Raw genomic sequence first — 56,973 nt, forward strand, 5'->3', positions numbered from 1 at the left:
GCCGCGGGCGATCGCGATCACGACGTCGGGGCGGAAGCCCGAGTCGAGCACGTCGCCGGCGAGCGATCGTGCCGCGTCGCCGAACTCGTCCCAAGTGAGGATCTCGCGGCGGATTCCGTCGACACCGGTTGCGGCGTCATTCGCATCGAACGTCATTCCCCAAGGGTAGTCGGCGCGGCGTCAGACCCGGCCGTCGTTCGGCGGCTCATCGAGCGTGCCGTCGGCGTTGTCGGCGTTTCCGCGCCGTGCCACGCCGATGCGCTCGTTGATGAGCGAGATGATCGTGGCCGATGCCGTGCCCACGATCGCGACCCCGCCGGCCATCAGCAGCACGGCGTAGATGCGGCCGGTCACCGTGATCGGGTAGGTGTCGCCGTACCCGACGGTCGCGATCGTGACGAAGGCCCACCAGATCGCGTCGCCGAAGCTCGTGATGGTGGCGCCCGCGGCGTCGCGCTCGGCCGCGAGCGTGGCGAGCGAGATGAAGTAGATGAATAGTGCGGCGTAGCAGGCCGCGTAGATCACGATGTTCGCCCGCACCGCTGAGCCGCTGCCTCGCTGCAGGTACGGCACTTCGCGCAGGAGCGCGAGCACGCGGAACGCCCGGAACACGGGCAGTAGTGCCGACATCACGTCGACGGGGTGCGTCCAGAGGAAGTGCCAGCGATCGCCGCGCGGTGTCAGCGCGATGCGCACCACGAGATCGGCCAGGAAGACGACCCAGGTGATCACGATGACCAGGCTGAGCCCCAGCACGGCAAGGGTCGGCAGCTCGCGGATCAGCACGAGCAGCGAGTACGCCACGATGAATGCGAGCCCGAGCACAACGAGGGCAACGGTCGTGTGTTCTTCCCACCGAAGCCGCTTCGGCGCCGCCGCGACCATGTCAGTCGCCCTCTCCGCGTACCGTGAGCGGGCCCTTCGTCAGCCGGTACGGCGCGGCCTGAGCCACGGGCTTGACGACGATCAGGTCGAGGTCGACGTGCCGTGGCTTCTGCACGGCATCGGCGATGACCGCCGCGATGTCGTCGGCCACGAGCGGCTCGGGCACGTCGTCGTAGACGGCGTCGGCCCTGGCCCGGTCGCCGCCGAACCGCACGAGCGCGAACTCGTCGGTCTTCACCATGCCGGGCGCCACCTCGATGACTCGCAGCGGTTCGCCGTTCAGCTCGAGCCGCAGCACCTCGGTGAGAGCGTGGGCGGCGAACTTGGCGGCGTTGTAGCCCCCGCCGCCGGCATAGGCGGTGTGGCCGGCGATCGACGTGACGTTGACGATGTCGGCGACGCCCCGTGCAATGGCGCCCTTGCGCAACAGTGGCAGCAGTGCGCTCGTCACGCGCTTGAGCGCGAGCACGTTGACCTCGAACATCCACGCCCAGTCATCGACGTCGCTCGCCTCGACCGAGTCGAGGCCCTTCGCACCGCCGGCGTTGTTGACGAGCGCATGCACGGGACCGGTCGCGGCGAGGTGCTCGCGGAGTCGGTCGACGTCGGCCTGCTTCGTGAGATCGGCCACGACGACGGATGCCCCGGTCTCGGCGGCGAGCGCCTGCAGGCGATCCTCGCGGCGGGCCACGCCCACGACGCTCCAGCCGGCGGCGCGGAAGGCCCGCACCGTCGCCTCCCCGATGCCAGAACTCGCACCCGTCACGACCACTCGCAGCTCACCCATGCGCCCATTCTGCACTGCCGGCCGCCGCAGGTGCGGTTGAATGGACTGATGCAGACGAGGCCGCAGGCGACTCCGAGCCGGCGCAGACGTGTTCCCCTGTGGGACAACGCCCGATGGATCGCAATCACCCTGGTGGTCATCGGCCACGGAATCCTGCCCCTCATCGCAGAGTCGAACTCCGCCTACAGCGTCTACCTATTCATCTACTCGTTCCACGTCGCCGTCTTCGTCACGGTGAGCGGCTACTTCGCGAAATCGGGGCCGCCGAACGCCCGTGGGCTGCGGCAGGTCATGACCGACATCGTGCTGCCCTTCCTCATCTTCGAGACGATCTGGACCGTCATCCGCTGGATCCTCGGGGGCGAGTTCGCACTCGACTACACGACCGCCTCGTGGACGCTCTGGTTCCTCATCGCCCTCGCGATCTGGCGCATCGTGCTGCCGTATCTCGTGCTGCTCCGCTATCCCCTGCTCATCGCCATCGCGATCTCGATCGGAGCCGGCTACACCGAGACGATCGACTCGACCCTGGCCCTCTCGCGCACCCTCGGCATGCTCCCCTTCTTCGTCTTCGGCTGGAAGCTGCGTCAGTGGCAGCTCACCGGCCGCTGGCTCGAACTCGGCACCGCGGTCGCATGGCGGTGGCGGGCCGGCGCCATCATGCTGTTCGGCGCCACGCTCGCACTCATGCCCGCGGCGATCGAGACCTGGCGCGACCTGAAGCTGCGCCGATTCATGCTCTACGACGAGTCGTACCAGGCGATCGGCTACGACGAGCCGTGGTCGGGGGCCATCCGGCTCGGGCTGCTGTTGTTCGCGATGCTGCTCGCGGTCGCCTTCCTCGTGCTGATGCCGCGGGGCGCGCACTGGTTCACGCCGTTCGGCACGGCGACGATGTACATCTACCTGTTGCACTCCTTCGTGCTGTTCCCGTTCCGCGAGACGCCGATCCTCGCCGGCGACCAGCCGTTCTGGGTGCTGCCGGCGATGATGCTCTTCTGCATCGGGATCTCGATCGTGCTCTCGCTGAAGCCCGTGCGCCGGGTGTTCCGGCCGCTCGTGCAGCCGCGGGCGCGGTGGCTGTTCCGGCCCGAACCGTCGACCGCCACGGGAACGATCGTGCTGCCGCCCGAGAGCGAGCTGAAATAGCGGATGCCTCGAGCGTGACGCCGTGTTGCGGCATCCGTTGCCCGGCCTCGGGCACCCGCCTAACGTGGCTCGAAAGCCACGGCGCACCCATGCGCGACTTCTGAGGAGACTTCCATGAGCGACACCGCCGACTGGCGTTTCGAGACCAAGCAGGTGCACTCGGGCGCAGCGCCCGACCCCGTGACCAACGCGCGTGCCACGCCGATCTACCAGACCACGTCGTACGTGTTCAACAACGCCGAGCACGCGCAGAACCTGTTCGCGCTCGCCGAGTTCGGCAACATCTACACGCGCATCCAGAACCCGACGCAGGCCGTCGTCGAAGAGCGCCTCGCGGCGCTCGAGGGCGGCAGCGGCGCGCTGCTCGTGGCATCCGGTCAGTCGGCGTCGACCTTCGCGGTGCTGAACATCGCAGAGGCCGGCGATCACATCGTCTCCTCGTCGTCGATCTACGGCGGCACCTACAACCTCTTCAAGTACACGCTCGCCAAGCTCGGCATCGAGACGACGTTCGTCGAGAATCAGGACGACCCCGAGGAGTGGCGCCGTGCCGTGCGCCCCAACACGAAGCTCTTCTTCGCCGAGACGATCGGCAACCCGAAGATCAACATCCTCGACATCCGCACGGTCTCCGATGTCGCGCACGAGTCGGGCGTTCCGCTCATCGTCGACAACACGATCGCCACGCCGTACCTCATCCGCCCGTTCGAGCACGGCGCCGACATCATCGTGCACTCGGCGACAAAGTTCCTCGGCGGGCACGGCACCGTCATCGGCGGCGTGATCGTCGATGGCGGCACCTTCGAGTGGTCGAAGAACGTCGAGCGCTTCCCTGGCCTCACCGAGCCCGACCCCTCGTACCACGGCGCGAGCTACACGGCCGCGGTCGGCGACGCCCTCGCCTACATCATCAAGGCCCGCGTGCAGTTGCTGCGCGACCTCGGTGCCGCGATCGCCCCGGCGAGCGCGTGGCAACTCATCCAGGGCATCGAGACCCTGTCGCTGCGCATCGAACGCCACGTGCAGAACGCCCAGGAGATCGCGGAGTGGCTCGATTCGCACCCCGATGTCGCGAGCGTCAACTACTCCGGGCTGCCGTCGAGCCCCTGGTACGCCGCCGCGAACACGTATGCGCCGAAGGGCGTCGGAGCCGTGCTCTCATTCGAGCTCAAGGGCGGCGTCGACGCCGGCCGGGCACTCGTCGACAGCCTGTCGCTCTTCAGCCACCTCGCGAACATCGGCGATGTGCGCTCGCTCGTCATCCACCCCGCGTCGACGACGCACTCGCAGCTGACCCCCGAGCAGCAGCTCACGACCGGCGTGACGCCCGGACTCGTGCGGCTGTCGGTCGGCATCGAGAACATCGACGACCTGAAGGCCGACCTCGAGGCCGGCTTCGCAGCGGCACGCGCCGCCACCGAGGCCGCCAGGGTCTGACCCCGGGCACGACACGACGGCGGATGCCGTGAGCCCACCCGGGCCCGCGGCATCCGCCGTTTTCGCGTGGCCGGCGGGCACCGGAAGCGGCCTCCGCCTCAGCTCCACCCGTTCGTCGTAACAAAGCGCGGGCGGTCGCCGGGATTCGGGAGAATCGAAGCATGGACTGGCAGACGACGGCCGACGCGGTGCCCGCGAGCATCGTCACCGAGGCGCGGGCGGCATCGCTCGCCGGCCGCGCGCCCGCGACCGGTGCGTGGCGAGAGGGCGACGCCGTCGGCGACCGCCGCTTCGTGAGCATCGGCGAGGTGCCGTTGGAGTCGGGCCAGTCGCTTCCCGCCGCGCGCATCGCCTACGAGCAGTGGGGAACGCTGTCGCCTGCGCGCGACAACGCGGTCCTGGTGCTCCACGCACTCACCGGCGACAGCCACGTCGTGGGTCCCGCGGGTCCGGCGCATCCGAGCGCCGGGTGGTGGCCGGGAATCGTGGGGCCTGGCCTCGCGATCGACACCGATCGCTGGTTCGTCGTCGCCCCGAACGTGCTCGGCGGGTGCCAGGGGTCCACCGGGCCGGCGTCGCTGGCCCCCGACCGCAGCGAATGGGGCATCCGATTCCCGTTCCTCACCATCCGCGACCAGGTGCGAGCCCAGATCGCCTTCGCCCGAGAACTCGGCATCGAGCGCTTCGCCGCCGTCATCGGCGGGTCGATGGGCGCGATGCACGTGCTGGAGTGGGCGATCATGGCTCCCGAGGCGGTCGAGCGCATCGCAGTGCTCGCCGCCCCGGCGACCACCTCGGCCGACCAGATCGCGCTGAACTCGGTGCAGATCGAGGCGATCCGCACCGATCCGGCGTTCCGCGGCGGCGAGTTCTACGACGCGCCCGATGGCGATGGCCCGACGCAGGGTCTGGCACTGGCCCGGCGCATGGCGATGCTCAACTACCGCACCGCGTCCGAGCTCAACCAGCGGTTCGACCGCAGCTGGCAGTCCGACCTCGACCCGCTCGGCGGCGATGGGCGCTTCGCCGTCGAGTCCTACCTCGACTTCCACGGCAACAAGTTCACCCGCCGCTTCGATGCCAACAGCTACATCGTGCTCACCCAGGCGATGAATTCGCACGACATCGGGCGAGGCCGAGGCGGGGCCGGCGTTGCGCTAGCGCGCATCCAGGCACAGAGCCTCGTGCTCGGCATCGACAGCGATCGGTACTTTCCGCTGACCGGCCAGGTCGAGATCGCCGCGGGGCTGGGCCACAGCGTCCATGGGCCGACCCCGGTGCTCGTCGAATCCGAGTACGGTCATGACGCCTTCCTCATCGAAGACGATGCGGTCGGCGCGGCCCTCGCCGGGCTCCTCGCCGCCTGAGCCATCGCTCCCGGGGGCGATTCCGCTACTCTTCGAGAGTGACGGTGGCCGTGTCCACGACTGCCGACCACCCAGGGGGTGTCATGAAGCGCATCCAGAAGGAACGCGATCGGTTGTTGCGGCAGCTCGCCCGGGTCTCCGGCCTGAGCGGCACGATCGGCGCACTCGCCTGCCTCCTCGTTCCCGGCACGACGACTGGGCTCGAGCTCGCGTTGTCGGCCCTGCTGAGCCTCGGTGCCGGCGCCGGAATCGCCCTGCACGCCGTGCGGGGCGCCGTCGCACCGGCCATCGCCGCCGTGGCGTGCTCGATCGCCCTCATCCTGCTGCTCGGGGCGGGAGCGGTGCTCGATCCCGTCACGATCGCGGCGATGGCGATCACGGCGGCGATCACCGCCTCCTCGGTCGCGATTCCCCTGATCGTGCGCTCCGACGGACCGTTCCTCGTGCTCGGCCTCGTCGCGGCGACGCTGATCGCCATCGGGGTGGTCGCCATCACGGGTCACGAGATGCAGACCGTCGCCATCGGCGCGATCATGGGCTGGGCCGCCAACTCGGCGATCGGCGTCTGGCTCGACAAGGCCATCGCGACGGCCGCCGACCGCATCGCCGAGGTCGGCCGGGCGCACGAGGCCGAGCGTCTCGCGAGTGAGCTCGAGTCGCAGCAGCGGCAGGACGCGCGGGTGCTGCACGACACCGTGCTCGCCACCCTCAGCCTGCTCGCCCATTCCGGTGTCGGCGTGAGCGCCGGGGCGCTGCGTCAACAGGCCGGCGATGACGCCAGGCTGCTCAAGCAGCTCAGGCTCGGCGCGCCGCTCGACCGCGGGTCGACCACGGTCTTCTCGCCGGAGTCCGACGACGACACGATCGGCCTCACCTTCGAATCGGTGCGGCAGCGCTTCGCACGCATGGGCCTCGATGTGAATTGGCACGGCACCGGCCGCCTCGCGCTGCCGCGTGAGACCCTCGACGCTCTCCTCGGCGCCCTCGGCGAGTGCCTCGAGAACGTGCGCCGGCACGCGGGCGTCACCGAGGCTGATGTCACGGTGAGCGACGACGACCGCACCGTGCGCGCCATGGTGACCGACGCCGGCACCGGCTTCGAGCCCGACACGGTCGACGGTGCGCGACTCGGGTACGCCGAATCCGTCGTCGGCCGGCTCAACACCGTCGGCGGGCGGGCCCGCATCTTCTCCTCACCCGGATCCGGCACGACGGTGATGCTCGAGGTGCCGAAACCATGAGAGAGCCGCAGATCGCCGCTTCGATCACCGGACGACCCTTCCGCCGACCGAGCCGCTCGGCACGGGCTGCCGGCGATGTGCGCGAGAGCCACGGCGGGCGTCGTCTCGCGGTCGGTATCACGATCGCGTCCGGCCTCATCATCGCCGGCCATCTCGCTCATGCACTGACGCTCGCGCCGCTCTTCCCGCCCGGCCCAGGCCCGTGGGCCGCGTGGTTCGCGCTGCTCGGGGTCGTCGGCATCGGCGTGGTCTCACGCATGGTGTCGCGCAACGCACCGCTGCCCGACTGGCTCTACCTCACGCTCCTCATCGCGCTCATCGCGCCCGTGTGGCTCGACATCGCCGCCACGCAGGGGCTCCTCCACCTCGGCGTGACGCCGACGGCCGCGGCCGCGGCCGGGGCCGTGCTGATGCCCGTCGCGGCGATCAGGGGCATCCGCATTCCCGTGCTCGTCGCGGGAGCGATCGGCCTCGTGATCGCCGTGGCGGCCCTTTTCCAGCTCGAGTCCGCGGGGCACCACACCGTGACCGGCGTCGTCGTCGCGGCAGCCACCGTGCTGCCCGTCGTCGTCGCCGTGCTGGCGATCGGCGGCTTCCGGCGGCTCGTGCGCCGCGAGCTCGACCTCTCACTCGTGCAGAGCACGGTCGCGACACCGCGCACCGCGGTCGGCATGCGCGCCTCGGAAGAGCTCGCGCAACTCGACTTCGACGCTGAGTCACTGCTCGACGACGTCGGCTCGGGTCGCATCGCCATTCCCCTGCCCGCCGAGGCCGCCGAACGGGCGGGCACCATCGCAGCCCGCCTCCGCGTGCGACTGATCGAGGGGCGCAACGACACCTGGCTTCGGCACGCCGTCACCGAATCCGCCTACCTCAGCAATCGGGTGACCGTCGACGATCCCGGCGGACTCGCGGGCCTGCTCGGCCAGGCACAGCGAGACGGCCTGCTCCTCGCCCTGTGGTTCCTCGTCGGCGAGCAGTCGAAGGGCACGGCCGAGCTCTCGGCGCACGTCACCTGCCGCGAACCCGCCGACGCCTCTTCGCCCGATACGCCCGATCTGCTGCTCTCGATCGAGGTGACAGGACTCGCTCGACGACGCGTCGACCCCGCAACGTGGGATGTACTCGATAGTGTCGGTACACACGAGGTCGAGGCGGCTCCGGAAACGTTCCGCATCGACATCGACTGCCGGGTCGATCCGCACGTCTCGGCTGGGGTTCCGGTCGCCCGCGGGGCGGCTCATCCGAGGGGAAGCTGAATGGCAGACACCGATCCACCGATCCGCCTGGCGATCGTCGACGATCACCGCATGCTGCTCGGGGCCCTCTCCGAGTGGATTCGCACCGCGGCACCCGATATCGAACTCATCGCCGCGGTGCCGTCGTGGTCAGAACTGCTCGCCCACCCCGACTTCCCCGTCGACGTCGTGCTCCTCGACCTCGACCTGCGCGACAACATCCCGATCTCGCTCAAGCTGTCGATGCTGAAGTCCGCCGGTGTGCAGACGATGCTCATGAGCACCTACTCCGAGCCCGCGGTGGTTCGCGAGGCGCTCAGCTCGGGTGCCCTCGGCTACCTGGTGAAGTCCGAGCCGGTCGAGACCATCATCGAGGCGATCCGGGCGGCGCGCATCGGCGAGTCGTACCTCACCGCCGAACTCGAACTCGCGCTCAGCGAGAACGGCACCGCACCGAAGCTCTCGGCGCAGGAGCGCCGGGTGATGGCCCTCTACGGTGCCGGCCAGCCGGTCAAGGCTGTGGCGTTCCAGCTCGGCATCTCCGAAGAGACGGCGAAGAGCTATCTCAAGCGCATCCGTGAGAAGTACCGGGCGTCGGGCTACGACGTGGGCACCAAGGTGGCACTGCGCAAGCGCGCGATCCTCGACGGCATCCTGCTGCAGTCCGACTGATCCGGTCGAGCGGATGCCGCGGCATCCGCTCGCCGATGGCAGGGCGTGGCGCTCAGGCGTCGACGGGCTCCACGGCCGCGATCGCACCGGTCGCATACGGCACGGCGACGCCGCGCTGGTGCCGCGATCGATCGAGGGCGAACGACGCCACCGCGAGCGCCGCGCCGGCGAGCGTGAGCACGAGCCCGATCCAGATCGGTGCCACGTAGCCGAGGCCGCTCGCGATCGCGACGCCGCCGAGCACGGCGCCGAGGCTGTTGCCGATGTTCAGGGCCGAGTGATTCAGCGCGGCGGCGATCGACTGGCTGTCGCGTGCGACGTCCATCAGCCGGGCCTGGATCGTGGGTGAGAGCGCCGCCGAGGCGCCGCCGACGAGCAGCACGCCGGCGAACAGGCCCACCGGGTTCGTCGCCGTGAACGCGAGCAGCACCAGCGCGGCGGCGAGAATCGCGAAGAACAGGTACATGGAGCGGCGCACGCTCCAGTCGGCGAGGCGACCGCCTGCGATGTTGCCGATCGTCATGCCGATGCCGAATGCGATGAGCACGACGGGCACGAACGACTCGGGCAGGCCGGTGACCTCGGTGGCGAGCGGTGCGACGTAGCTGTAGACGGCGAAGAGGCCGCCGAAGCCGATCGCGCCGATGCCGAGCGCGAACCAGACCTGGGCACGCGTGAACGCCCGCAGTTCGCGCTTCATCGTGGCATGCGGGTCACCCGCTTGCCACGGCACCGCCACGAGCACGGCGACGAACGTGAGCGCGAAGATGCCCGCGACCGCGAGATAGGCGGTGCGCCAGCCGGCGGCCTGCCCGAGCCACGTGATCGCCGGCACTCCGATCACGTTGGCGATCGTGAGGCCCGAGAGCACGAGTGCGACGCCACGGGCGCGCTTGCCCGGCCCCATGAGGCTCGCCGCGACGAGCGATGCGATGCCGAAGTACGCGCCGTGCGGCAGCGCAGCCACGAATCGCGCGATGAGCACGAGCTCGAACGTGGGCAGCACGGCCGAGGCGACGGTGCCGACCGTGAAGGCCGTGAGGAGGGCGAGCAGCAGGCGCTTGCGCGGCCATCGCGCGGCCGCGGCGGCGATGGTCGGCGCGCCGACGACGACGCCGAGCGCGTACGCCGAGATGACCCAGCCGGCCGTCGCGTTGGCATCGGCCGGCGACTCCGCGGCGAGCTCGGGCAGCAGGTCGTGCGCGATGTTCGGCAGCAGGCCCATGGCGACGAACTCGGTCGATCCGATGCCGAAGCCGCCGAGTGCGAGCGCCAGGAACGCGAAACGAATACGGGCCGGCGACAACGTCGTCGGCCCGTCGGTTGACTGGGTCACCCGTCGATTCTCGCACGGAATCGAATCGATTCGAATCGGTTCGACTTCTGCGTGCGCTGCCTAGTCCACGTCGGTACCCGCTTGGTCGATCGCGGCCTCGAGCCGGTCGATCTTCGCGTCGAGCTCCCCGCTGTAACCCGGCCTGATGTCGGCCTTCAGCACGAGCGACACCCGCGAGCCGTACTCGCCGACGGCCTCGGTGGCACGCCGAACGACGTCGAAGACCTCGTCCCATTCGCCTTCGATCTCGGTGAACATCGACGTCGTGCGGTTCGGGAGCCCCGACTCGCGCACGACCTTCACCGCTGCCGCGACGGCGTCGTGAACGGAGCCGTCGGCGCTGCCCGTGCCGCCCGGCGCTACTGAGAATGCCACCAGCATGTTCGTCTCCTTCGAATTCACTCGGTCGACCCCATTGTGTCGCGCACGGCGTCGACCGCGCGCGGCGCCCTGCGTGGAGCGCCGAGCCACCAGAGCGCACGTATCCCCCAGGCGAGCAGCAGCACGAGCAGCGCGGCCTTGGCGGTGAGCAGGAACACGAACGCCGGATCGGCGATCAGGAGCCACCCGTACCAGTACGGGTAGATGATGTGCGTGAAGAGCGCGATCACGGCGGCGATGAACGCCGGCACCGCGAATCGTGCCGGGCGCAGCACCAGGCCGAGAATCACCGGAGCGGCGAGCCAGGTCACGAACTGCGGGGAGCCCACCTTGTTCGCGAGCATGAGCACGACGACGAAGCTCAGGACCAGCGGCGGCATCACCCGGCCGAACGGGGCGCCGCGGCGCGTGGCCCGAATGCCGACGAGCATCACGACGAGCACGCCGATCGCCATGATCGGTGTCGTGACGGCGGCCGCGACATCCGCCCCCGGCCCCTCGATCTGGAACGTGAGGATGTCGCGGTCGTAGACGATGCGCACGGAGCCCGACCCGGCCACGATCTGCCAGAGCCAGGCGACCGCGAGCGGCGCCTCGATCTGCAGGCCGCGGCCGGCCTGCTCGGCGATGAAGCCGATCGCGTTCGTGCCGGCCCCCGCGATGAGACTGACCCCGAGGATGCCGAGGCTCAGCGACGCCGCCACCGTGACGACCTCGATGCGCCGGCGCGACGCGATGACGAGCGCAGCGACGAGTGCGGCCGGCCACACCTTCACCCACGTCGCGATCGTGAGCAGCACCGCCGCCACGCGCGGCCGACCGGCCGCCCACAGCAGCCCCATGATGGCCACCGGCACCGTGATCGCGTCGATGCGGCCGAAGGCGATCGGCCCGAGCAGTGCGAGGAAGCCGAGCCACCACCAGGCAGCGAGCCGGCGCGGGCGCGACAGCCGCGCCCGGCCGATGAGCACTCCGAAGGCGATCGCGTTCAGCGCCGTTACGAGCGCGAGCCATGTCTGCGCATAGAGCGTCGGCCCGAGCGCGAGCGCGGCCGTCATCGGGGCGAAGGCCAGGATCGGGTACACCCACGGCACGTCGATGCCCATGCGCACCCAACCGTGGGCGGCGTTCTCGGCCCAGACCCGGTAGACCGCGGTCACGTCGCCGAGCGGATAGCCGGGCCCCTCGAGGTTCAGCCAGATGAGCGCGACGTGCACCAGCACGAAGCCCGTCCAGAGCGCGGCTCGCGTGCCGAGCCTGCGACGATACGGGCGAGCGGATGCCTCATGCCCCGTCTCGCCCGCCATGCCGTCGAGCCTAGCCGAGCGTCATATTCCGCCACGCGCCAGGCGGAGGTCCGCGGCATCCGCGATGCTGGGGGCACACCGCTTGGAGGCCCATCATGACTCGACGCTCCCTCACCGCACTGCTCGTGGCCGCATCCGCGACCCTCGCCCTCGCCGCATGCGCGAGCGGTGCGCCGGCTGACGGCGAGGCCGGCGGCTCAGGCGGCGACTACATCGCCGACGGCAAGCTCACGATCGGCACCGGAGAGCCCGCGTACTTCCCCTGGGTGATCGACGATGCACCCGAGTCCGGCGAGGGCTTCGAGGCGGCCGTCGCCTACGCGGTCGCCGAGCAGCTCGGCTTCGAGGCCGACGACGTGGTCTGGGTGCGTTCGACGTTCGAACAGGCCATCGCGCCCGGCCCGAAGGACTTCGACTTCAACCTGCAGCAGTTCTCGATCACCGAGGAGCGCGCCGAGAACGTCGACTTCTCGTCGCCGTACTACGAGACCACGCAGGTCGTCATCACGACCGAGTCGTCGCCCGCCGCCTCGGCGTCCTCGATCGCCGACCTGCAGGGGCTCCTGATCGGCGCGCAGACCGGCACCACGAGCTTCGACGCCGTCGAGCAGGTCATCGACCCGACTGCGGGCTCCCAGGTGTTCAACACGAACGATGATGCGAAGCTCGCCCTGCAGAACGGCACCGTCGACGCGATCGTCGTCGACCTGCCGACCGCGTTCTACCTCACGGGCGTCGAGCTCGAGGGCGGCAAGATCGTCGGGCAGCTGCCGGCGACGGCCGGCGATGGCGACGCGTTCGGGCTCGTGCTCGCGAAGGGCTCGCCACTGACCGCCGACGTCACGGCGGCGGTCGACGCGCTTCGCGACGCCGGCACGCTCGACGAGCTCGCCGCGGAGTGGCTGGGCGGCGCCGGCGGCGCCCCCGTGCTCGAGTGACGCCGATGCCCGGTTCCGCCATCGCCGCGCTCTGCCCGGCACGCCGCTAACGTGGGCTCGTGACCGACTCGACCGACGCCCGCACGGCGACGACCGACGCCTGGCAGCCGAGCACCATCGAGCTCGAGCGGCGCTCGTTCCGCCGGCGCCAGACCGGGCGATCGGTGCTCGTGAGCATCGCCTCGACGCTCGCCATCGCAGCGCTGCTCGTCTGGGCGCTCGTCGGGTCGCCCGGCTGGACACGGGTGGTCGAGACCTTCTTCGACCCCCAAGTGGCCATCGCATCGCTGCCGAGAGTGCTCGAGGGCTTCTGGCTGAACATCCAGGTGTTGTTCTTCGCGAGCATCGGGGTGGTGCTCGTCGCGCTGCTGCTCGCAACCTTGCGCACCCTGCGCGGGCCGGTGTTTTTCCCGTTGCGCGCGCTCGCGGCCGGCTACACCGACATCTTCCGCGGCATGCCGGTGCTCATCGTGCTCTACCTGGTGGGCTTCGGGCTGCCCGGCCTCGACTTCTTCCCGCGCATGCCCGTCGCGTTCTGGGGCACGATCGCGCTGATCCTCACCTACTCCGCCTACGTCTCCGAGGTCTTCCGGGCGGGCATCGAGGCGGTGCATCCCTCGCAGCGGCTCGCCGCCCGTTCGCTCGGCCTCAGCCACGGGCAGACCATGCGCCGGGTCGTGCTCCCACAGGCGCTCCGAAAGGTGACCCCGGCGCTCATGAACGACTTCGTGGCCATGCAGAAAGACGTCGGCCTGATCTCGGTGCTCGGTGCGGTCGACGCCGTGCGCGCAGCGCAGATCGAGACCGCGCACTTCTTCAACTTCACGCCCTACGTCGTTGCGGGCCTGCTCTTCGTGCTGCTGGCGTGGCCGATGATCCGGTTCACCGACTGGGTCTCTGCGCGCATGCGAGCGCGCGAGCAGGTCGGGAGCATCGTATGAGCGGGGCGACCGGGCCGGTGCTTCGACTGCGCGGGGTGCGCCGGGCCTTCGGCGACCACCTCGTGCTCGACGGCATCGATCTCGATGTGGCCGCCCACGAGGTCGTCGCGCTCGTGGGCTCGAGTGGTTCGGGCAAGTCGACGCTCCTGCGCACCGTGAACCTGATCGAGCGCATCGACGACGGCGAGATCCTCCTGCAGGGCCGCGACATCAGCGACCCGCGCATCGATGCCGACGCCGTTCGCGCTCGCATCGGGGTCGTGTTCCAGCACTACAATCTCTTCCCCCACCTCAGCGTGCTCGACAACGTCACGCTCGCATCGCGACTCGTGCACCGGGTCGGTCGCGCCGAGGCCGAGCGACGCGGACTCGAGCTGCTCGCCTCGATCGGCCTGGCCGATTTCGCGCGCGCGTTCCCCGATCGGCTCTCGGGCGGGCAGCAGCAGCGGGCCGCCATCGTGCGGGCCATCGCGACCGATCCCGAGCTGCTGCTCCTCGACGAGGTGACGAGCGCGCTCGACCCCGAACTCGTCGGCGAGGTGCTCGCACTCGTGCGCTCGCTCGCCGACCGCGGCACCACGATCGTGATGGCCACCCATGAGATGGCGTTCGCGCGCGACGTGGCCGACCGGGTCGTGTTCCTCGACGCCGGCCGCATCATCGAAGACGCCCCGGCGCGTCAGTTCTTCGAGGCACCGCGTGAAGAGCGCACGCGCGAGTTCCTCACCCGGTTCCGCGCCTGAGCCTCAGCGCGCGAGCAGGCCGCCGATCACCCGGGGAACGGCTTCGGCGATATCGAGCGCCGTGATCGGCCCGCCGTCGACGTCGGCACTCGCGCGGCGAGCCGCCTCGCCGTGCACCCACGCTGCGGTGGCCGCGAGCGAGGTCAGCGCCTCGGCGTCGGTGGCGAGCCGCTCGTGATGCGTGGCGACGAGCGCACCGAGGATGCCGCCGAGCACGTCGCCCGTGCCGGCAGAGGCCAGCCAGTGCGTGGGCGCCGTGATCGTGAATCGGTCGCCGTCGGGGTCGCACACGTGCGTGACGGCGCCCTTCAGCAGCACGGCGACGCCGAGTTCACGGGCCGCGCGCTGCGCCCACTCGGCGGGATCGTCGCGCACCTGGGCGATGCTCGTCTCGATCTCGCGCGAGGCCAGGAGCGCCGCGAGCTCCCGCGCGTGCGGCGTGATCACCGTGGGTGCGGTGTGGGTGCCCACGAGGTCGAGTGCGCCAGCGTCGAGCACGACGGGCAGCCGCGAGGCGAGCGCGCCCTGCAGGTCGCCGAGCACCATGAACGAGCGCCGGCCCGCGTCGATGCCCGACCCGATGAGCCAGGCCTGCACGCGGCCGGGGGCGGTCACCGTTTCGGGGCGACGCGCGAGCACGGCCGTGCGCACGGCCCGCGGACCGGTGTAGCGCACCATGCCGAGGCCGGCCCGGTGCGCGGCCTCGACGGCGAGCACCGCAGCGCCGGGGTACTCCGGCGACCCGGCGACGATGCCGAGCACGCCGCGCGAGTACTTGTCGTCGTCGGCGCTCGGTGCGACGATCCACTCGGCCGCGTCAGCGGCGGTCCATTCCTGCCACGGCCTGTTCATACTCCCACGATAGGTTGGCGGGGATGCCTCCGACAGCTCCCGCACCGATCAGCCTCGCTCCCCGTGTCGTCGTCTTCGACTACGGAGAGGTCATCTCCCGCGAGCCGAGCGACGCCGACCGGGCCGTGCTGCTCGCTCGAGCCGGCATGCGCGAGCACGCCGAGGCGTTCTGGACCGCCTACTGGGCTCACCGAGAGGGCCTCGACCGCGGCACGCTCTCGATCGCGGAGTACTGGCACGCCGTCGCCGCCGACCTCGGCGTCGAGTGGAACGTCATCGACGTGCACGAGCTCTGGGCGATCGACCACAAGAGCTGGCTCTCGCTCGATGCCGGCACGCTCGGGGTGCTGCACGCTCTCGCGGCGGGCGGCACCCGTCTCGCGCTGCTCTCGAACGCAGGCACCGACTTCTCGAGCTGGTTCCGACACGGCTCGTTCGCACCGCTCTTCGAGCGCGTGTTCGTCAGCGGCGAGCTCGACCTGGTGAAGCCCGATGCGGCGATCTACGAGCACGTCATCGACGAACTCGGCATCGAGGCATCCGATTTCGTCTTCATCGACAACAAGTCCGAGAACGTCGAGGGCGCCAAAGACGTCGGCGGCGACGGTCACGTGTTCACGGATGCCGCGACGCTCGAGACCTGGCTGCGGTCGCTCGCCGAGTCGCGAACCTCCTAGCCCGGCACCCGCTGCCCGAGGGCGATGATGTTGCCCTCGCTGTCGTCGAACCACGCGGTGCGCATGCCGCCGTCTTCGACGACGCCGTTCTGGGTCGTCACGCCGGGCAGGTCGTACTCGTTGAAGACGATGCCGCGCTCGCGAAGCGCCGCCATGTCGCGATCGAGGTCGTCGGTGTCGATGCCGAACGCGGTGTTCTGCGCCGTGCCGGCGAACTGCGTCTCGTAGACGAGCACCGACGTGCCGGCGATGCTCAGCATCACTCCCCCGGTCGAATCGTCGATCGGGTCGATGTCGAAGACGTCCTTCCACCACCGCTTCGCGCGGTCGAGGTCGGAGGCCGGAAGGACGGCGTAGCTCTCAGCGGATTCGAACATGATCAAACCTCAGCTCTCGTTCGCGACGCAGTCTACGCTCGAGCGGGCCGCTCGGGCAGCCCCCATCGGGGAGCCGCCCGCAGCCGCGGTCAGCCTCGCCGGGTGGCGTCCTGCACTTCGCCGACGAGCTCCTCGATGATGTCTTCGAGGAAGATGACGCCGGTCGTGGTGCCGTCTTCGTCGAACGCCCGAGCGACGTGCGTGCCGAGCCGGCGCATCGTGGCGAGCGCGTCTTCGAGATCGGTACCCGCGTAGATCGACACCAGGCGTCGCACGCGCTTCGCGGGGATCGGGTCGTCGAACTCGTCGTCGTCGAGGTCGATGACGTCTTTCAGGTGCACGTAGCCGTCGGGCTCGCCCGCCGCATCGAGAATGGGATACCGCGAGAACCCGCGCCGTGCGACGGCACGCTCGACATCGGCCGGAGTCGCCGCGGGCGGCAGGCTGACGAGGGCGTCGAGGGGCACCGCGACATCCTGCACTCGCTTGGTCGTGAACTCGAACGCCGCGGTCAGGGTGCCACTCGCGTCGTCGAGCACCCCCTCGCGTCGCGACTGGTGCACGATCGTCTGAACTTCTTCGAGCGTGTACGTCGAGGTCGCCTCGGTCTTCGGCTCGACGCCGAAGAGCCGCAGCACCCCGTTCGCGGTGGCGTTCAGGGCGACGATGATCGGCTTGAAGACGCGCGCCACGAAGACGAGGGGCGGCGCGAGCAGCAGCACGGCACGGTCGGGGATCGAGAACGAGAGATTCTTCGGCACCATCTCGCCGAAGACCACGTGCAGGTACGACACGAGCACGAGCGTCACGATGAACGCGATGGTCGAGACCACCTCGGCCGACCAGCCGGTGAGGTGCAGCGGCACCTCGAGCAAGTGATGGATCGCGGGCTCCGACACGTTCAGGATCAGGAGCGAGCAGACCGTGATGCCGAGCTGGCTGGTCGCGAGCATCAGGGTCGCGTGCTCCATGGCCCACAGGGCGGTCTTCGCGCTGCGGCTGCCCTGCTCGGCGAGCGGTTCGATCTGCGAGCGTCGTGCCGAGATGACCGCGAATTCGGCGCCGACGAAGAAGGCGTTCGCGGCGAGCAGCACGAACAGCCAGGCGATTCCGGCCCAGTCGCTCATCGCGCGCCCCCTGCCGACTCGTCGGGTTCCGGCGGCGGGTTGGGCACGAACCTCACCCGGTCGATGCGCCGGCCGTCGAGGCGCTGCACGACGAGCGTGCCGTCGTCGATCAGCACCTCGTCGCCGACGACGGGCAAGCGCCCGAGCTCGGCCATGACGAATCCGCCCACGGTCTCGTAGTCTCCGTTCTCTGGCACGCGGATGCCGGTGCGCTCGAGCAGTTCGTCGGGTCGCAGTATTCCGGGAAAGCTCACGTCATCGCCGCGACGCACGATGCCCGCACGTGTGCGGTCGTGCTCGTCGGCGACCTCGCCGACGAGTTCCTCGACGAGGTCTTCGAGCGTCGCGACGCCCGCAGTGCCCCCGTATTCGTCGACGACGACGGCCATCTGAAAGCCGCGGCCGCGGAGCTCGCCGAGCAGGGTGTCGAGCTTCATCGTCTCGGGCACGCGCAGTGCGTCGGACTGCAGCGCCGAGGTCGGCACGTCGCCGCGCTTCTCTCGCGGAACGGCGACCGCCTGCTTGACGTGCACCACGCCGACGACGTCGTCGAGGTTGTCGTCGTAGACCGGGAAGCGCGAGTAGCCGGTCGTGCGCGCGAGCTCGAGCACGGCCTCGGCCGGCTGCAGCCGCTGCACGGCGGCCACGGCGGGTCGCGGGGTCATGACGTCGGATGCGTCGTGGTCGGCGAAGCGGAGCGTGCGGCCGAGCAGCGTCGCAGTGTCTTGCTCGAGCAGCCCGGCGCTCGCCGATCGGCGCACGAGCGACGACAGCTCTTCGGCGGTGCGGGCGCCCGAGAGCTCCTCTTTCGGCTCGATGCCGAACGAGCGGAGGATGCCGTTCGCGCTGCCGTTCAGCAGCGAGATCGCCGGGCGGAACACCCAGGTGAAGGCCGTCTGGAACGGGATCACGATGACCGCGGTCTGCCGGGGCAGTGCGAGCGCGAAGTTCTTCGGCACGAGCTCGCCGATGACCATCGAGAGCAGCGTGGCGACGACGACCGCCGTGATGGTGCCGACGGGCCGCACGAGAGCCTCGGGAGTGCCGATCGCGGCGAGCGGGGCGGCCAGGAGCGACGAGATCGCCGGCTCCATCGTGTAGCCGGTGAGGAGCGTGGTCAGCGTGATGCCGAGCTGCGCGCTCGAGAGGTGCGTCGAGGTGATCTTCAGCGCCGCGATGGTGAGCCCGAGCTTCGTATCACCTCGCGCGCGCCGTGCCTCGAGGTCGGCCCGGTCGAGATTGACGAGGGCGAACTCGCTGGCGACGAACAAGCCCGTGCCGATCGTGAGGAGGAGACCGATGCCGAGGAGAATCCACTCAGACATCGCCACCTCCCCGAGCAGTCACGGGCGAGGGTCTATGGCCTGGCGTCGACGCAGAAGGGGGATCGTCCATTGTCCCCTCAGTATATCGGCGAGGTTCGAGCGCTCGCCCACACCTTGACAGGGCGAAGACACGCAGTGCCCGACGCTCCCGACCGCGTGTATCCGCCACCTCAGGTTGCGCGCGCTCACCAGCTGACCGGGAGCGCCTTGCCCTCTTCGTAGCCCGCGGCCGACTGGATGCCGACGAGCGCGCGCTCGCGGAACTCCTCGAGCGTGCGGGCGCCCGCGTAGGTGAACGAACTGCGCACGCCGGAGGTGATCATGTCGAGCAGGTCCTCGATCGAGGGACGAAGCGGGTCGAGGTAGATCGACGACGACGAGATTCCCTCGGCGAAGAGCTCCTTCCGGGCGAGCTCGTAGGGCGAGAGCCGGTCGAAGCGCTCGCGCACGGCCTTCGTCGACGCCATGCCCCAGCTCTCCTTGAAGAGGCGACCGGATGCATCGCGGCGTAGTGTGCCCGGCGCTTCGATCGTGCCGGCGAACCACGAGCCGATCATCACCGATGCGGCACCCGCGGCGAGCGCGAGCGCAACGTCGCGGGGGTACCGCACGCCGCCGTCGGCCCAGACGGTCGCGCCGAGCTCGCGCGCGGCCTCGGCGGTCTCGAGCACCGCGGAGAACTGCGGACGGCCGACGGCCGTCATCATGCGAGTGGTGCACATGGCACCCGGCCCGACCCCGACCTTCAGCACGTCGGCGCCCGCCTCGACGAGGTCGGCCACGGCGTCGGCGGTCACGATGTTGCCGGCCACGATCGGCACGTCGAGGCCGAGCTCGCGAACGATGGACACGGCCCGGATCATGCCCTCCTGATGGCCGTGCGCGGTGTCGATCACGAGCATATCGACGCCGGCTGCCACCAGGGCGCTCGCCTTCGCCGCGACATCCCCGTTGATGCCGACGGCCGCCGCCACCCGGAGCCGGCCCTCGGCGTCGACGTTGGGCTCGTAGATCGTGCCGCGCAGTGCGCTTCGCCGACTCAGCGTGCCGACCACGCGGCCGTGCTCGAGCACCGGGGCGAAGTCGATGCCGGCTTCGACCATGAGGTCGAACGCGCGGCGCGGGGTCGAGACGTCGTCGGCGTCGAGCGAGGCGAGGCCCCCGTGCACGAGGTCGCCGAGACGGGCATCGGCCAGCGCCGTCGCGAGCCGGTCGGCCGGGATGCATCCGACGTACTCGCCGCGGGTGTCGTGCAGCACGATGCCGTGCCCGGCGACGGGCGGCAGGGCGGCGAGCGCGTCGGCCACCGTGGCGTCGGGGCTGAAGTCGTGCGGAGTGTCGAATCGCGGCGACTGCGCCTTCACCGAGCGGATCGCCTGGTCGAGGTCCTGCAGGTGCAGGTCTTGCGGCAGCACGCCGAGCCCGCCGCGCCGGGCGAGGGTCGCCGCGAGGCGCGGTCCGGTGATCGAGTTCATGTTCGCCGACACGATCGGCACGGAGGCTCCCGAGCCGTCGTCGGGCGCGAGCGACACGTCGAGGCGGCTCGTGACACCCGAGCGACTCGGCACGAGGAACACGTCGGAATAGGTGAGGTCGTTGCTGGGTGTCGTCCGGTAGAACTCCATGTCGGCCACGCTACCGCCGTCGCGTCGGAGCCGCGGGTGCTCCGTCGTTGCTGAGGGGATTAGGCTTGTGTGCGGTGGTCGGGCCATGCCCCCGTGCGCAGGGCGTGATCGCCGCAGCAGGTACATTCCAGCATCAATGGAGAGAGTGGGCGAGAGGCTGTGTCGAGCCAATTGACCGGGTCAGGATCCGACGAGACGACGTCGGGCGAATACGGAGCCAACGAGTGGCTCGTCGACGAGATGTACGAGAAGTTCCTCGTCGATCCCGAGTCGGTCGACAAGACCTGGTGGCCGGTGCTCGAGCACTACCGCCAGGTGAAGACCGAGGGCGCAGATCCCACAGCAACGGCACCCGCGACGGATGCCGCGACATCCGCTGCATCGCCCGAACCTGCCGCTCCGGCCGCCGAGCCCGCTGCTCCGGCCGAGCCCGCTGCTCCGGCCCCTGAGCCCGCTGCTCCGGCCCCTGAACCCGCAGGCACCCCCGCGCCTGCGGCGAGCGAGTCGGCACCGGCCACCGCCCCGGTTCCCGTCATCGGACAGGCTCCCGAAGCGCGCACGACCTCGGTCGCACCGCGCACGCAGCCCGTGCCCGCCGATGTGCCGGTCACGAGCCCGCAGCCCGTCATCGCCGACGCACCGCAGCAAGACGAGGTCGTCCCGCTCAAGGGCATGCCCAAGGCGCTCGCCGCCAACATGGACGCCTCGCTCACCGTGCCGACCGCCACGAGCGTGCGCACGATCCCCGCGAAGCTCATGATCGACAACCGCATCGTGATCAACAACCACCTGCGGCGCTCCCGCGGCGGCAAGATCTCGTTCACGCACCTCATCGGCTGGGCGCTCATCCAGGCGCTCAAGGAGTTCCCGAGCCAGAACGTCTTCTACTCCGAGCCCGACGGCAAGCCGAGCCTCGTCAGGCCCGCGCACATCGGCCTCGGCATCGCGATCGACATCCCGAAGCCCGACGGCTCCCGCGCCCTGCTCGTGCCCGCCATCAAGCGCGCAGAGACCATGACGTTCAACGAGTACCTCGCCGCCTACGAAGACCTCGTGCAGCGCGCCCGGCAGAACAAGCTGAAGGCCGACGACTTCTCGGGCGCGACGATCTCGCTCACGAACCCGGGCGGCATCGGCACCGTGCACTCCGTGCCCCGTCTCATGAAGGGCCAGGGCTGCATCATCGGCGCCGGCGCCCTCGAGTACCCCGCCGAGTTCCAGGGCTCCTCCGAGAAGACCCTCGCGAACCTCGCGATCGGCAAGACGATCACGCTGACCTCGACTTACGACCACCGCGTCATCCAGGGCGCGGGCTCCGGCGAGTTCCTGAAGAAGGTGCACGAACTGCTCATCGGGCAGCGCGGGTTCTACGAGGGCCTCTTCGCGGCCCTGCGCCTCCCCTACGAGCCCATCCGCTGGGCGCCCGACATCTCGGTCGACATCGCGAGCGCGATCGACAAGACCGCCCGGGTGCAGGAGCTCATCAACGCGTTCCGCGTGCGCGGCCACCTGATGGCCGACATCGACCCGCTCGAGTACGTGCAGCGTTCGCACCCCGACCTCGACATCGCCAGCCACGGCCTGACCTTCTGGGACCTCGACCGGGAGTTCGTCACCGGCGGCTTCGGCGAGAAGCGCACGGCCCTCCTCCGCGACATCCTCGGCGTGCTGCGCGACTCCTACTGCCGCACGATCGGCATCGAGTACATGCACATCCAAGACCCCGTGCAGCGCCGGTGGATCCAAGACCAGGTCGAACGCAGCTACGAGAAGCCCACGCACGACGAGCAGATGCGAATTCTCGGCAAGCTCAACGAGGCTGAGGCGTTCGAGACGTTCCTGCAGACGAAGTACGTCGGCCAGAAGCGCTTCAGCCTCGAGGGCGGCGAGTCCGTGATCCCGCTGCTCGACGAGATCCTGCAGGGCGCAGCCAAAGAGGGCCTCGACGAGGTCGCCATCGGCATGGCGCACCGCGGCCGCCTCAACGTGCTCACGAACATCGCCGGCAAGACCTACGGGCAGGTGTTCCGCGAGTTCGAGGGCACCCAGCAGTCCAAGGGCTTCACCGGCTCGGGTGACGTCAAGTACCACCTCGGCACGCAAGGCACCTTCACCGCCGACGACGGGCACCAGATCCCCGTGTCGCTCGCGGCGAACCCCTCGCACCTCGAGGCCGTCGACGGCGTGCTCGAGGGCATCGTGCGGGCCAAGCAAGACCGAAAGCCGATCGGCACCTTCTCGACCCTGCCCATCCTGATCCACGGCGACGCCGCCATGGCCGGCCAGGGCGTGGTGCTCGAGACCATGCAGATGTCGCAGCTGCGCGGCTACCGCACCGGCGGCACCATCCACGTCGTGGTCAACAACCAGGTCGGCTTCACGACGGTGCCCGACGACGCGCGGTCGTCGATCTACTCGACGGATGTCGCGAAGACCATCCAGGCCCCGATCTTCCACGTCAACGGCGATGACCCCGAGTCGGTCGTGCGCGTCGCCGAGCTCGCGTTCCGCTACCGCCAGGAGTTCAAGCGCGATGTCGTCATCGACCTGGTCTGCTTCCGCCGCCGTGGTCACAACGAGGGCGACGACCCCTCGATGACCCAGCCCCTCATGTACAACCTGATCGAGGCCAAGCGGTCGGTGCGCAAGCTCTACACCGAGGCGCTCGTCGGTCGCGGCGACATCACCGAAGAGGAGTACGAGGCGGCGCACCGCGACTTCCAGGACCGCCTCGAGCGAGCCTTCGCCGAGACGCACGCTGCACAGACGGGGTCGATCCCGATCGTCGGCGCCACCGCCGCCGTGCACGCTCCCGAGCCCGTCGCCGGCGAGCTCGAGACCACCGGGGTCTCGACCGACGTCGTGCACGCCATCGGCGACGCGTTCAACAACAAGCCCTCGGGCTTCACCGTGCACCCGAAGATCCAGCAGCTCCTGACGAAGCGCCTCGACATGAGCCGCAACGGCAAGGTCGACTGGGGCTTCGGCGAGCTGCTCGCACTCGGCTCGCTCCTCCTCGAGGGCACGCCAGTGCGCCTCGCGGGTCAAGACGCGCGCCGCGGCACCTTCGTGCAGCGCCACGCGGTGCTCCACGACCGGGTGAACGGCCAGGAGTGGCTGCCGCTGCAGAACCTCTCCGACAACCAGGCGAAGTTCTGGATCTACGACTCGCTGCTCTCGGAGTACGCAGCCATGGGCTTCGAATACGGCTACTCGGTCGAGCGTGCCGACGCCCTCGTGATGTGGGAGGCGCAGTTCGGCGACTTCGCCAACGGCGCGCAGACCATCATCGACGAGTTCATCTCCTCGGCCGAGCAGAAGTGGGGCCAGCGCTCGAGCGTCGTGCTCCTGCTCCCCCACGGCTACGAGGGTCAGGGGCCCGACCACTCGAGCGCCCGCATCGAGCGGTACCTGCAGCTCTGCGCCGAGAACAACATGACCGTCGCCCGGCCCTCGACGCCGGCGTCGTACTTCCACCTGCTGCGCCGCCAGGCCTACGCCCGCCCGCGCCGTCCACTCATCGTGTTCACCCCGAAGGCGATGCTGCGCCTCCGCGGCGCCACGAGCGAGGTCGCCGACTTCACGCAGGGCAAGTTCGAACCGGTCATCGACGACGCCCGCATCACCGATCGCGCCGCGGTCAAGCGCATCGTCTTCGTCTCGGGAAAGATCTACTACGACATCATCACCGAGCTCGAGAAGCAGCAGAACACCGAGGTCGCGGTCGTTCGCCTCGAGCAGCTCTACCCGCTGCCCGCTGTCGAGCTCAAGGCCGTCGCCGAGAGGTACCCCGGTGCCGAGCTCATGTGGGCGCAAGACGAGCCCGAGAACCAGGGCGCCTGGCCGTACTTCATCATCGAGACGAACAAGCTCGGCGACCGCCCCGTCACCGTCGTCGCCCGCACTGCGGCCGCGTCGCCGGCGACGGGCTCCGCGAAGCGGCACGCGACCGAGCAGGCCGAGCTCGTGCGCCGCGCGACCACGCTGTAGTCAGCAGGCAACGAACGAAGCGAGCGGATGCCCCGGGGCATCCGCTCGCTTCGTCGTCTCCGCCCCTCGGGGCGCCTATTCCTCGCCGCGCGAGAGCCGGCTCGGCCACCAGATGGCGCGGCCGATGTCGTAGGCGAGCGCCGGCACCAGCAGGGTGCGCACGAGGAACGTGTCGAGCAGCACGCCGAACGCGACGATGAACGAGATCTGCGCGAGGAAGAGGATCGGCAGAACCCCGAGCGCCGCGAAGGTGGCCGCGAGCACGAGCCCCGCCGAGGTGATCACGCCCCCGGTCAACCGCAGACCTCGCACGATGCCCACGCGCGTGCCGAAGCGCAGCGACTCCTCGCGCACCCGGGTCATCAGGAAAATGTTGTAGTCGACGCCGAGGGCGACGAGGAACACGAAGCCGAACAGCGGCACCGACGGGTCAGCTCCCGCGAAGTGGAACACGTGCTCGAAGACGAGCGCCGAGACGCCGAGCGCCGCGGCGAACGAGAGCACGACGCTGCCGACGAGGAGCAGGGGCGCGACGATCGACCGCAGGAGGAGCATCAGGATCACGAGGATCGCGACGAGCACGAGCGGGATCACGAGCGTGCGGTCGGCGATCGCTGCGGCATTCGTGTCAAGCGCCACCGCAGTCGGTCCGCCGACGAGCACGTCGGTGCCGACCCCGTCGAGACGCTCGCGAAGCTGTTCGACCGTCGCTTCTGCCTCGAGCGAGTCGGCGGGGTCGGCGAGGGTCACCTGCAGCGCGACCTCACCGTCGACGACGGTCGGGTCGGGCACGGGGGTCCCAGGAGGTCCGAGCGGCTGGATGCCGTCGCTCGTGACGGGCGCGGTGCCCGCCCGCGACTCGGCGCTCACCACGGCGACCGAGTCGACCCCGGCGGTGTCGAGTGCGACATCCGCGATCTGCTGCAGGTCGCCCTGCGGGCCGATCACGACCGCCGGGGTGCCCGATCCGGCGGGGAAGTGCTCGCCGAGCAGCATTTGCCCGTCGCGTGCCTGCGACTCGCCGAGCACGAACTCGCTCGACGCGACACCGTCGGCATCGAGCTGCACGAGGCCGAGCGACATCGCCCCGAGGGCGAGCGCCGAGACGACCCACACGGTGCGCGGACGCTTCGCGACGAGCCGGCCCACTCCCGCCCAGATGCCACGCTCGGGCAGTTCGTCCTGATCCGAGGCGGCGGCCGCCGGTCGACGCGGCCAGAAGGCCGCCTTCCCAGCCCACAGCAGGAGCGCCGGCAGCAGGGTGAGCGAGGCGAGCAGCGCGAAGACGATGCCGATCGCCGCGACCGGCCCGAGGATCTTGTTCGAGGTGAGTTCGCTCGCGAGCAGGATCAGGAGTCCGACGATCACCGTGCCGCCCGAGGCGACGATCGGCTCCCACGACGTCTTCAGCGCCGCCCACGTCGCATCCCACTTGCGTTCGTGCCTCGTCAGGGTCTCGCGATAGCGCGAGATGTAGAGCAGCGCATAGTCGGTGGCCGCGCCGATCACGAGGATGAAGAGGATGCCCTGGGTCTGACCCGAGAGCAGCAGCACATCGGCGCGGGCCAGCGCCACGACCGTGAACACCGACGCGCAGAGGGCGGTGAGGCTCGAGAACAGCACGATGATCGGCAGCAGCGGCGAGCGGTACACGACGATCAGGATGAGGAACACGGCGGCGAGCGCCACGATGAGCAGCAGGCCGTCGATGCCGCTGAACGCCGCGGCGAGATCCGCGGTGAAGCCCGCCGGTCCCGTCACCGCCGCCACCGTGCCGTCGATCGCGTGTTCGTCGAGCACGGCGCGCAGTTCGGCGACGACCTCGGCCGGCTCAGCACCGCCGTCGACCTGCTCGATCGGGATGACGATCTGCGCCGCAGCGCCGTCCTCCGACATCACGACAGGCGATGCGCCGTCGGCGTCCACGCCGTCGATCGCGACGAGTTCCTCGCGGAGCGCGTCGATCGCATCGAGCTGCGACGCATCGAGTTCGTCGGCGCCGGCACCCGCGTCTGCATCCGCATCGGCGATCACGACGATCGCCGGCACCGCATCGGAATCGCGGAACCCCTCCTGCAGCTCGGTCACCTCGGTCGCCTCGGCCGACGAGGGCAGGAACTGCGCCTGGTCGTTCGTGGAGACGTCGCTCAGCGAGCCGAACGCGGCACCGCCGGCGCCGAACAGCGCCAGCCAGACGAGGATGAGGGTCGCGGGAATGGTCACGCGCAGCCACGTGGGCACGCGCGACGTTGAGCTTGGGGCGGAGTCGTCGATCACATCATCGACGTTACGGACCAGCCGGCGCCGCGCGCATCGAACGAACGATGGAATCGGTTCGGCGTGGCCCGCTCAGTCTCAGGCGGGTTCGTGCGACGACTGGAACACGCGAATGCGCTGCAGCACCAGCGTGCGCAGCTCATCGGGTGCGCTTTCACGGCACGCGCGCTGCACGACCTCGGTGATCGCCACGCCCACGCGCAGTTCGGCCTGGCAGTCGGCGCAGTTCTCGACGTGCTCGCGGATGTCGGTGGCATCCGCTGCCTGCAGTTCGTGATGCAGGTACTCCTCGAGTTCGGCTCGGGCCTTCTCGCAGCCGCAGTCGGTCATCGTGAGCTCCTCGGCATGGTCTGCCTCCTGGGTTTCGGCGCCGCGTCCGCACCTGCGAAGCCTTGTTCGCGGGCATAGTCGGCGAGGGACTCGCGGAGCAGACGCCTGCCACGGTGCAGACGGCTCATCACGGTCCCGATGGGGGTGTTCATCATGTCGGCGATCTCCTGGTAGGAGAACCCCTCGACGTCGGCGAAGTACACGGCGAGACGGAAGTCTTCGGGCAGTGCCTGCAGCGCGTCTTTCACTGCACTGTCGGGCAGGTGGTCGATGGCCTCTGCCTCTGCCGAGCGGCTCGCACGGGCCGTCGTCGACTCGGCGCCGCCGAGCTGCCAGTCTTCGAGGTCGTCGATCGTGCCCTGGTACGGCTCTCGCTGCTTCTTGCGGTAGCTGTTGATGAAGGTGTTCGTGAGGATGCGGTACAGCCACGCCTTGAGGTTGGTACCCTGCGTGAACTGCCCGAACGCGGCGAACGCCTTGACGAACGTCTCTTGAACGAGGTCTTGCGCGTCGGCCGGATTCTTCGTCATGCGAAGGGCGGCAGCGTAGAGCTGATCGATGAACGGCAGCGCCTGTTCCTCGAAGAGTTCGCCGAGCGGCCGGGCGGCCTCCGCGGTTTCGGGGTCGGTCGGCGTCGCGTCGATCTGATCGGCAGTCATCACCGGCCATCCTAGATCGTCAACCGCAACGACGGTCGGGCGTTCGAGCACTCCGAGCGACACGCGCACACCATCTCTTTCCGCGTCACCTGACGCTACTGTTGATAACCGATGCAGATTTCGAGGTATTCCGCACCCGAGTTCGATCCGTACGGCGAAGCGAGGCAGACCGACACGGATGACGGGTGGCGCGCGCCCGTCGCGGTGTCCGCACTCTCCTCGGTGCTCGCGCTGCCGGGGTCCAAGTCGCTCACCAATCGCGAGCTCGTGCTGGCGGCACTGGCCGATGGCCCGTCGACGCTCCACGCTCCCCTGTGGTCTCGCGACAGCGAGCTCATGGTCGACGGCCTCCGTGCCCTCGGCACGGGCTTCGATCGCGTTCCCGGTGCCGGCGGCTTCGGCGACGACGTGCGGGTGACGCCGACCGACGAGCTCATCGGCTCGACGACCATCGACTGCGGCCTCGCGGGCACGGTCATGCGCTTCCTGCCGCCGGTCGCTGCGCTCGCGCTCGGCCCGACGACCTTCGATGGCGACGAGCACGCTCGTCGCCGCCCCATGTCCGGCGTGATCCAGGGCCTGCAGGCCCTCGGCGTCGATCTCGACGACGATCGCCGCGGCACGCTGCCGTTCACGGTGCACGGCACCGGCGCGGTCGGTGGCGGTGAACTCCAGATCGACGCCTCCGCATCGAGCCAGTTCGTATCGGCGCTGCTGCTATCGGCGCCTCGATTCGAGCGTGGCATCGATCTGCGTCACTCCGGTGAGCGGCTGCCGAGCCTGCCCCACATCGAGATGACGATCGAGTGCCTCCGTGCACGGGGCGTCGACGTCGAGAGCCCCGAACCCGGCCGATGGATCGTGGCACCGGGCCCGATCGCGGCGATCGACGTCGACATCGAACCCGACCTCTCCAACGCCGCACCGTTCCTCGTGGCGGCGCTCGTGGCGGGCGGCTCGGTCACCATCACCGGCTGGCCGGCAGAGACCACGCAGGTCGGCGCGCATCTCATCGATCTGCTGCCGCGATTCGGCGCCCGCGTCGAATGTGACGCCGACCGGGTGACCGTGCACGCGCCGGCTCGCGGCGAGGGCGGCAGCCGAGGCATCCGTGGCGTCGAACTCGACCTCTCCGAAGCCGGAGAGCTCGCGCCGAACCTCGTCGCGCTCGCGGCGCTCGCCGACGGCCCATCGACCGTGCTCGGCATCGGCCACATCCGCCATCACGAGACCGACCGGCTGGCGGCGCTCGCCGCCGAGATCAACGGACTCGGCGGCCGGGTGACCGAGCTCGACGACGGGTTGCGCATCGAGCCCGCGCCGCTCCACGCCGGCCCCTGGCGCGCCTACGCCGACCACCGCATGGCCACGAGCGGCGCGATCATCGGCCTCGCCGTGCCCGGCGTCGTCGTCGACGACATCGCCTCGACGAGCAAGACCCTGCCGCAGTTCACCGCCCTCTGGGAGCAGATGCTGGCATGACCTGGTGGAGCGCCGACGACGACGACGAAGACGACGAGCCCGAGTTCGACGAGTCCGATATCCGAGTGCGGCCGAGCCGCCGAGGCAGTCGCCCTCGAACGAAGCAGCGCCCAGAGCACGCCGACGCGGTCACGGGCATGGTCATCGGCGTCGACCGCGGTCGCTACAGCGTGCTCATCGACGAGAACGGCCCCGCCGAGCGCGTGATCACCGCCGCCCGGGCCAGCGAGCTGCGACGCAAGTCGGTCGTCACGGGCGATCACGTCGACCTCGTCGGTGACACCTCAGGTGACGCGGGCACGCTCTCGCGCATCGTGCGCGTCGGCGAACGCACCACGCTGCTGCGCCGCAGTGCCGACGACACCGACGAGGTCGAACGCGTCATCGTCGCGAACGCCGACCAGATGCTCATCGTCGTCGCCGCCGCGAATCCCGAGCCGCGCATCCGGCTGCTCGACCGCTACCTCGTGGCGGCGTTCGACGCCGGCATCCGCCCGCTGCTCGTGGTCACGAAAACCGACCTCGCCGACCCCGCCGAGTTCCTGCGCAACTTCGCGGGCCTCGACCTGCCGGTCTTCCTGAGCGGCACCGACGAGATGCCGCTCGACGAGATCGCCCGTGAACTCGTCGACCATCGCACCGTCTTCGTGGGGCACTCCGGCGTCGGCAAGTCGACGCTCGTGAACGCACTCGTGCCGAGCGCACGACGCGCCACGGGCCACGTCAACGTCGTCACCGGTCGCGGCCGGCACACCTCGTCGTCGACCGTCTGGCTTCGCTTCGCCGCCGCCGACCTGCAGGGCGCCGCGGAACCCGGCGCAGCGCGGGCCAGCGCACAGACCGGCACGGGCTGGGTCATCGACACCCCGGGCGTGCGGTCGTTCGGCCTCGGCCACGTCGATCGAGCGAACATCCTCCGGGCGTTCACCGACCTCGATCACCTCGCCGAGCGCTGCCCGCGCGGCTGCACGCACCTGCCCGACGCACCCGACTGCGCGATCGCGGAGGCCGTCGCCGCCGGAGAGCTCGGCGAAACCGGCCCGGCCCGGCTCGAGTCACTGCAGCGGCTGCTCACGACCTTCGCAGGAGCGACGGCCACCTGAGCTGAACGGTGCGCGGACGCGAGACATCCGCCGACGTGCCTACCATGGAGGCATGACCGATGCACGACTCGCCCCCGGCGACCTCGCTCCCGATTTCACCCTGCTCGACCAGAACGGCGAAGCGGTCACCCTCTCCGACCTTCGCGGCTCGAAGGTGGTGCTGTACTTCTATCCCGAGGCGATGACGCCCGGCTGCACGACCGAGGCGTGCGATTTCCGCGACAACCTCAACTCATTCGCGAGCGCGGGCATCCGGGTGCTCGGCGTCTCGAAAGACGAGGTGCCGAAGCTCGCCGCGTTCGCCGAGCGCGACCGACTCACCTACTCGCTGCTTTCCGACGCCGACCTCTCGGTGCAGCAGGCCTACGGCGTCTGGGGCGAGAAGTCGCTCTACGGCAAGATCGTCGTCGGCTCCATCCGCTCGACGTTCGTGATCGGCGGAGACGGCCGCATCGAGCGTGCGTTCTACAACGTCAAGGCCACCGGGCACGTCGCCCGCCTGCGCCGCGAGCTCGGTCTCGACGGCTGACACCGGCGAGTCACGCCGCGGCGCGCTCCTCGGGCCGGGTGTAGGCCAGTCGAACGGGTTTCCACAGCAGCAGTCCGATCACCGTGATCGCCGGCACCAGGAGCGCCCAGCCGAGATCGGGCCGCGCGAAGAGCCCCTGGAACGCCCCGACGGCGATCGACACCTGCAGGATCTGCCAGACGATGGCGGCGGCGCGCGACCAGGGCGCCCGGCGCAGCGACGCGAAGGCCATCGCGACCACCCAGAGCGCGCCGATCGCGACGAGCACGAGCAGTGCGATCGCCGTGGCGTATGAGGAAGGCTCCAGCGCGAAGAGGTCGACGAGCAGCCAGACGACGAGCGCGACCATCGCCGCGGCCTCGACGAAGAGCAGCACGCTCACGACGACGAGCGCGGCTCGCGTGCTCTGCGCGTTCACGGGTGCCGGTTCAGCCGCTCCGTCGTTCGCACCGAGCTGGGCGTCATCGCGCCGATTCACAGGGTTATCCCATACACAGCTATTGATTCGATCTCTCCGCTATGCGACCATTTATGAGGCCGAATTGATGCTCACAGGGACGTGAGCCGATCAGTCACTGATCCTACTTCCCGATATTCGGCTTTCCCCCTGCAGCAGCCGGATTCGGCAAGCGCAATCGTGCGCGTCTGCAATCGAAGTACACCCCGCAAGGAGCATCCCCATATGGATTGGCGCGACAAGGCCGCCTGCCTCACCGCAGACCCGGAACTCTTCTTCCCGGTCGGCAACACCGGCCCCGCCGTCGACCAGATCGAGAAGGCGAAGACCGTCTGCGGTCGCTGCACCGTCACCGAGATCTGCCTGCAGTACGCCCTCGAGACCGGTCAGGACTCGGGCGTGTGGGGTGGCCTCAGCGAAGACGAGCGCCGCGCCCTGAAGCGTCGCGCCGCCCGCGCCCGCCGCGCGTCCTAGCGGCCCCGGCCGCGCGCGCTGCGCGCGGCCCACGCGAGCGCTCCTCGAGCGCCAGCGCTTCCTCCGACGTCAGTGCTTCGCCGCGATGCGTTCGAGCTCTGGAATGAGCGCACCGAACGCACGCGCGCGATGGCTGTGCGCGTTCTTCACCTCTGGCGCGAGCTCGGCGGCCGACACCTCGAAGCCCTCGGGGACGAAGATCGGGTCGTAGCCGAAACCGTAGGCACCCGACTGGGCGACGGCGATGCGACCGGGCCACCGGCCGACGGCTGCGTACTCGTGCGGCCCCCCGGCCGATTCGGGCACCACGAGCGCGATGGTGCAGTGGAAGTGCCCGGTTCGATTCGGGTCGCGGATGTCGCCGAGCTGCGCGAGCAGCAGGTCGAGGTTCGCCTGCGCCCCGCGGCCGGGCCCCGCCCACCTGGCGGAGAAGATGCCGGGCGATCCGCCCATCACGTCGACGGCGATGCCCGAGTCGTCGGCGAGGGCGATGCGCCCTGTGTGCGCCGCCGCCGCCCGCGCCTTGATGAACGCGTTCGCCTCGAACGAGGTGCCGTCTTCGACCGGCTCGGGGCCGTCGTAAGCGAGCACCGTGAGCCCGGGCATCCGCTCGCTCAGAATGCGCTGGAACTCGTCGACCTTGTGCTGGTTGAGGGTAGCGAGCACGATCTCGAACGGCACGGCGTCACTCCCCCGCTGCAGCGCTCGCCTCGGCGAGCACGAGCTGCTGGATGCGGGTGAGGTCGGCGGTGCCCGCGAGCGCGAGGTCGAGCAGCGCGTCGAGCTCGCGGCGATCGAACGGCGCCCCCTCTGCGGTGCCCTGCACCTCGACGAACAGGCCGCGGCCGGTCGCCACGACGTTCATGTCGGTCTCGGCGCGCACGTCTTCGACGTAGGCGAGGTCGAGCATCGGCGTGCCGTCGATGATGCCGACCGAGACCGCCGAGACGGTGTCGATGAGCGGCTTCGCGCGCTGGCCGATGAACTTCCTGTCGCGGGCCCACTCGATGGCGTCGGCGAGCGCAACGTAGGCGCCCGTGATCGCGGCGGTGCGCGTGCCCCCGTCGGCCTGCAGCACGTCGCAGTCGATCTGGATCGTGTTCTCGCCCAGACCCTTCATGTCGACCACGGCACGGAGACTGCGGCCGATGAGCCGGCTGATCTCGTGCGTACGGCCGCCGATGCGGCCCTTGACCGACTCGCGGTCGTTGCGGCTGTTGGTGGCCCGGGGCAGCATCGCGTACTCGGCCGTCACCCAGCCCTTGCCCTTGCCGCTCATCCAGCGCGGCACGCCGTTGGTGAACGAGGCGGTGCACAGCACCTTGGTGCGCCCGAACGAGATGAGCGCGCTGCCCTCGGCGTGCTCGCTCCAGCCGCGCTCGATGGTCACCTCGCGCAACTGGTCTGCGGTGCGCCCGTCGGCGCGGATGAGAGTGGTGGGCTCGGATGCCTCGGTCATGCGTTCTCCTGTCGAAGCCGGCTGCGGTTGCTGGCGGATCGGTGGTCTGGAATCGTGACGGCACCGGTCTCGACGAGCTCGACGCTCGGGATCTCGGGGCCGATCAGTCGGTGGGCGAGGTCGAGGAAGGCGCTCGTCGAGCGGCCGGTCGCCTCGTAGCGGTAGCTGGGCGGGGTCGCGGCACGACGCTCCATGCCGGTGCCGACCAGCACCCGGTAGACGTCGTTCGCCGTCTCGACGTCGCTGGAAACGAGCGAGACCTGCTCGCCCATCACATATGAGATGGCGCCCTTCAAGAAGGGATAGTGCGTGCAGCCGAGCACGAGGGTGTCGATGTCGGCGCGCTTGAGCGGTGCGAGGTACTCCTCGGTGATGGCGAGCAGCTCGTCGCCGGTGGTGACGCCCGCTTCGACGAACTCGACGAATCGCGGACAGGCCCGTGAGAAGAGGTCGAGATGCGGTGCCGCGGCGAACGCGTCGTCGTAGGCGCGTGACGAGATGGTGCCTTCGGTGCCGATGACGCCGACCCTGCCGGTCTTCGTCGCCGCCACGGCCCGGCGCACGGCGGGCTGGATGACCTCGACGACCGGCACGTCGTAGCGCTCGCGCGCATCGCGCAGCATCGCCGCCGAGGCGGTGTTGCACGCGATCACGAGCATCTTCACGCCTTGGGCCACGAGGTCGTCGAGCACGGCGAGCGCGTAGCCCCGCACGTCGGCGATCTTCTTAGGGCCGTACGGGGAGTGCTCCAGATCGCCGATGTAGAGGATCGACTCATTGGGCAGCTGGTCTTTCACGGCCCGGGCGACGGTGAGTCCGCCGACCCCGGAGTCGAAGATTCCGATCGGTGCATCCGTCACGACATGCAAGCGTAGCGCGCCCCGCTGGGTGCGCCGGCCTCGCTAGGCTGACGATGTGACCGGGTCTGCTGCGCTCTTCACCGACCGATACGAGTTGACGATGGTCGACGCCGCGTTACTCGACGGCACCGCCCATCGCGAGAGCCTCTTCGAGGCCTTCGCCCGGCGCCTGCCCGACGGGCGGCGCTACGGCGTGGTCGCGGGCACCGGTCGCCTGCTCGAGTTGATCCAGCGCTTCCGCTTCGAAGAGGCCGAGCTCGAGTGGCTGCGCGAGCACGAGGTCGTGCGGCCCGCCACCCTCGACTGGCTCGCCGACTACCGCTTCACCGGCGACATCTGGGGCTATCGCGAAGGCGAGGCGTACTTCCCGGGCTCGCCGCTCCTGACCATCCAGGCGACGTTCGCCGAAGCCGTCATGCTCGAGACCGTCGTGCTCTCGACCCTGAACTACGACTCGTCGGTCGCGAGCGCCGCCGCTCGCATGGTCTCGGTCGCGCTCGGCCGGCCGATCGCCGAGATGGGCTCCCGCCGCACGAGCGAGGGGTCTGCGGTCGCCGCGGCCCGCGCCGCCTACATCGCCGGCTTCGATGCGACGTCGAACCTCGAGGCGGGGCGCAGCTGGGGCATCCCGACCATGGGCACCGCCGCGCACGCGTTCACCCTGCTGCACGACACCGAAGAGGGCGCGTTCCGTGCCCAGGTCGAGGCGTTCGGGCCGAAGACCACGCTGCTCGTCGACACCTACGACATCGCCACGGGCGTCGAGCTCGCCGTCAAGGTCGCCGGCACCGAGCTCGGTGCCGTGCGCATCGACTCCGGCGACCTGCCGACCGTGGTCGCCGCCGTGCGCGAGCAGCTCGACGCCCTCGGCGCGGTCGACACCCGCATCACGGTGACGAGCGACCTCGACGAGTTCACCATCGCCGGGCTCTCGGGCGCGCCCGTCGACGCCTACGGCGTCGGCACGGCCGTCGTGACCGGCTCGGGTTTTCCCGCGGCCGGCATGGTGTTCAAGATCGTCGCCCGGAAAGACGACGCGGGCGAGTGGGTTTCGGTCGCGAAGGCGTCGACGCAGAAGGCGAGCGTCGGCGGCCGCAAGAACGCCGCGCGTCGCCTCGACTCGACGCTCACCGCTCGCGAAGAACTCGTGTTCGTCGGCGATGGCCCCGACGGCGAGGCGGAGTTCGAGGCCGGCAGCCGGTTGCGACCGCTCATGGTGCGCCTGATGTCGGGCGGCGAGGCCGATCCGGCGTATCTGGGCGAAACCGGCACCGTCGCCGCTCGGGCGCATCGCGCCGAGGTCATGCAGGAACTGCCGATCGAGGCGTTCCGGCTCGGCCGGGGCGAGCCGGTGATTCCGACCAGCTACCGCTGAGCGACGGCTACTCCGCCTTCATCTTCTCGTAGATCGCCTTGCACGTCGGGCAGACCGGGAACTTCTCGGGGTCGCGCCCCGGGGTCCATTTCTTGCCGCACAACGCCTTCACGGGCTTGCCGGTGAGGGCCGACTGCAGGATCTTGTCTTTCTGCACGTAGTGCGAGAAGCGCTCGTGATCGCCGGGTTCGATGGCCTCTTCATTCAGGAGCTTCTCGAGCTCGCGGTCGAGAACGTCGGTGCCGCCGCCCGGCGAACCGGGGTCGGCGATGCTCACGCGCACGGAGGAGGTCATGGGTTCGATTCTACGCGCGGATCGCGGCCGCGAGCATCTCGGGGCCTCGACGGTCGAACACGCGCCCGCCACCCCAGACACCCGCGACGAGCACGATGATGCCGAGCCCGACGCCCGACGCGAACGAGGCCGCGTGCCACGCCGGGTCGACGAAGATGCCGAGTGCGCCGAACGCCATCGCGGGCAACGCGACGACGAGCGTGCCGAGCATCGTGATCGATTGCACGAGGGCGGTGATGGTGCCGGTGGACTGCGGCTGCTGGAACGGGCTGTCGCCGGGCTTCACGGCGGGGTACGGGAATCTCGCCGACGTGATCGAGCCGACACCGAGGCCGGCGAGCAGCAGCGCGGTGCTCACCCCCAGAATCGATGGCAGCAGTCGCCAGTCGTTCAGGGCGAAGACGGTGACCGCACTGCCGAGGCCGATCACGAGCACACCGGCGATGAGCACCGGAACGAGTCGACCGACGCGATCGGCGACGCCGCGGACGCCCGACACCACGTGCAGCCAGATCGCCGTGGAGTCGTAGGCGGTGTCGTTGTGCAGGGTCCACCCGAGCAACAGGCACATGAGCGGAACGGGGATCAGACCGAGATACAGGTTCGGGATGCCGGCGAGGCTCAACGGCACCATGACGATCACGGGAGCGATCGGCACGATGACGAGGGAGACCCAGTACCGCGCGTCGCGGAACCAGTAGGTGAAGCTGCGCGCCGCGATGGCACCGACGGGTCCTTGCGGCAGCCGGTCGAACCAGCCGAGGCCGCGGTAGCTCTTGGCGGAGGCCTCGCGACCCGGGGTGACCAGCATCTTGGCGACGAGCGCCTGCCAGCCGAACCAGATGATCACGACGGTCGCCGCCGAGATCAGGAGCTTCACGATCGCGGCACCCCAGGCGCCGGCTGCGGCATCGCCGGGCACGGCGAACACCGCGCCGAGCGGCGTCCAGCCGAGCACGCCGGCGAGCGACTCCATCACCTGTGCGCCCGACGTCTCCCAGTCGACCGAGACGAGCACCACGATGAGCGGCGAGGCCATGACGATCAGCAGGAGCCCGAGCACCCCGCTGAGCTCGCGGGCGCGCCGCGTCGCGAGGAGCAGCGATGCGACGCCCGTCGACACCCGCGCGAGCAGCACGCACATGACGAACGCCAGTGCCGCGGCGATGATCGCGAGCAGCGTCTCGCCGACGCCGCGCGACCAGGTGACCACCGTGCCGAGGAGCACGATCGCGAGCACCAGTGCCGGCACGCCGATGACCGCTGCCACAGCGAGGCCCAGGGCGAGCGATCGATCGGGCAGCCCGAACATGGCGAAACGGCGCGGGTCCATCGTGTCGTCGACGCCGAAGATGAGCGGCAGGATGATGAACCCGAGCACGGTGACCGCGCCGGCCACCACGAATCCGTCACGGATCGCCTCGACGTCACCGACGAAGCGCAGCCCCACGAGGGTGGCGAACAGCAGTGCCGACAACCCGAGTCCGTAGATCAGCCCGATGACGATGCCGACGACCTGCCAGGGGCTTCGCCGGAAGATGTTGCCGAGCAGTCGCAGTTTCAGTCGGAGAAACTGTGCAACCATTCCATGCCTTCCGCAGCCTTGCGTCCGCCGGCGAGCTCGACGAATCGGTCTTCGAGGGTCTGCCCGGCGCGCACCTCGTCGAGGGTGCCCGCGGCGAGCACCCGCCCGGCGACGATGATGGCGGCCGAATCGCACACACGCTCGATGAGGTCCATGCCGTGACTCGAGAGCACGACCGTGCCGCCGCCGGCGACGTAGCGCTCGAGGATCTCGGTGAGGTTCGCCGCCGACACGGGGTCGACCGATTCGAAGGGCTCGTCGAGCACGAGCAGCCGCGGCGAATGGATCATGGCGCACGCGAGCGCGATCTTCTTCGTCATGCCGGCCGAGTAGTCGGCGACGAGGCGATCGACCGCGTCGTCGAGGCCGAATGCCGCGATGAGGTCGGCGCTGCGCTCGCGAACGGTGCGGCCGTCGAGGCCGCGGAGCACACCGGAGTAGTAGAGGAGCTGCGCGCCGGTCAGGCGGTCGAAGAGGCGCAGCCGGTCGGGCAGCACGCCGGTGGCGCGCTTGGCCGCCCGCGGGTTCGCCCACACGTCGATGTCGTGCACCCGCACCGTGCCGGCATCGGGCCGCAGCAGGCCCGTGGCCATCGATAGGGTCGTGGTCTTGCCCGCGCCGTTCGGGCCGACGAGGCCGAAGAACGAGCCCGCGCGAACCTCGAGCGTGATGCCGTCGACAGCGGTGTTCTCGCCGAACCGCTTCACGAGTCCGTCGATCACGAGCACCTTCGGGGCGTCGGGGCCGGGGCCGGTGCGCGCCGGGCGCAGCATGCGCTTCTTGCGGGCTGAGGACTTCTTGGGGGCCGCGATCACGGCGACGGCCTGCGCTGCGCTGCCGGATGGTGCGGCCGTCTTCGCGGAGGCCGGTGCGGCCGACGTTTCAGCGACCGGCGTTTCGGCGGGCGCGACGGTCTCGACCGGCGACTCCGCAGGCTCCACGACCTCGATCGCCGTGGGCGTCGCGTCGGCCACGACCGCCGCGGCAGCGACCTCGGGCGCCGTCACTGCGGCGCGCTTCGGCAGGCGCTCCACGGTCTGCTCATCGATCTCGGAGCGGGGGTTCGACGGCTCGGACACGGTCGCCGCCGCGGCCTCGGGCGCCTTGCGCGTCGGGCGCTCTGCGGCGGTGGTCTCGGTCGTGAGCGCCGCGGCCACTCGCTGCGCCTGTCGAGTGGATGCCGCAGTCGCAGCACGGCTGCTCGAGGCTGCCTGACTCTTCGCCGCCGAGGCCCGCGGCGCTCGTGCGGTCTTCGCCGCCTCGCCGCGCGCTGCAGCGGCCTTGGCCGACGCCGTTCGTGATGCCGCGGTGCGCTTCGACGCCGGCGGAGCCGCCGTCTCGCCGTCGGTAGCGGTGGCCGGGCCTTCGGTCGCTGGCGCCACTGCTGCACGCCTCGTCGCCGCACTCTTGGCCGCGGGCTTCGAGTCCGCGCTCTTCGCAGCCGCCGTCTTCGCGGCGGCAGCCTTCTCGGCCGCGGTCTTCGGAGCGGCGCTCTTCTTCGCCGCCGCGGTCTTCGCGGCGGCCGTCTTCGGGGCGGTCGAACGCGGACTCCGCGCGGGACGCACCGGCGTCGCCGCCGACGGCTCCGACTGGGACTCTCGCGTCTCGGTCGCCCCCGCGCCGGTGCCTTCGGCAGTTTCGTCGTCGTGTTCTGAGCGCGAAACGGAAGTCACCAAGACAACCTATCAACCAGCGCACGCAATTCGAGCCTTGCGCCGAGCCGATCCGCCGTAGCAAGCTGAAGATCACCTGAGCGCTACATCACGATCCCACTACGACCTCGTCCCCAGTTGGCGGGCCAAAGGTCGCTCTCGATATCCTGAAGACCGGCATAACGGCGTGTCCGAATGTGAACTTCCGGGTGAATTCCGGGCGAACCCTCGGCGACGAGGGCAAACGCCCGGGGCATCCGACCCACCGAAGGAGATGCAGTGAACACCCAGATCGTGATTCTCGCAGCCGGCATGGGGAGCCGGCTCGGGCGGTCCCTCCCCAAGCCCCTCACCGAACTCAGCGACGGCCGCACCATCATGCGCCAGCAGTTCGACAACATCGAGCACGCTTTCGGAGCGAACGCCGACGTCACGATCGTCGTCGGCTACAAGCTCGAGCACATCATCGAGGCGTTCCCGCAGGCGTCCTTCGTCTACAACGAAGAGTACGACCAGACCAACACCTCGAAGAGCCTCATGCGTGCGCTCGCGGCTTCGCAGCCGGGCGGCGTGCTCTGGATGAACGGCGACGTCGTCTTCGACCCGAGCATCCTCGACCGCGCGCTGCCGTTCATCGCGCGCGACCAGTCGATGGTCACCGTCAACACCTCGAAGGTGTCCGACGAAGAGGTGAAGTACACCACGAGCGCCGAGGGCTACATCAAAGAGCTCTCGAAGACCGTCAAGGGCGGTCTCGGCGAGGCGGTCGGCATCAACTACATCTCGAGCCGCGACAAGGCGACGTTCCTCGCGCACCTGCAGCGTGTGGGCGACCAGGACTACTTCGAGCGCGGCCTCGAACTCGCGATCGAGAAGAACGGCCTGCTCGTCGAGCCGATGGACATCTCCGACCTCTACGCGGTCGAGATCGACTTCGCCGAAGACCTCGAGCGGGCCAACCACTTCGTGTGACCTGCACCACAGCGACAGCAATAGCGAGAAGAGCGGATGCCACGAGGCATCCGCTCTTCTTCGTTTCACGAGTCTTCGTTCAAGAGCTCAGCGTGCGCGCGACGCCCGCCCTGCTCAGCGACGCGGCGATCACCCTGCCGATCCAGGTGAAGACGATCGGGCTCAGCCCGAACAGCGCGAGGTAGAGCACCCAGAACCACGGCGCGTAGTGCTCCGGGCCGAGCGCGATGAAGGTGCCGGCGGCCAGCAGCAGGCCGGCCGCTCCGGCCGCGACGTAGTAGAGCCACGGAGACCAGTTCTTGTAGCGCGTCACGAAGAACGGGAGTTCGAGGAGCGCGCCGACGAGCAGGCCCGTGCCGAGGAACCGCAGGATCCAATGGGGCGCGAACGCCGCGCCGACGAGGCCCGCGATGAATCCGGTGAGGATGCCGACGCCGGGGCGCTTCAGGAGCGCGAGGGCGATGGCGCTCGGCAGGAAGTGGGATCCGATGGTGATCCCGTAGAGCATCGGCGCGATGCCGGCGATGAGGCCGGCCGCATAGCCTGCACCGGCGGCGAAGAGGCCGCCCGCCACGCCGATCGCGGCGCAACTCAGAATCACGCGGGTGCTGGTGCGGTGCACGAGGCTCCTTCCGACTGGGCTCGGCACGTGCCACCCGTCTGGGTTCAAATCTACCCCGGCCGGGCATCTACGATGAGAGCGTGATGAGCACGGTCTCGAAGGCGTACGGCGACGCGCATCCGCTGCAGCGGACGCCGTGGGCGCGGTACCGCCATTCGCTCTGGCTGCTCACGACGCGCGACCTGAAGGTGCGCTACTCGACGTCGGCGCTCGGCTACGTGTGGTCGGTGCTCGACCCGCTCGTGATGGCGGGCATCTACTGGTTCGTCTTCACGCAGGTCTTCCAGCGGGTCGCAGGCACCGACCCGTACATCGTCTTCCTGTTGACGGCCCTGCTGCCGTGGATGTGGTTCAACGGCGCGGTCTCCGACTCGACGCGCGCCTTCCTGAAAGACGCGAAGCTCGTGCGATCGACGATGATCCCGCGCACCATCTGGGTGAACCGCATCGTGCTCTCGAAGGGCATCGAGTTCGTGCTGGCGCTGCCCGTGCTCGCGATCTTCGCGGTCGTCTTCGGCGCGACCATCGGGTGGCAGATCGTGTTCTTCCCGCTCGCCGTCCTGCTGCAGGCGATCCTCACCGCCGGAGTCGCGCTCATCGTCGCCCCGCTCGTCGTGTTCTTCCGCGATCTCGAACGCGCGGTCAAGCTGATCCTGCGCTTCCTGTTCTACGCATCGCCGATCATCTACGGCGTCTCGAACCTGCCCGAAGAGCTGCACGTGTGGGCGGCTTTCAACCCGCTCTCGGGTATCTTCGGCCTGTACCGCTCGGCGTTCTTCCCCGGCGAGCTCGACTGGTTCAACGTGGCGATCGCCGCCGTCATGTCGCTGGCGCTGCTCGCCATCGGTCTCCTCGTGTTCCGGTCGTCGGTTCGCCAGGTGCTGAAGGAGATCTGAGATGGATGCCACGACCGCCGTCGACGCACCGGCGTATGCGATTCGCACCACCGGGCTCGGCATCCGGTTCCGCCGCAACCGACGCGGCCGCCGCTCGTTCAAGGACCTGCTCGCGGGCCGACGTCGCCGCACCCGCCCCGGGGAGTTCTGGGCGCTGCGCGACGTCTCGATCGAGGTGCGGCCCGGTGAGGCGATCGGCGTGGTCGGGCGCAACGGGCAGGGAAAGTCGACGCTTCTGAAGCTCGTGGCGGGCGTCATGATCGCCGACGAGGGAACCGTCGAGGTCACGGGCGGTGTCGCTCCCCTCATCGAGATCACCGGCGGCTTCGTCGACGACCTCACCGTGCGCGACAACGTGTACCTGACGGCGGGCCTGCACGGCATGACGAACGCGCAGATCGATGCGAAGTTCGACGAGATCATCGAGTTCGCCGACATCGGCGACTTTCTCGACACGCCCTACAAGCACCTCTCGAGCGGCATGAAGGTGCGCATCGCCTTCGCCGTGATCTCGCAGCTCGAAGAGCCGATCATGCTCGTCGACGAGGTGCTCGCGGTCGGCGACAAGGCGTTCCGCGAGAAGTGCTACCGGCGCATCGACGAGCTGCTCGCCGGCGGCCGCACCCTCTTCTTCGTCTCGCACAACGAGCGCGACCTGCGCCGGTTCTGCACCCGCGGCCTCTACCTCGACAAGGGATCGCTCGTGCTCGACGGCCCGATCGACGACGTGCTCGACCGCTACAACGCCGAGCACGGCACGGCGTAGGCAACAGCACGAGACCGATGGTGGCTCGCCAGGCGAGCGCAACCCCCGCGGCTCGCCCAGCCGGCTCGCGTATCATCGCGGCATGCCCGATCGTGTGCACAGAATCACCTCGATGAACGCGAATGCCGCTCACGAGCCGCTCATCGAGCCGACGGCCGGCACGACCGCGAATTCGTCCACGAGCGACCCGGCCGGAGACCCGTCGGCCTCGCCGCGCGCCCACGGCATGGAGCGGGGCATCGATCGCGTGCTCTCGATCCAGCGGCCGATCGTGGTGGCGCATCTTCGCGCCATCCGTCGCCGCTCCCCTGGTGCCACGCCCGAGCAGATCGTGCGCATCCTCGAACGCCGCTACCTGGCCGCCGTCACGACGGGCGGCGCGGCAGTCGGCGCGACCGCGGTCATCCCGGGCATCGGCACGGGAGTGACGCTCGCCCTGTCGGGCGTCGAGACGGCCGGCTTCCTCGAGGCCACGGCGCTCTTCGCCCAATCGGTCGCCGAGGTGCACGGCATCGTCGTCGAGAATCCCGAGCGCGCCCGCGCGCTGGTCATGACGCTCATGCTCGGCAACGAGGGCGTCGATCTCGTGCGCCAGCTCGCAGGGCAGGCCGCGGGCACCGGCGTCGCCCGAAACGCGTACTGGGGTGAGCTGATCACCAACAGCCTGCCGAAGGCCGTCATGGGCACCGTCGTCGAGCGCCTGCGCAGCGTCTTCATCAAGCAGTTCGCGGTGCGCGGTGGCGCCGGCATCATCGGCAAGGCGATTCCCTTCGGCATCGGCGCCGCAATCGGCGGTGCCGGCAACAACATGCTCGGCCGACGGGTGCTGAAGCAGTCGCGACTGGCCTTCGGGCAGCCGCCGGTCGTGCTGCCGTTCGAGCTCGAACCGCGCGAGGGCGATTCCGTGCTGCGGGCGGCGGGCGTGCGCATGTCGCGGGTCGGCGAGGCGCTCGGCACCGCCGCGCGCGCGACCGGCCGCGGCATCGGCGAGGCCGGACGCGCCGTCGGCCGGGCCGCGAACCGCAAGCGTGCGATCGAGTCGGGAGATGCCGCTTCGGATGCCGCATCAGACGCCTCGGCGACAGGCGACGCGAGCACCGGCTCCGGCACGATGCCCTGACGGCTGACCTTCCAACAGGTCGGGGCTACGCCTCGAGCTCGTCGTCGTCGATCTCGCCGCCGCGCACGTCGGTCTCGTCGATCTCCACTTCGCCCGCGTGCAGTGCCGCGAACCGCTCCCACTCGGCCATCAAGTGGTCGATGACCCCGTGGAACCGTGCCGTGGTGACGCCCGGCGTGGTGTCGCCGAAGTAGCGCTCGACCCACACGCCGAGCCGCTCGAGTGCGGCCTCGTCGTGCGCGACCTCGTCGACGCGAGCGACCATCGCCGCGGCATCCGTCGCCTCGAGCCATTCGCACGCCTGCAGGTAGCCCGACACGTCGATCTGCGCCTCGGGGTTCGCGGGGCGGGTGATGAGCAGCGGCTTGCCGGCGGCGAGCCGGTCGTAGACCATCGCCGAGATGTCGACGATCGCGACGTCGGCCGCGGCGAGTTGCCAGCCGAGCTTGGGCCCGTCGTCGTAGATATGGTGTGCCGAGGCGTCGGCGGCGTTCGCGGCCGCGATCGCTGCGATGATCGCCCGGTTCGCCGCACCGTAGTCGGGGTCGACGACGCCCGAGCGCGGGTGCGGCCGGTAGACGACGCGGTGCCGCCCCGTGGCGAGGAGTCCGCGCACGAGCGCGACGCCGTGCGAGGCGATCGAGCCGTAGGCGGCTGCGTCGCGGTCGCCCTCCCATGTGGGCGCGTAGAGCACCACCTCGCGGTCGTCGGCCGGGTAGGGCAACGGCGCGCCGTCGAGGTAGTGGTCGGCCTGCGGCCTGCCGATCGGGATCGCGCGCTTGTCGAAGTCGTAGTCCCAGAGCACCTTCTCGAGCCGCGCCCGAGCGGCATCGCCGGCGATCAACGCGTAGTCGTAGGCCTTGAACTGGTTGGTGGTCATGTACATCTTGTCGGACTCGCCGTGATTGATGAACACGTGCCAGCGACGCCCGTAGCGCATCATCTGGAAGTTCTTGGCGTTCTGGTTCACGTAGAGGATGACGTGCAGGTCTTGCTCATGGATCACCCGCTCGAGGTCGGCGACCCGGCGCACGTAGGCGACCGGGAGCGGCGACTCGTCGAGCAGCGCGAGCGCTGCGCCCGAGGCGCGGCTCAAGAGCAGCACGGGGTGACGCTCGGCGAGTTCAGCGAGCGGTGCGTACCACTGCCGCAACTGGTAGAGGTTGACCTTGCCATCGGCGAAGTACACGCCGATGCGGAATCGGTGGGGCGGCAGCGGCTGCTGCTCGGCGAGCTTGACCCCGAGCGAGCGCTGGGCACGTCGAGACCACATGATGTCCTTGGCCAGCTTGACGGCGCGTCGCGCGTCTCTCCTCAATCCCACCGTCCAAGGGTAGCGAGGTGCGGCTGAGCGGATGCCTCGTGGCACCGGCATCGGCGGACTGAGAGCCGATCGTTACCGCGGGGCGTCAGATGACAGGCGGGCGGCCGGCTCGCGTCATGCGCCACACCGTGCGCCAGCGCATCGGACGACGCAGGCCCGGGTGCTCACGCCATCCGGCGCGCCATCCGCCGAACCACGCGCGAAGAGCGGCAGGCTGCCGTGCCCAGCGCAGCACCTGGATCGCGGTCCACGAGCCGACGTAGAACGGCACGAGCACGGCAGGCAGGTTGCGGCGGGCGAGCCAGACCCGGTTGCGGGCGTTCAGTCGGTAGTAATACGCGTGCCGCGCGGGGTCGATGACCGGGTGCGCCGCCTCGAGGTCACCGGCGTACCAGGCGACGTGCCCGGTGTCCCAGACCCGCCAGGCGAGCTCGATGCCCTCGTGGGCGTAGAAGAACGGGTCGGCCCAGCCGCCGGTCGCGTCGAACACCGCGCGCGGCATGAGCACGGCGCCCTCCCAGCACGAGAAGACCGTGCTCGAGTGCGCAGCGTCGCCCTTGCGGATGCGCGGGATCCAGCGCCGCGGCGACACCTTGCCGGTCGGGTCGACGACCCGCGGCTGAAGCAGGCCCACCTCTGGGCGATCGGCGAGCACGCGGCATCCGTCGGCCAGAAACGTGTCGCTCGGCAGGAACGCGTCGTCGTCGAGGAAGAACAGCACCTCGCCGCGCACGAGTGGCACGCCGCGATTGCGGCCAGCCGGGATGCCGAGGTTCTCGGGCAGGTGCAGCGTCGTCACGCCCTCAGGCAGCGGGGGCGTCGAGGTCGCGGGGTCCCAGCCGTTGCCGACGCACACCACGTCGACGACGACGCCCTGCTGGTCGAGAACGCTGCGGATGCCACGAGCCAGGTCGTCTGGCCGGGTGCCCATGGTGAGCACCACGACGCCCACGCGGGGCGGCGTCGATGCCGCCTCGTCAGGTGCCCCGGCCCGGTCAGGAGCGGACACGACGTGACGCCATGATCGCGACGAAGTGCCCGACCACCGAGAGCAGCGCGAGCGGCAGCAGCACGACGAGCACGACGCGGTCGACGAGCGGCTGTCCGGCGATGAGGCCGACGACGGCTGCGGCGAACGCGATGAGCGTGAGCTCGACCGAGTGGTACAAGCGGTGGAACGGCAGGAACCGGGCCGCCTTGCGGAGCGTGGCGATGAGTCCGCCGCGCGGCGCCGTCTCGCCGTGCGTGTCGGCGAGCTTCGTGAGGCCCGCGTTGGCACGTGCGACGTGCACCATGTCGTTGAGCGCCTTGTTGAGCACGATCACGAGCGCGAGCAGCGCCGCGATCGTGGTCCAGAGGAAGTCTTCGGGGAAGACGAGCGGGTAGGCGGCGGCACGGATGCCGAACGCGAGCGGAATGAGCGCCTCGGTCGTGTAATGGCCCACCTTGTCGAGGAACACGCCGGCCGGAGATGAGGTGCGCCGCCAGCGCGCGACCTCGCCGTCGCAGCAGTCGACGAGCATCTGCAGCTGGCCGAGCACCACGGCGAGGAGCGCACCCCAGATGCCGGGGATGAGCAGCGCTGCGGCCGTCGACCAGCCGACGAGGATCATCAGCCCCGTCACGCCGTTGGCCGAGATCGAGGTCTTCAACAGCACCCAGGTGAGGTAGGGAGAGAGGTTGCGCAGGTACAGCGACGCCGTCCAGTGCTCGGCGTTGCGACGCCCGCGAACCTCAGGGGGCTGCGTCACCTCGCGGAGCTCGGCGATCGACCTGGGTCTCGTGGTGACCGGACCTGTTCGTGACATCCGCGTCACCTTCCCGTGTGCCTGGCGATGTTGCTCGTCAGCGAGAGGTAGCCGAGCACGAAACCCGCACCCCACGCGACGTGTATGCACGGCAACACTACGAGAAACCAGACGGCGGTGCTGGCACCGCGCCCGCGGCCGTAGGCGAGCATGGCCGCCACCACGAAGAGCAGGTAGACGATCGGCGCCGCGAACCCGAGCAGCAGCCACGGCGGCGCACCGATGGCGGCCTGCACGAGCCCGGCGATGCCGGCCAGGAGGCCGAGCGCCACGCCGATCACCATGACCGGCGGCACGAAGTAGCGGATGCCGTTCGCCGACGGGAACCGGCGTGCGAGTTCGCCGCGCCAGAGTCCGGTCGAGAACATCTGTCGTGCGAGCCGATCGAGCGAGGATCGGGGCCGATAGGTCACGCCGAGCCTCGGCGTGAACCACACGACGCCGCCGGTCTCGCGCAGGCGCCGGTTCAGTTCCCAGTCTTGGCCCCGCTTGATGCTCTCGTCGAAGAGCCCGACTCGCAACAGGGCTGAGCGACGGAAGACGCCGAGGTAGACGGTGTCGGCAGGGCCGGCTGAGCCGCCGACATGGAACGCCGAGCCGCCGAGGCCGACCTTGGTCGTGTAGGCGAGGGCGACAGCGCGTTCGAACGGCGTCTCGCCCTGGGCGTCCATGATGCCGCCGACGTTGTCGGCTCCCGTGCGCTCGAGCTCTTCGACCGCGATGCGCGCATAGTCGGTCGGCAGCATCGAGTGCGAGTCGACGCGCACGACGACGGGGAACCGCGCGGCCGTGATGCCGATGTTCAGGCCGGCCGGCGTCGACCCCACCTCGTTGTCGAGCACCCGCACGCGCGTGTCTCGAGCAGCCAGATCGGCCACGAGCTCACTGGTGCCGTCGATCGACGGGCCGAGGGCGATGAGCACCTCGACGGGGCCTGCGTAGTCTTGCGCGAGGATCGACTCGACGGCGGCGCGAACATGCGTTGCGTCGTTGAGCACCGGCATGACGTACGAAACGCCGAGGAGCGGCTCTTGCGTCGCTTCCGGGTGTTGCTCGGGCATGTTCCTCACTCGCGCTCGGGTCGATCGAGCCTAGCAGCCGGTTCCTGCGCCGTCGCGGTGGGCAGACGGCGACGGCGGGTCCGGATCCTCATGGATCCGGACCCGCCGTCTGCGCGTCGAGCGATCAGCCCTCGAAGGTGCCGAGCGTCACCGTGACGGTCTGCGACGAGCCGTCACGCGTGAACGTGACCTCGGCCTCAGCGCCGCCCGGCAGCGCACGCACCTGCGCCGTGAGGTCGGTCTGGTCGGTGATCGGCACCCCGTTGAACTCGGTGACGACGTCGCCCGACTGGAGGCCGGCCTTCGCTGCCGCGCCGTCGGCCGGCACCTCGGAGATGAGCGCACCGACGGTGTCGCTCGAACCCTCGGCCTCGGCCGACGTGACCGTCGCGCCGAGCAGGCCGTGGCTCGCCGAGCCGTCTTCGATGATGTCGTCGGCGATGCGCTTGGCGACGTTCGACGGAACCGCGAAGCCGACGCCGATGTTACCGGCGGTCTCGCCTTGCGCTGCGCCGCCCGTGGAGAGGATCGCGACGTTGACGCCGATGAGCTTGCCCTCGGAGTCGACGAGCGCACCGCCGGAGTTGCCCGGGTTGATCGCGGCATCCGTCTGGATGACCGGAAGTGCGACGCGCCCGGTCGCAGCGCTCGGCTGCTGCGGCTCGCCGCCCTCGGGGTCGGGCAGGTCGAAGAAGAAGTCGAACGGGCTGTCGGAACCGCCGTCACCCTGTTCGCCTTCGCCGCCCTGCTCGCCGCTGTCGCCCTGCGTGTCGTCGGGCGTCGCGGGAGCGGCCGAGGAGGCCACGTCGATCGAGCGGTTGAGCGCGCTCACGATGCCGTTGGTGACCGTGCCCGACAGGCCCAGCGGTGCGCCGATGGCGATCGCCGTGTCGCCGACGTTGAGCTTGTCGGAGTCGGCGAACTCGAGGGGAGTGAGCCCCGAGGCATCCGCGAGCTTGATGACCGCGAGGTCGGAGAGCGGGTCGGTGCCGACGAGCTCGGCCTCGTAGAGGTGGCCGTCGTTCGTCTTGACCTGGATGGTCGGTTCGCCGGTCGCGCCGTCGAGGGTCACGACGTGGGTGTTCGTGAGCACGTATCCGTCTTCGGAGAGGATGATGCCCGAGCCCGTGCCGCCGGAGTCGCCGCCCGCCACCGAGATCGTGACGACGCTCGGGCTCGCCTTGGCGGTGGCCGCGGTGATCTGGTTGACCGACTCGGTGTCGTTCACGACGATGTTCTGCGCGGAGTTCGCACTCTCGCTCGCGGGCGTGCCATCGCTGTTGGTCAGCAGTGCGGTGATGCCCGCGCCCGACGCGCCGCCGATGAGCGCGGCGGCGACGATCGCCGCGGCGACGCCGAGTCCGACGCGTCGCTGCTTCGGGGCTGCCGGCGCTGCGGCGTCTCCGTGGCCCGGGAGGCCGGTGAGCGGAACGGTCGGCTGCGTCTCGTGGGGCTGCGGGGCCGCCGGTCCGCCGAAGGCGGGCGGAACCTGGCCGGGCTGCGTGGTGGGCGCCGGCGCGGCCGGTGCCTGTGGTGCCGCGGATGCCGCGGGCGCGGGCTGGGCCGGCTGCTTCGTGTACTGGGGCGCCGAGTACGGCTGGGGCTCCTGGCCTGGCTCGTACACGGTGCCGGTGGCGGCGGGAGCCGGCGTCGGCGCCGCGGGGGCCGGTGCTGAGGTCGGAGCGGCGGGCTCCCCCGCCGCCGCAGCGTCGGAAGCCATGGGTGCTGTGGTGGGCTCCGCAGGGGCAGTGCTCGTAGCGTCTGCAGCGGTGCCGGTGACGTCGGCCTCGCGGGGCTCCCCCGCGGCGCCGTCTGTGGTGTCGGTCATGGTGTGCTCCTTCCAAGCGATGCCAGCATCTCGCCGCAAGCTGTGTGCCCGGTCGGCGGAGTCTATGACTCTGCTATCCCCGAGCCGGGATTCGTCCGAAATGCCGCCCGGGAGCGCGTCGCTGCCTGCGCCAGCGTACCCGGCGTACCCTCGCGTACGGTGAGAACGTGAGCGACTTCTCCCCCGATTCGGACCTCGCGCCCTGGCAGCGCACCGCGGCCGGCGCCGGCCTCCTCGCGCCCGACGGCACGATCGCCGCGACGATCTTCGCCGAGATGAGCGCGCTCGCGTCGCGGACCGGCGCGATCAACCTCGGCCAGGGCTTTCCCGACGAAGACGGCCCGCCCGAAGTGCTCGAGGCCGCCCGCCGGGCGATCGCCGACGGCGTCAACCAGTACCCGCCGGGCATGGGCATGCCCGTGCTGCGCGAGGCCATCGCCGCCCACCAGCGCCGCCGCTACGACATCGAGCTCGACGCGGCATCCGAAGTGCTCGTGACCGCGGGAGCCACCGAGGCGCTCGCCGCGACGATCCTGGCCTTCGTCGACACCGGCGACGAGGTCGTGACGTTCGAGCCGTACTACGACGCGTACGCGGCGATGATCGCCCGTGCGGGAGGCGTGCACCGCACCGTGCCCCTGCGCTGGTCGGTCGGGCAGGGGCACGACTGGCGCCCCGATCACGACGAGCTGCGCGCGGCCGTCACCGATCGCACGCGCATCATCCTCGTGAACTCACCGCACAACCCCACCGGAACCGTGCTCGATGCCGAGACGCTCGCGCTCGTCGTCGAGCTGGCCGAGCGACACGATGCGCTCATCGTCACCGACGAGGTCTACGAGCATCTCACCTTCGGTGTCGCCCACACGCCCATCGCGACGCTTCCCGGGGCCCGCGAACGCACGATCTCGATCTCGTCGGGCGGCAAGACCTTCTCGACGACCGGCTGGAAGATCGGCTGGGTCACCGCGCCGGCAGCGCTCGTGATGGCAGTGCTCGCCGTCAAGCAATACCTCACCTACGTGAACGGCGCGCCGTTCCAGCCGGCGATCGCGACGGGGCTGGGCCTCGCCGATGCGTTCTTCACGGATGCCGCCGCCGCACTCGCGGCCAAGCGCGACCTGCTCGCCGCGGGGCTGACCGCTGCAGGCTTCGCGATCTCGCTGCCGAAGGCCGGCTATTTCATCGTCGCGGATGCCGCGCCGCTCGGGTATTCCGACGGGGCAGCCCTCTGTCGTGAACTGCCGGGGCTGGCCGGAGTCGTCGGGGTGCCGGTCACCGCGTTCGCGCACCCCGAGCGCCACGCGGCCTACTCGAGTCTCGTGCGATTCGCCTTCTGCAAGCGGCGCGAAGTGCTCGAAGAGGCGAGCCACCGGCTGGCGGCGCTCAGCGTCAAGTGACGTTCAGCCCGGAGTGACGCTCAGCGCGGGGTGACGTCGAAGCGACGAAGCGCGAGCGCGGGGTTCACCCGGCGCACGGCGTCGATTCGCTCACGGGAGACCCAGGTCACTGCGACATCCGTCGTCTCACCGATCGTGACGAGCTCGACGCCCATCGGGTCGACGATCATGCTGTTGCCGGCGCCGACCGGCGGCGCGTGGTCGGCGGCGGCGACGTAGACCGTGTTCTCGAGCGCGCGCGCCGTGGTGAGTACGCGCCAGTGCGCCTCTTTGAGCGGCCCGCGCACCCACTCGGCGGGCATGCAGACGACGTCGGCGCCGGCGTCGACGATGCGCCGGGTCACCTCGGGGAACCTCGCGTCGTAGCAGGTCTGCAGACCGAAGCGGAGGCCCCGGGCCTCGAAGATCTCGGGCGCCTCGATCGCGCCCGGGGCGACCCACGCCGACTCCTGCTGCCCGAAGGCGTCGTAGAGGTGGAGCTTGCGGTAGCGGGCGACGATGCCGGTCACCGGGGCGACGGCCACGACGGTGTTGCCGACGCGCGTGCCATCGTCGCCGCTGAGCCGTTCGATCAGGCCGGCGACGAGGTGCACGTCGAACCGGTCGGCGAGCGCGGCGAGGTGCGCGGTGAACGCCCCGTCGAGCGGCTCGGCGGCGGCGAGCCAGTCTTCACCCGGTTCGGGCGTGAAGTAGCTCGAGTACTCGGGAAAGACGACGAGCTTCGCGCCGCGGGCGACGGCGAGCTCGGTGAGCCGGTCGATCTCGGCACGATTGCGTTCGGCATCGGCGTTCGGTGCGAACTGGGCGACGGCGATCGCGAGGTCGGCGGTGGCGCGCTGCATGCCCACAGCCTAGGCCGCGCGACCGAGGCCGGGCTCGAGATTGATAGGATCGTCGTCTGGCCAACCCCGAGGTTGGCGTGGTCGAGCCGCCGGAGGGCGCGCAACGATCCGGGCTGGAAACCCCGGAATTCATGCGTTCCTCCGCTGAAAGGTCGGCTACGCCCATGTCCAATTCCTCTTTCTCGTCACGACGCTGGTGGGTCCTCGTGATCCTCGCGCTGACGCAACTCGTCGTGGTGCTCGACGGCACCATCGTGAACATCGCGCTCCCCCAGGCGCAGCGCGATCTCGGCCTCTCCGACGTCGAGCGGCAATGGGTGGTCACCGCCTACGCGCTCGCATTCGGGGCATTGCTCCTGCTCGGCGGCCGCATCGCCGACTACTGGGGCCGCAAGCGCACCTACCTCGTCGGCATGGTCGGCTTCGGCGTGGCATCCGTCGTCGGCGGCATCGCCCAGACCGGTGGCGAGCTGATTCTCGCGCGGGGCCTGCAGGGCGTCTTCGCCGCCATGATGGCTCCGGCTGCTCTCGCCCTGCTGACCGTGACCTTCCCCGGTGGCCGTGAGCGCAACACGGCGTTCGCGGTCTTCGGCGCGGTCGCCGGCGCCGGCGCCGGCGTCGGCCTCGTGCTCGGCGGCCTGCTCACGGAGTTCGTCGATTGGCGCTGGTGCCTGCTCGTGAACGTGCCCATCGTCATCGTGGGGTTCGTGGCCGGCATGCTGCTCGTCACCGAGAGCAGGGCCGAGGGCGAGAACCGCTACGACTGGCTCGGCGTCATCACGGTCGCGCTCGGGCTCGGCTCGCTCGTCTACGGCTTCACGCTCGCCGAGGCGAGCTGGGTGTCGATCGGCACGATCGGCTTCATCGCCGGGGGCATGGTGCTGCTCGGGCTGTTCGTGTGGATCGAGTCGCGCGTCGCGCAACCGCTGCTCCCCCTTCGCATCGTGCTCGACCGGGTGCGGGGCGGCGCCTTCCTGCTGCAGGCCATCGCCGGCAGCGTCATGATCGGCGCCACCGTGTACCTGACGTTCCACCTGCAGATCGTGCTGGGCTTCACACCGCTGCAGGCCGGCCTCGCGAGCCTGCCACTCACGGTCGTGATCTCGCTCGTCGCGCCGATCGCGACGCGGTTGCTCTCTCGATTCGGCGCCCGCCCGCTGATGATCGGCGGACCACTGATCGCCGCGGCCGGCCTGTTCCTGCTGAGCTTCATCACCGTCGGCGGCGACTACGCCACGCAGGTGCTGCCCGCCCTCGTGCTGCTCGGCATCGGCATGGCGATGCTCTTCGTGCCGATGCAGAACCTCGCCCTGACCGGTGTCGCGGCGCACGACGCCGGCGCAGCGAGTGCCACGGCGAACGCGGCGATGCAGATCGGCGGCTCGCTCGGGCTCTCGATCTTCACGACGGCGTATGCCGCGGCAGAGGGTGGCGCGATCGTCACCGGCAGCGCGAGCCAGCTGGCCGCCTTCGTCGAGGGCTACTCCGCCGCCTTCGTCGCCGCCGGCGTCGCGATGCTCGTCGGCTGCCTGCTGGCGATCGTCTTCATCCGCACGCCGCGGCCCGAGGCATCCGTGACCGCCTCCGAGACCGCAGCAGCCATCGAGTGAGGTTGACGCTGCGAGCATGAAAAAAGAGAGCACCACGTGCTCTCCACTTTCAGAATATACGGGAGAGGGGGCCTTGCGGCAAGGCCCCCTCGCTGCCGCATACTGATCGACCGAGTTCCTGCATCCCGGAACTCGCGGCGTTCAGCACAAGGAGCAACCCCTGACCAACAGCGCATTCGCCCTGCCCGACCGTCTCTCCGTCAAAGCCGAACCGGCGCTGATCCTCGACGATGAGCGGCACTTCGCCGCCATCGAGCGCAGCCTCGAGCGTTCGATCACCGAGCTGAGCGACCGCCTCGACGTCGTTCGCCGGGAGACCGGCGGCATCGGCCAGGAGGCGATGGACCGCGACCTCGAGGTGCATCGCGTGAGCGCGCGGCTCCGCACACTGCGGCGCTTCGGCCTCGACCTCTGCCTCGGCCGCATGGTCGGCACCGACGAGGCCGGGCCCGTCTACGTCGGCCGACTCGGCCTCACCGACCATGCGGGCCGTCGTCTGCTGCTCGACTGGCGCTCCCCCGCGGCCGAGCCGTTCTTCGGCGCAACGCACGCCGACCCCATGGGCCTCGCGAGCCGGCGCAGGTACCGGTGGGCCCGGGGTCGGGTCGTCGACTACTGGGACGAGATGTTCACCGCCGACGGGCTCGCCTCGAGTGCCGCCCTCGACGACCAGTCCGCGTTCATCGCGAGCCTCGGCAGCAGCCGATCACCGCAGATGCGGGATGTGCTCGCCACCATCCAGGCCGATCAGGACGAGATCATCCGGCGTGGCTCCCGCGGCGCCCTCGTCGTCGATGGCGGCCCCGGCACGGGAAAGACGGTCGTCGCGCTGCACCGAACCGCGTACCTGCTCTACTCGGACCCGCGTCTCGGCCACCGCAGAGGCGGGGTGCTGTTCGTGGGCCCGCATCAGCCGTACCTGGCCTACGTCGCCGACGTGCTGCCGAGCCTCGGCGAGGAAGGGGTGCAGACCTGCACGCTGCGAGACCTCGTCGCCGAGGGGGCGACGGCGCTCGCCGAGACCGACTCCGAGGTCGCCCGGCTCAAGTCGACGGCGGCGATGGTCTCGGCGATCGAGCCTGCCGTGCGGCTCTACGAGGAACCGCCCACGAGGGGCATGAACGTCGAGACGGCGTGGGGTGACGTCTGGCTCGGCACCGCCGACTGGGCCGAGGCGTTCGAGGCCGCCGAGCCGAGCACGCCGCACAACGAGGCGCGCGACCAGGTCTGGGAGGCGCTGCTCGCCATCATCACCGACAAGGTGCGAGATGCCGACCGTGATGACGTCGACCCCGATGCCGGGTTCGACGATCTCGACGCCGGCTTCGGCGACGTCGATGACGGCACCGTCGGCATGGACACCGACGCGGCCGACGCCGACCAGTTCGACGCCTACGGGCTCCGCGGCGAGGTGCCGGTGGCGCCCCTGCGCCGCTCGCTCTCGCAGAACCCGGAGCTGCTGCGGGCCTTCGGCCGGGCCTGGCCGCTGCTCGAGGCATCCGACATCGTGGGCGCGCTCTGGGAGGTGCCGGCCTATCTCCGCAGGTGCGCACCGTGGCTCTCCGCCGACGAGGTCGAGCTACTGCAGCGCACCGGGGCTCGCGCGTGGACGTTGTCGGATCTGCCGCTGCTCGACGCGGCGCGGCAACGACTGGGCGACCCCGAGGCGGCGCGGCGCCGGCACCGTCAGCAGGCAGCGGCGGCCGCAGAACGAGTGCGCATGACCGAGGTCGTCGATCAGCTGATCGCGACCGACGACTCGGAGATGGGCGTGATGCAGATGCTGCGCGGCCAGGATCTGCGCGACGCACTCGTCGACGACGCCGCACTGCCCACGGCCGATCCCGACCTCCTGGCCGGACCGTTCGCCCACATCGTCGTCGACGAGGCTCAAGAGCTGACCGACGCGGAGTGGCGGATGCTGCTGCTGCGGTGCCCGTCGCGAAGCTTCACGATCGTCGGCGACCGGGCGCAAGCGCGACACGGCTTCACCGAATCGTGGCGGGAGCGGCTCGAACGAGCCGGCTTCGACCACATCGATCTCTGCTCGCTCAGCATCAACTACCGCACGCCCCGAGAGGTGATGGCCGAAGCCGAGCCGGTCATCCGGGCGGCGCTGCCCGACGCCAACGTGCCGACATCGATCCGCAGCACCGGTGTTCCCGTCCTGCACGGACACATCTCGGAACTGATTCCGACGCTCGAGAGATGGCTCGCCGAGCACCCCGATGGCGTCGCCTGCGTGATCGACGCGGGCGGCAACGCGACCGCCGGTGCCATCGACCGCGTTCGGATGCCGCAGCGCGTTCGCGTGCTGACGCCCGAGCTCTCGAAGGGCCTCGAGTGCGACCTGGTCGTGCTCATCGACCCCGAGAGCTTCGGCACCGGAATCGAAGGCGCCGTCGACCGCTACGTCGCCATGACCCGAGCGACGCAACGACTCGTGGTGCTCACGAGCGCGTGACGGGTCTCTCAAGCACCACCGCGTTAACGCGGAAGATCCCGGTCTCGATTGAGACCGGGATCTTCGCTTTTGTGGCGCATTCGGAGAATCCCAGAGGCCGCGTAATTGCTGGGCAGTTTCAGCGTCGGTGTTTTCGCGTTCCAGGCTAAGCGCCTGAATATTCCACTCGACCGATTCGTCCTCTCGAGAACCAAGGGTCAAAGGAAACTCCGGATCCAACCTGACTTCGGCTTCGCTCCCGGAAGCTCTACTTGCAGTGAATCGCCAACATTAAGCGGCAGAAGCGGAAAACCAGATATCCAGATCTATTCCCGCTGGATAGAGCTGCTCTGAGTTCAGGTTAAGGCCACACCGCGGGCACTCCAAGATCGAGGGGACGTAAAAGCCAACGCCGAGAAGATCCTCGTCCGGCTCGAAGACCCCAATCACAAGAGCCTCGCCGAATGCACATGCTGGGCATGCCGCGAACCGCCGTGCTACTTCGGGTGAGGCCGTGGACGAAAACCGGCTCACGAGCGCTTCTTCAACCTCCGCCTGCTTCAAGGGTGAAAGGCCGCGCGTAAGGCTCGCGTAGCGTTCTCCGGTCAACCGAATCAGGGCTTGAGTCTCCCGAAGCAGCTCATCCTGATACAAATCATGGGCGGCCCCGCCAATCGCGTCCGCATAGTCTCCTAGCGCCATTCGCGCCTCATGACTCATGACCTTGTGAATCTGCTTCTCATAGCTTTCGGCCGTCTCGAGAGCGGCCTCAAGCCGGTCCCTATCGACGGGCTCAGCAAGATGAGCCGCGGCGTTCCGAAGCGCTAGCGGCCCGTGAAGCGATGAAACTGGAGGGAGCCCAGGCCTAAGCCTGTGGGCGAGCGCGATCGCACCGTGGGCGCTGATCGTTTTTTGGTATCTCGACGGCAGCACGCCTATCGAAGCATGCTGATCGATTGGAAGTAGTTGCCTCGCGAGCGCAAGTTGAATGTCTTCAGGGTTAGCGGAGAGAAGCACCGGATCCAGCTCCGTTACAACAGCCTTGGCCAGGAGTTCCACAGCAATACCCACGTGAATCGCCGCGATCTGACGAGAATGGGCATCTTCAAGCGGCATTGGGCCAACGTCGTAGAGGCGACTGCGCGCAGCACCTATATGGTGCTGTGCCGCCAGAAGGAGTCTCTCGGCCAGTTCTTGCTGGGATGGCTCAGATGTCACCAACGTCATGCGGCATTCCTACCAGACCGATAGCCCGACAAATGACTGGAGTAACCCACATCAGTTTTGGACCGGCCTTCGAACCGCGAAGTACACAAATTCGAAAGCTCTCCTTTGCTCGCTTCGGACCA

At 69.7% G+C, this 56,973-nt stretch carries 52 protein-coding genes and 1 pseudogene (1 of these 53 running past the window's edge); 23 read left to right on the forward strand and 30 right to left on the reverse strand.

Annotation, left to right across the window (positions count from 1 at the left end; all coding sequences use genetic code 11):
- The 3 genes in view from H521_RS0111525 to H521_RS0111535 are tightly spaced (at most 24 nt apart) and all read right to left on the reverse strand, a layout consistent with a single transcriptional unit that may run on beyond the window.
- A protein-coding gene (locus H521_RS0111525; RefSeq protein WP_022893175.1) for a phosphoribosyltransferase crosses the window boundary here: on the reverse strand, positions 1–156 show its start. The gene continues 378 nt to the left of window position 1, outside the view; 156 of the gene's 534 nt are visible here — the first part of the coding sequence; its start codon is at positions 154–156; its stop codon lies beyond the left edge, outside the window.
- Between the two features lie 24 nt (positions 157–180).
- Positions 181–885, reverse strand: a complete 705-nt coding sequence (locus H521_RS23015) for a potassium channel family protein (RefSeq protein WP_022893176.1) — start codon at positions 883–885, stop codon at positions 181–183.
- 1 nt (position 886) lies between these two features.
- Positions 887–1,672, reverse strand: coding sequence for an SDR family NAD(P)-dependent oxidoreductase (locus tag H521_RS0111535; RefSeq protein WP_022893177.1), 786 nt, complete (start codon positions 1,670–1,672; stop codon positions 887–889).
- Between the two features lie 48 nt (positions 1,673–1,720).
- Here H521_RS0111535 and H521_RS23020 point away from each other — a divergent pair, with 48 nt between their 5' ends.
- The 6 genes and pseudogenes from H521_RS23020 (at position 1,721) to H521_RS0111565 (ending at position 8,776) form a co-directional block, all read left to right on the forward strand.
- Positions 1,721–2,821 carry an acyltransferase family protein gene (locus H521_RS23020; protein ID WP_022893178.1) on the forward strand — a complete coding sequence of 367 codons (1,101 nt, stop codon included), beginning with the start codon at positions 1,721–1,723 and terminating at the stop codon, positions 2,819–2,821.
- Positions 2,822–2,932: 111 nt separating this feature from the next.
- A pseudogene (locus H521_RS0111545) lies at positions 2,933–4,258 on the forward strand (bifunctional o-acetylhomoserine/o-acetylserine sulfhydrylase); the annotation flags it as partial.
- 161 nt (positions 4,259–4,419) lie between these two features.
- Positions 4,420–5,625 (forward strand): homoserine O-acetyltransferase MetX, encoded by a 1,206-nt coding sequence (gene metX / locus H521_RS0111550; protein WP_022893180.1) that lies wholly within the window; start codon positions 4,420–4,422, stop codon positions 5,623–5,625.
- 83 nt (positions 5,626–5,708) lie between these two features.
- The gene (locus tag H521_RS0111555; protein ID WP_022893181.1) at positions 5,709–6,866 is read left to right on the forward strand and encodes a sensor histidine kinase; all 1,158 of its coding nucleotides are present in this window, start codon (positions 5,709–5,711) and stop codon (positions 6,864–6,866) included.
- Complete coding sequence (locus tag H521_RS23025; RefSeq protein WP_022893182.1) at positions 6,863–8,125, forward strand: hypothetical protein; 1,263 nt, start codon at positions 6,863–6,865, stop codon at positions 8,123–8,125. Before H521_RS0111555 ends, H521_RS23025 begins: the two co-directional genes overlap by 4 nt.
- Positions 8,126–8,776 (forward strand): response regulator transcription factor, encoded by a 651-nt coding sequence (locus tag H521_RS0111565; protein ID WP_022893183.1) that lies wholly within the window; start codon positions 8,126–8,128, stop codon positions 8,774–8,776.
- Positions 8,777–8,828: 52 nt separating this feature from the next.
- On the opposite strand, the gene H521_RS0111570 is transcribed toward H521_RS0111565, so the two are convergent.
- From H521_RS0111570 to H521_RS23030, 3 genes are read right to left on the reverse strand one after another with little or no spacing between them, the layout of a single operon-like run.
- The gene (locus H521_RS0111570; RefSeq protein WP_022893184.1) at positions 8,829–10,112 is read right to left on the reverse strand and encodes an MFS transporter; all 1,284 of its coding nucleotides are present in this window, start codon (positions 10,110–10,112) and stop codon (positions 8,829–8,831) included.
- Positions 10,113–10,172: 60 nt separating this feature from the next.
- Positions 10,173–10,493, reverse strand: a complete 321-nt coding sequence (locus H521_RS0111575; RefSeq protein ID WP_026482210.1) for a thiamine-binding protein — start codon at positions 10,491–10,493, stop codon at positions 10,173–10,175.
- Positions 10,494–10,510: 17 nt separating this feature from the next.
- The gene (locus H521_RS23030; RefSeq protein WP_022893186.1) at positions 10,511–11,800 is read right to left on the reverse strand and encodes a glycosyltransferase 87 family protein; all 1,290 of its coding nucleotides are present in this window, start codon (positions 11,798–11,800) and stop codon (positions 10,511–10,513) included.
- A 95-nt stretch (positions 11,801–11,895) separates the two neighbouring features.
- Here H521_RS23030 and H521_RS0111585 point away from each other — a divergent pair, with 95 nt between their 5' ends.
- Genes H521_RS0111585 through H521_RS0111595 form a run of 3 tightly spaced genes read left to right on the forward strand, consistent with a single transcriptional unit; the run spans position 11,896 to position 14,422 of the window.
- The gene (locus tag H521_RS0111585) at positions 11,896–12,738 is read left to right on the forward strand and encodes an ABC transporter substrate-binding protein (protein WP_022893187.1); all 843 of its coding nucleotides are present in this window, start codon (positions 11,896–11,898) and stop codon (positions 12,736–12,738) included.
- Positions 12,739–12,797: 59 nt separating this feature from the next.
- Complete coding sequence (locus H521_RS0111590; protein WP_022893188.1) at positions 12,798–13,679, forward strand: amino acid ABC transporter permease; 882 nt, start codon at positions 12,798–12,800, stop codon at positions 13,677–13,679.
- Positions 13,676–14,422: an amino acid ABC transporter ATP-binding protein gene (locus H521_RS0111595; RefSeq protein ID WP_022893189.1), complete on the forward strand. Its 747-nt coding sequence runs from the start codon at positions 13,676–13,678 to the stop codon at positions 14,420–14,422. Before H521_RS0111590 ends, H521_RS0111595 begins: the two co-directional genes overlap by 4 nt.
- A gap of 3 nt (positions 14,423–14,425) precedes the next feature.
- Here H521_RS0111595 and H521_RS0111600 read toward each other — a convergent pair whose 3' ends face one another.
- On the reverse strand, positions 14,426–15,274 hold the full coding sequence (locus H521_RS0111600) for an ADP-dependent NAD(P)H-hydrate dehydratase (protein ID WP_022893190.1): 849 nt from the start codon (positions 15,272–15,274) through the stop codon (positions 14,426–14,428).
- Between the two features lie 23 nt (positions 15,275–15,297).
- Between H521_RS0111600 and H521_RS0111605 the strand changes: the two genes are divergently transcribed.
- Positions 15,298–15,951: an HAD family hydrolase gene (locus H521_RS0111605; protein ID WP_022893191.1), complete on the forward strand. Its 654-nt coding sequence runs from the start codon at positions 15,298–15,300 to the stop codon at positions 15,949–15,951.
- Here the strand turns inward: H521_RS0111605 and H521_RS0111610 are convergent.
- From H521_RS0111610 to guaB1, 4 genes are all read right to left on the reverse strand, one after another.
- Positions 15,948–16,328, reverse strand: a complete 381-nt coding sequence (locus H521_RS0111610) for a VOC family protein (protein ID WP_022893192.1) — start codon at positions 16,326–16,328, stop codon at positions 15,948–15,950. The genes H521_RS0111605 and H521_RS0111610 overlap by 4 nt on opposite strands.
- 89 nt (positions 16,329–16,417) lie before the next feature.
- Entirely contained in the window at positions 16,418–17,455 is a 1,038-nt protein-coding gene (locus tag H521_RS0111615) for a hemolysin family protein (RefSeq protein ID WP_022893193.1), read from the reverse strand.
- Complete coding sequence (locus tag H521_RS0111620) at positions 17,452–18,780, reverse strand: hemolysin family protein (protein ID WP_022893194.1); 1,329 nt, start codon at positions 18,778–18,780, stop codon at positions 17,452–17,454. Before H521_RS0111620 ends, H521_RS0111615 begins: the two co-directional genes overlap by 4 nt.
- A gap of 185 nt (positions 18,781–18,965) precedes the next feature.
- The gene (gene guaB1, locus H521_RS0111625; RefSeq protein WP_026482212.1) at positions 18,966–20,405 is read right to left on the reverse strand and encodes a GMP reductase; all 1,440 of its coding nucleotides are present in this window, start codon (positions 20,403–20,405) and stop codon (positions 18,966–18,968) included.
- Between the two features lie 159 nt (positions 20,406–20,564).
- Here guaB1 and H521_RS0111630 point away from each other — a divergent pair, with 159 nt between their 5' ends.
- Positions 20,565–24,395, forward strand: a complete 3,831-nt coding sequence (locus H521_RS0111630; RefSeq protein ID WP_026482213.1) for a multifunctional oxoglutarate decarboxylase/oxoglutarate dehydrogenase thiamine pyrophosphate-binding subunit/dihydrolipoyllysine-residue succinyltransferase subunit — start codon at positions 20,565–20,567, stop codon at positions 24,393–24,395.
- A gap of 75 nt (positions 24,396–24,470) precedes the next feature.
- Here H521_RS0111630 and H521_RS0111635 read toward each other — a convergent pair whose 3' ends face one another.
- From H521_RS0111635 to H521_RS23035, 3 genes are all read right to left on the reverse strand, one after another.
- Positions 24,471–26,618: an MMPL family transporter gene (locus H521_RS0111635; RefSeq protein ID WP_245560981.1), complete on the reverse strand. Its 2,148-nt coding sequence runs from the start codon at positions 26,616–26,618 to the stop codon at positions 24,471–24,473.
- 132 nt (positions 26,619–26,750) lie between these two features.
- A complete protein-coding gene (locus tag H521_RS0111640; protein WP_022893198.1) occupies positions 26,751–27,002 on the reverse strand; it encodes a zf-HC2 domain-containing protein in 252 nt (83 codons plus the stop codon).
- Complete coding sequence (locus tag H521_RS23035) at positions 26,999–27,661, reverse strand: sigma-70 family RNA polymerase sigma factor (protein WP_022893199.1); 663 nt, start codon at positions 27,659–27,661, stop codon at positions 26,999–27,001. The genes H521_RS0111640 and H521_RS23035 overlap by 4 nt, the downstream gene beginning before the upstream one ends.
- Before the next feature lie 111 nt (positions 27,662–27,772).
- Between H521_RS23035 and aroA the strand changes: the two genes are divergently transcribed.
- From aroA to bcp, 3 genes are read left to right on the forward strand one after another with little or no spacing between them, the layout of a single operon-like run.
- Positions 27,773–29,143 carry a 3-phosphoshikimate 1-carboxyvinyltransferase gene (gene aroA / locus H521_RS0111650; protein ID WP_022893200.1) on the forward strand — a complete coding sequence of 457 codons (1,371 nt, stop codon included), beginning with the start codon at positions 27,773–27,775 and terminating at the stop codon, positions 29,141–29,143.
- Complete coding sequence (rsgA, locus tag H521_RS0111655) at positions 29,140–30,246, forward strand: ribosome small subunit-dependent GTPase A (protein ID WP_022893201.1); 1,107 nt, start codon at positions 29,140–29,142, stop codon at positions 30,244–30,246. Before aroA ends, rsgA begins: the two co-directional genes overlap by 4 nt.
- A 52-nt stretch (positions 30,247–30,298) precedes the next feature.
- On the forward strand, positions 30,299–30,775 hold the full coding sequence (gene bcp, locus H521_RS0111660) for a thioredoxin-dependent thiol peroxidase (RefSeq protein ID WP_022893202.1): 477 nt from the start codon (positions 30,299–30,301) through the stop codon (positions 30,773–30,775).
- Between the two features lie 10 nt (positions 30,776–30,785).
- On the opposite strand, the gene H521_RS23040 is transcribed toward bcp, so the two are convergent.
- On the reverse strand, positions 30,786–31,253 hold the full coding sequence (locus tag H521_RS23040; protein ID WP_022893203.1) for a hypothetical protein: 468 nt from the start codon (positions 31,251–31,253) through the stop codon (positions 30,786–30,788).
- 204 nt (positions 31,254–31,457) lie between these two features.
- Between H521_RS23040 and H521_RS0111670 the strand changes: the two genes are divergently transcribed.
- Positions 31,458–31,706, forward strand: a complete 249-nt coding sequence (locus tag H521_RS0111670) for a WhiB family transcriptional regulator (RefSeq protein WP_022893204.1) — start codon at positions 31,458–31,460, stop codon at positions 31,704–31,706.
- Positions 31,707–31,775: 69 nt separating this feature from the next.
- On the opposite strand, the gene H521_RS0111675 is transcribed toward H521_RS0111670, so the two are convergent.
- From H521_RS0111675 to murI, 3 genes are read right to left on the reverse strand one after another with little or no spacing between them, the layout of a single operon-like run.
- Positions 31,776–32,387 (reverse strand): non-canonical purine NTP pyrophosphatase, encoded by a 612-nt coding sequence (locus tag H521_RS0111675; RefSeq protein WP_022893205.1) that lies wholly within the window; start codon positions 32,385–32,387, stop codon positions 31,776–31,778.
- A 4-nt stretch (positions 32,388–32,391) separates the two neighbouring features.
- Positions 32,392–33,165: a ribonuclease PH gene (gene rph, locus H521_RS0111680; RefSeq protein ID WP_022893206.1), complete on the reverse strand. Its 774-nt coding sequence runs from the start codon at positions 33,163–33,165 to the stop codon at positions 32,392–32,394.
- A complete protein-coding gene (gene murI / locus H521_RS0111685) occupies positions 33,162–34,025 on the reverse strand; it encodes a glutamate racemase (RefSeq protein WP_022893207.1) in 864 nt (287 codons plus the stop codon). The genes rph and murI overlap by 4 nt, the downstream gene beginning before the upstream one ends.
- A gap of 55 nt (positions 34,026–34,080) precedes the next feature.
- On the opposite strand from murI, the gene H521_RS0111690 reads away from it, so the two are divergent.
- Positions 34,081–35,400 (forward strand): nicotinate phosphoribosyltransferase, encoded by a 1,320-nt coding sequence (locus tag H521_RS0111690; protein WP_022893208.1) that lies wholly within the window; start codon positions 34,081–34,083, stop codon positions 35,398–35,400.
- 7 nt (positions 35,401–35,407) lie between these two features.
- Here H521_RS0111690 and H521_RS0111695 read toward each other — a convergent pair whose 3' ends face one another.
- The 3 genes from H521_RS0111695 to H521_RS0111705 are packed head-to-tail and all read right to left on the reverse strand — an operon-like array spanning position 35,408 to position 38,053.
- Entirely contained in the window at positions 35,408–35,695 is a 288-nt protein-coding gene (locus tag H521_RS0111695) for a DUF3039 domain-containing protein (protein ID WP_022893209.1), read from the reverse strand.
- 10 nt (positions 35,696–35,705) lie between these two features.
- Positions 35,706–37,280 (reverse strand): hypothetical protein, encoded by a 1,575-nt coding sequence (locus tag H521_RS0111700; RefSeq protein ID WP_022893210.1) that lies wholly within the window; start codon positions 37,278–37,280, stop codon positions 35,706–35,708.
- Positions 37,256–38,053 carry an ABC transporter ATP-binding protein gene (locus H521_RS0111705; protein WP_051159288.1) on the reverse strand — a complete coding sequence of 266 codons (798 nt, stop codon included), beginning with the start codon at positions 38,051–38,053 and terminating at the stop codon, positions 37,256–37,258. The genes H521_RS0111700 and H521_RS0111705 overlap by 25 nt, the downstream gene beginning before the upstream one ends.
- 1,158 nt (positions 38,054–39,211) lie before the next feature.
- On the opposite strand from H521_RS0111705, the gene H521_RS0111715 reads away from it, so the two are divergent.
- Complete coding sequence (locus H521_RS0111715; protein ID WP_022893213.1) at positions 39,212–39,904, forward strand: phosphocholine cytidylyltransferase family protein; 693 nt, start codon at positions 39,212–39,214, stop codon at positions 39,902–39,904.
- 79 nt (positions 39,905–39,983) lie between these two features.
- On the opposite strand, the gene H521_RS0111720 is transcribed toward H521_RS0111715, so the two are convergent.
- On the reverse strand, positions 39,984–40,526 hold the full coding sequence (locus H521_RS0111720; RefSeq protein WP_022893214.1) for an ECF transporter S component: 543 nt from the start codon (positions 40,524–40,526) through the stop codon (positions 39,984–39,986).
- Positions 40,527–40,609: 83 nt separating this feature from the next.
- On the opposite strand from H521_RS0111720, the gene H521_RS0111725 reads away from it, so the two are divergent.
- The 3 genes from H521_RS0111725 (at position 40,610) to H521_RS23050 (ending at position 43,308) form a co-directional block, all read left to right on the forward strand.
- The gene (locus H521_RS0111725; RefSeq protein WP_022893215.1) at positions 40,610–41,422 is read left to right on the forward strand and encodes an ABC transporter permease; all 813 of its coding nucleotides are present in this window, start codon (positions 40,610–40,612) and stop codon (positions 41,420–41,422) included.
- 1 nt (position 41,423) lies between these two features.
- Complete coding sequence (locus H521_RS0111730) at positions 41,424–42,188, forward strand: ABC transporter ATP-binding protein (protein WP_022893216.1); 765 nt, start codon at positions 41,424–41,426, stop codon at positions 42,186–42,188.
- 112 nt (positions 42,189–42,300) lie between these two features.
- On the forward strand, positions 42,301–43,308 hold the full coding sequence (locus H521_RS23050) for a hypothetical protein (RefSeq protein WP_211215501.1): 1,008 nt from the start codon (positions 42,301–42,303) through the stop codon (positions 43,306–43,308).
- A 25-nt stretch (positions 43,309–43,333) separates the two neighbouring features.
- Here the strand turns inward: H521_RS23050 and H521_RS0111740 are convergent, their stop codons facing one another.
- From H521_RS0111740 to H521_RS23055, 5 genes are all read right to left on the reverse strand, one after another.
- Positions 43,334–44,632 carry a membrane protein gene (locus tag H521_RS0111740; RefSeq protein ID WP_022893218.1) on the reverse strand — a complete coding sequence of 433 codons (1,299 nt, stop codon included), beginning with the start codon at positions 44,630–44,632 and terminating at the stop codon, positions 43,334–43,336.
- An 85-nt stretch (positions 44,633–44,717) separates the two neighbouring features.
- A complete protein-coding gene (locus tag H521_RS0111745) occupies positions 44,718–45,563 on the reverse strand; it encodes a glycosyltransferase family 2 protein (protein WP_051159290.1) in 846 nt (281 codons plus the stop codon).
- A gap of 64 nt (positions 45,564–45,627) precedes the next feature.
- On the reverse strand, positions 45,628–46,440 hold the full coding sequence (locus H521_RS0111750) for a CDP-alcohol phosphatidyltransferase family protein (protein ID WP_022893220.1): 813 nt from the start codon (positions 46,438–46,440) through the stop codon (positions 45,628–45,630).
- A 5-nt stretch (positions 46,441–46,445) separates the two neighbouring features.
- On the reverse strand, positions 46,446–47,501 hold the full coding sequence (locus tag H521_RS0111755; RefSeq protein WP_022893221.1) for a glycosyltransferase family 2 protein: 1,056 nt from the start codon (positions 47,499–47,501) through the stop codon (positions 46,446–46,448).
- 124 nt (positions 47,502–47,625) lie between these two features.
- On the reverse strand, positions 47,626–49,329 hold the full coding sequence (locus H521_RS23055; protein ID WP_040424554.1) for a S1C family serine protease: 1,704 nt from the start codon (positions 49,327–49,329) through the stop codon (positions 47,626–47,628).
- Positions 49,330–49,496: 167 nt separating this feature from the next.
- Between H521_RS23055 and H521_RS0111765 the strand changes: the two genes are divergently transcribed.
- Positions 49,497–50,729, forward strand: coding sequence for a pyridoxal phosphate-dependent aminotransferase (locus H521_RS0111765; RefSeq protein ID WP_022893223.1), 1,233 nt, complete (start codon positions 49,497–49,499; stop codon positions 50,727–50,729).
- A gap of 20 nt (positions 50,730–50,749) precedes the next feature.
- Here H521_RS0111765 and H521_RS0111770 read toward each other — a convergent pair whose 3' ends face one another.
- Complete coding sequence (locus H521_RS0111770) at positions 50,750–51,571, reverse strand: carbon-nitrogen hydrolase family protein (protein ID WP_040424613.1); 822 nt, start codon at positions 51,569–51,571, stop codon at positions 50,750–50,752.
- Positions 51,572–51,735: 164 nt separating this feature from the next.
- On the opposite strand from H521_RS0111770, the gene H521_RS23060 reads away from it, so the two are divergent.
- Positions 51,736–53,181 (forward strand): MFS transporter, encoded by a 1,446-nt coding sequence (locus tag H521_RS23060; protein WP_169513988.1) that lies wholly within the window; start codon positions 51,736–51,738, stop codon positions 53,179–53,181.
- Positions 53,182–53,230: 49 nt separating this feature from the next.
- Here H521_RS23060 and H521_RS26435 read toward each other — a convergent pair whose 3' ends face one another.
- Entirely contained in the window at positions 53,231–53,545 is a 315-nt protein-coding gene (locus H521_RS26435; protein WP_022893226.1) for a hypothetical protein, read from the reverse strand.
- Positions 53,546–53,548: 3 nt separating this feature from the next.
- On the opposite strand from H521_RS26435, the gene H521_RS0111785 reads away from it, so the two are divergent.
- Positions 53,549–55,645, forward strand: coding sequence for a HelD family protein (locus H521_RS0111785; RefSeq protein ID WP_245560982.1), 2,097 nt, complete (start codon positions 53,549–53,551; stop codon positions 55,643–55,645).
- Positions 55,646–55,915: 270 nt separating this feature from the next.
- Here the strand turns inward: H521_RS0111785 and H521_RS0111790 are convergent, their stop codons facing one another.
- Entirely contained in the window at positions 55,916–56,851 is a 936-nt protein-coding gene (locus H521_RS0111790; protein ID WP_156891391.1) for a hypothetical protein, read from the reverse strand.
- Between the last annotated feature and the right edge of the window lie 122 nt (positions 56,852–56,973).

This window comes from Agromyces subbeticus DSM 16689 (genome assembly GCF_000421565.1).
GTDB lineage: Bacteria > Actinomycetota > Actinomycetes > Actinomycetales > Microbacteriaceae > Agromyces > Agromyces subbeticus.

Coding starts and splice junctions, on each gene's coding strand:
- H521_RS23015 (WP_022893176.1), bottom strand. CDS start 885: ATGGTCGCGGCGGCGCCGAAGCGGCTTCGGTGGGAAGAACACACGACC.
- H521_RS0111535 (WP_022893177.1), bottom strand. CDS start 1,672: ATGGGTGAGCTGCGAGTGGTCGTGACGGGTGCGAGTTCTGGCATCGGG.
- H521_RS23020 (WP_022893178.1), top strand. CDS start 1,721: ATGCAGACGAGGCCGCAGGCGACTCCGAGCCGGCGCAGACGTGTTCCC.
- metX (WP_022893180.1), top strand. CDS start 4,420: ATGGACTGGCAGACGACGGCCGACGCGGTGCCCGCGAGCATCGTCACC.
- H521_RS0111555 (WP_022893181.1), top strand. CDS start 5,709: ATGAAGCGCATCCAGAAGGAACGCGATCGGTTGTTGCGGCAGCTCGCC.
- H521_RS23025 (WP_022893182.1), top strand. CDS start 6,863: ATGAGAGAGCCGCAGATCGCCGCTTCGATCACCGGACGACCCTTCCGC.
- H521_RS0111565 (WP_022893183.1), top strand. CDS start 8,126: ATGGCAGACACCGATCCACCGATCCGCCTGGCGATCGTCGACGATCAC.
- H521_RS0111575 (WP_026482210.1), bottom strand. CDS start 10,493: ATGCTGGTGGCATTCTCAGTAGCGCCGGGCGGCACGGGCAGCGCCGAC.
- H521_RS23030 (WP_022893186.1), bottom strand. CDS start 11,800: ATGGCGGGCGAGACGGGGCATGAGGCATCCGCTCGCCCGTATCGTCGC.
- H521_RS0111585 (WP_022893187.1), top strand. CDS start 11,896: ATGACTCGACGCTCCCTCACCGCACTGCTCGTGGCCGCATCCGCGACC.
- H521_RS0111595 (WP_022893189.1), top strand. CDS start 13,676: ATGAGCGGGGCGACCGGGCCGGTGCTTCGACTGCGCGGGGTGCGCCGG.
- H521_RS0111600 (WP_022893190.1), bottom strand. CDS start 15,274: ATGAACAGGCCGTGGCAGGAATGGACCGCCGCTGACGCGGCCGAGTGG.
- H521_RS0111605 (WP_022893191.1), top strand. CDS start 15,298: ATGCCTCCGACAGCTCCCGCACCGATCAGCCTCGCTCCCCGTGTCGTC.
- H521_RS0111610 (WP_022893192.1), bottom strand. CDS start 16,328: ATGTTCGAATCCGCTGAGAGCTACGCCGTCCTTCCGGCCTCCGACCTC.
- H521_RS0111615 (WP_022893193.1), bottom strand. CDS start 17,455: ATGAGCGACTGGGCCGGAATCGCCTGGCTGTTCGTGCTGCTCGCCGCG.
- H521_RS0111620 (WP_022893194.1), bottom strand. CDS start 18,780: ATGTCTGAGTGGATTCTCCTCGGCATCGGTCTCCTCCTCACGATCGGC.
- guaB1 (WP_026482212.1), bottom strand. CDS start 20,405: ATGGAGTTCTACCGGACGACACCCAGCAACGACCTCACCTATTCCGAC.
- H521_RS0111640 (WP_022893198.1), bottom strand. CDS start 27,002: ATGACCGACTGCGGCTGCGAGAAGGCCCGAGCCGAACTCGAGGAGTAC.
- H521_RS23035 (WP_022893199.1), bottom strand. CDS start 27,661: ATGACTGCCGATCAGATCGACGCGACGCCGACCGACCCCGAAACCGCG.
- aroA (WP_022893200.1), top strand. CDS start 27,773: ATGCAGATTTCGAGGTATTCCGCACCCGAGTTCGATCCGTACGGCGAA.
- rsgA (WP_022893201.1), top strand. CDS start 29,140: ATGACCTGGTGGAGCGCCGACGACGACGACGAAGACGACGAGCCCGAG.
- bcp (WP_022893202.1), top strand. CDS start 30,299: ATGACCGATGCACGACTCGCCCCCGGCGACCTCGCTCCCGATTTCACC.
- H521_RS0111670 (WP_022893204.1), top strand. CDS start 31,458: ATGGATTGGCGCGACAAGGCCGCCTGCCTCACCGCAGACCCGGAACTC.
- rph (WP_022893206.1), bottom strand. CDS start 33,165: ATGACCGAGGCATCCGAGCCCACCACTCTCATCCGCGCCGACGGGCGC.
- H521_RS0111695 (WP_022893209.1), bottom strand. CDS start 35,695: ATGACCTCCTCCGTGCGCGTGAGCATCGCCGACCCCGGTTCGCCGGGC.
- H521_RS0111700 (WP_022893210.1), bottom strand. CDS start 37,280: ATGGTTGCACAGTTTCTCCGACTGAAACTGCGACTGCTCGGCAACATC.
- H521_RS0111705 (WP_051159288.1), bottom strand. CDS start 38,053: ATGCTGCGCCCGGCGCGCACCGGCCCCGGCCCCGACGCCCCGAAGGTG.
- H521_RS0111725 (WP_022893215.1), top strand. CDS start 40,610: ATGAGCACGGTCTCGAAGGCGTACGGCGACGCGCATCCGCTGCAGCGG.
- H521_RS0111730 (WP_022893216.1), top strand. CDS start 41,424: ATGGATGCCACGACCGCCGTCGACGCACCGGCGTATGCGATTCGCACC.
- H521_RS23050 (WP_211215501.1), top strand. CDS start 42,301: ATGAACGCGAATGCCGCTCACGAGCCGCTCATCGAGCCGACGGCCGGC.
- H521_RS0111745 (WP_051159290.1), bottom strand. CDS start 45,563: ATGGGCACCCGGCCAGACGACCTGGCTCGTGGCATCCGCAGCGTTCTC.
- H521_RS0111750 (WP_022893220.1), bottom strand. CDS start 46,440: ATGTCACGAACAGGTCCGGTCACCACGAGACCCAGGTCGATCGCCGAG.
- H521_RS0111755 (WP_022893221.1), bottom strand. CDS start 47,501: ATGCCCGAGCAACACCCGGAAGCGACGCAAGAGCCGCTCCTCGGCGTT.
- H521_RS23055 (WP_040424554.1), bottom strand. CDS start 49,329: ATGACCGACACCACAGACGGCGCCGCGGGGGAGCCCCGCGAGGCCGAC.
- H521_RS0111770 (WP_040424613.1), bottom strand. CDS start 51,571: ATGCAGCGCGCCACCGCCGACCTCGCGATCGCCGTCGCCCAGTTCGCA.
- H521_RS23060 (WP_169513988.1), top strand. CDS start 51,736: ATGTCCAATTCCTCTTTCTCGTCACGACGCTGGTGGGTCCTCGTGATC.
- H521_RS26435 (WP_022893226.1), bottom strand. CDS start 53,545: ATGCACCTCGAGGTCGCGGTCCATCGCCTCCTGGCCGATGCCGCCGGT.
- H521_RS0111790 (WP_156891391.1), bottom strand. CDS start 56,851: ATGACGTTGGTGACATCTGAGCCATCCCAGCAAGAACTGGCCGAGAGA.